This window comes from Nonomuraea sp. NPDC005730 (genome assembly GCF_040630865.1).
Taxonomy (GTDB): Bacteria; Actinomycetota; Actinomycetes; order Streptosporangiales; family Streptosporangiaceae; genus Nonomuraea.
In genome coordinates this window covers 1-56,670 of sequence record NZ_JBEXYK010000053.1, presented here as the reverse complement: position 1 = coordinate 56,670, position 56,670 = coordinate 1, and the positions used below count along the sequence as shown (strand labels likewise).

51 protein-coding genes (1 of these 51 only partly in view) are annotated in these 56,670 nt (G+C 72.1%); 25 read left to right on the top strand and 26 right to left on the bottom strand.

Going from position 1 to position 56,670, the window contains the following annotated elements:
* The 6 genes from ABZ444_RS38880 to ABZ444_RS38855 form a co-directional block, all read left to right on the top strand.
* Positions 1–622, top strand: partial view of a rhamnulokinase family protein gene (locus ABZ444_RS38880; RefSeq protein ID WP_358008444.1) — the 3' end only. The gene continues 788 nt to the left of window position 1, outside the view; the window shows 622 of its 1,410 coding nt (coding positions 789–1,410); the start codon falls outside the window, past its left edge; its stop codon occupies positions 620–622.
* Positions 623–726: 104 nt separating this feature from the next.
* Positions 727–1,017: a hypothetical protein gene (locus tag ABZ444_RS38875; RefSeq protein ID WP_358008442.1), complete on the top strand. Its 291-nt coding sequence runs from the start codon at positions 727–729 to the stop codon at positions 1,015–1,017.
* 5 nt (positions 1,018–1,022) lie between these two features.
* Positions 1,023–4,250, top strand: a complete 3,228-nt coding sequence (fdh, locus tag ABZ444_RS38870; RefSeq protein ID WP_358008499.1) for a formate dehydrogenase — start codon at positions 1,023–1,025, stop codon at positions 4,248–4,250.
* Positions 4,251–4,313: 63 nt separating this feature from the next.
* Positions 4,314–5,096 (top strand): 4Fe-4S dicluster domain-containing protein, encoded by a 783-nt coding sequence (locus ABZ444_RS38865; protein ID WP_358008497.1) that lies wholly within the window; start codon positions 4,314–4,316, stop codon positions 5,094–5,096.
* Positions 5,093–6,097 carry an NrfD/PsrC family molybdoenzyme membrane anchor subunit gene (gene nrfD, locus ABZ444_RS38860; RefSeq protein WP_358008439.1) on the top strand — a complete coding sequence of 335 codons (1,005 nt, stop codon included), beginning with the start codon at positions 5,093–5,095 and terminating at the stop codon, positions 6,095–6,097. The genes ABZ444_RS38865 and nrfD overlap by 4 nt, the downstream gene beginning before the upstream one ends.
* 164 nt (positions 6,098–6,261) lie before the next feature.
* Positions 6,262–6,798 carry an NUDIX hydrolase family protein gene (locus tag ABZ444_RS38855; RefSeq protein WP_358008436.1) on the top strand — a complete coding sequence of 179 codons (537 nt, stop codon included), beginning with the start codon at positions 6,262–6,264 and terminating at the stop codon, positions 6,796–6,798.
* A gap of 46 nt (positions 6,799–6,844) precedes the next feature.
* On the opposite strand, the gene ABZ444_RS38850 is transcribed toward ABZ444_RS38855, so the two are convergent.
* A complete protein-coding gene (locus ABZ444_RS38850; protein WP_358008433.1) occupies positions 6,845–7,402 on the bottom strand; it encodes a dihydrofolate reductase family protein in 558 nt (185 codons plus the stop codon).
* Positions 7,403–7,635: 233 nt separating this feature from the next.
* Here ABZ444_RS38850 and ABZ444_RS38845 point away from each other — a divergent pair, with 233 nt between their 5' ends.
* Positions 7,636–8,037, top strand: a complete 402-nt coding sequence (locus tag ABZ444_RS38845; protein WP_358008430.1) for a hypothetical protein — start codon at positions 7,636–7,638, stop codon at positions 8,035–8,037.
* Positions 8,038–8,106: 69 nt separating this feature from the next.
* Here the strand turns inward: ABZ444_RS38845 and ABZ444_RS38840 are convergent, their stop codons facing one another.
* The 3 genes from ABZ444_RS38840 to ABZ444_RS38830 form a co-directional block, all read right to left on the bottom strand.
* On the bottom strand, positions 8,107–11,403 hold the full coding sequence (locus ABZ444_RS38840) for a tetratricopeptide repeat protein (protein WP_358008428.1): 3,297 nt from the start codon (positions 11,401–11,403) through the stop codon (positions 8,107–8,109).
* A gap of 262 nt (positions 11,404–11,665) precedes the next feature.
* Positions 11,666–12,184 (bottom strand): peptidoglycan recognition family protein, encoded by a 519-nt coding sequence (locus ABZ444_RS38835; protein ID WP_358008425.1) that lies wholly within the window; start codon positions 12,182–12,184, stop codon positions 11,666–11,668.
* 136 nt (positions 12,185–12,320) lie between these two features.
* The gene (locus ABZ444_RS38830) at positions 12,321–13,205 is read right to left on the bottom strand and encodes a MurR/RpiR family transcriptional regulator (RefSeq protein ID WP_358008422.1); all 885 of its coding nucleotides are present in this window, start codon (positions 13,203–13,205) and stop codon (positions 12,321–12,323) included.
* An 86-nt stretch (positions 13,206–13,291) separates the two neighbouring features.
* Between ABZ444_RS38830 and ABZ444_RS38825 the strand changes: the two genes are divergently transcribed.
* The 12 genes from ABZ444_RS38825 (at position 13,292) to ABZ444_RS38770 (ending at position 27,473) form a co-directional block, all read left to right on the top strand.
* Positions 13,292–14,839: an ABC transporter substrate-binding protein gene (locus ABZ444_RS38825; RefSeq protein WP_358008419.1), complete on the top strand. Its 1,548-nt coding sequence runs from the start codon at positions 13,292–13,294 to the stop codon at positions 14,837–14,839.
* On the top strand, positions 14,839–15,807 hold the full coding sequence (locus tag ABZ444_RS38820; protein WP_358008416.1) for an ABC transporter permease: 969 nt from the start codon (positions 14,839–14,841) through the stop codon (positions 15,805–15,807). Before ABZ444_RS38825 ends, ABZ444_RS38820 begins: the two co-directional genes overlap by 1 nt.
* The gene (locus ABZ444_RS38815; RefSeq protein ID WP_357986088.1) at positions 15,804–16,631 is read left to right on the top strand and encodes an ABC transporter permease; all 828 of its coding nucleotides are present in this window, start codon (positions 15,804–15,806) and stop codon (positions 16,629–16,631) included. Before ABZ444_RS38820 ends, ABZ444_RS38815 begins: the two co-directional genes overlap by 4 nt.
* Positions 16,628–17,527, top strand: coding sequence for an N-acetylmuramic acid 6-phosphate etherase (murQ, locus tag ABZ444_RS38810; protein WP_358008413.1), 900 nt, complete (start codon positions 16,628–16,630; stop codon positions 17,525–17,527). Before ABZ444_RS38815 ends, murQ begins: the two co-directional genes overlap by 4 nt.
* Positions 17,524–18,702 (top strand): anhydro-N-acetylmuramic acid kinase, encoded by a 1,179-nt coding sequence (locus ABZ444_RS38805; RefSeq protein ID WP_358008410.1) that lies wholly within the window; start codon positions 17,524–17,526, stop codon positions 18,700–18,702. Before murQ ends, ABZ444_RS38805 begins: the two co-directional genes overlap by 4 nt.
* On the top strand, positions 18,699–19,790 hold the full coding sequence (locus ABZ444_RS38800; RefSeq protein WP_358008407.1) for a serine hydrolase domain-containing protein: 1,092 nt from the start codon (positions 18,699–18,701) through the stop codon (positions 19,788–19,790). The genes ABZ444_RS38805 and ABZ444_RS38800 overlap by 4 nt, the downstream gene beginning before the upstream one ends.
* Positions 19,787–21,385, top strand: a complete 1,599-nt coding sequence (locus ABZ444_RS38795) for an ABC transporter ATP-binding protein (RefSeq protein WP_358008404.1) — start codon at positions 19,787–19,789, stop codon at positions 21,383–21,385. Before ABZ444_RS38800 ends, ABZ444_RS38795 begins: the two co-directional genes overlap by 4 nt.
* A gap of 39 nt (positions 21,386–21,424) precedes the next feature.
* Entirely contained in the window at positions 21,425–21,859 is a 435-nt protein-coding gene (locus ABZ444_RS38790) for a helix-turn-helix domain-containing protein (RefSeq protein WP_358008401.1), read from the top strand.
* A 113-nt stretch (positions 21,860–21,972) separates the two neighbouring features.
* Positions 21,973–22,632, top strand: coding sequence for a sensor domain-containing protein (locus ABZ444_RS38785; protein ID WP_358008397.1), 660 nt, complete (start codon positions 21,973–21,975; stop codon positions 22,630–22,632).
* Between the two features lie 57 nt (positions 22,633–22,689).
* Positions 22,690–23,721 carry a DUF559 domain-containing protein gene (locus ABZ444_RS38780; RefSeq protein WP_358008395.1) on the top strand — a complete coding sequence of 344 codons (1,032 nt, stop codon included), beginning with the start codon at positions 22,690–22,692 and terminating at the stop codon, positions 23,719–23,721.
* A 3-nt stretch (positions 23,722–23,724) separates the two neighbouring features.
* Positions 23,725–24,360: a hypothetical protein gene (locus ABZ444_RS38775; RefSeq protein ID WP_358008392.1), complete on the top strand. Its 636-nt coding sequence runs from the start codon at positions 23,725–23,727 to the stop codon at positions 24,358–24,360.
* Positions 24,342–27,473, top strand: coding sequence for a DUF87 domain-containing protein (locus ABZ444_RS38770; protein ID WP_358008389.1), 3,132 nt, complete (start codon positions 24,342–24,344; stop codon positions 27,471–27,473). The genes ABZ444_RS38775 and ABZ444_RS38770 overlap by 19 nt, the downstream gene beginning before the upstream one ends.
* A gap of 60 nt (positions 27,474–27,533) precedes the next feature.
* Here ABZ444_RS38770 and ABZ444_RS38765 read toward each other — a convergent pair whose 3' ends face one another.
* The 4 genes from ABZ444_RS38765 to ABZ444_RS38750 form a co-directional block, all read right to left on the bottom strand.
* On the bottom strand, positions 27,534–28,610 hold the full coding sequence (locus ABZ444_RS38765) for a hypothetical protein (protein ID WP_358008386.1): 1,077 nt from the start codon (positions 28,608–28,610) through the stop codon (positions 27,534–27,536).
* Entirely contained in the window at positions 28,607–29,656 is a 1,050-nt protein-coding gene (locus tag ABZ444_RS38760; protein ID WP_358008383.1) for a TOMM precursor leader peptide-binding protein, read from the bottom strand. The genes ABZ444_RS38765 and ABZ444_RS38760 overlap by 4 nt, the downstream gene beginning before the upstream one ends.
* Before the next feature lie 228 nt (positions 29,657–29,884).
* The gene (locus tag ABZ444_RS38755) at positions 29,885–30,454 is read right to left on the bottom strand and encodes a dienelactone hydrolase family protein (protein WP_358008380.1); all 570 of its coding nucleotides are present in this window, start codon (positions 30,452–30,454) and stop codon (positions 29,885–29,887) included.
* 123 nt (positions 30,455–30,577) lie between these two features.
* Positions 30,578–32,239: an endo-1,4-beta-xylanase gene (locus ABZ444_RS38750; protein WP_358008377.1), complete on the bottom strand. Its 1,662-nt coding sequence runs from the start codon at positions 32,237–32,239 to the stop codon at positions 30,578–30,580.
* A 262-nt stretch (positions 32,240–32,501) separates the two neighbouring features.
* Here ABZ444_RS38750 and ABZ444_RS38745 point away from each other — a divergent pair, with 262 nt between their 5' ends.
* The 4 genes from ABZ444_RS38745 (at position 32,502) to ABZ444_RS38730 (ending at position 36,623) form a co-directional block, all read left to right on the top strand.
* A complete protein-coding gene (locus tag ABZ444_RS38745) occupies positions 32,502–34,163 on the top strand; it encodes a class I adenylate-forming enzyme family protein (protein ID WP_358008374.1) in 1,662 nt (553 codons plus the stop codon).
* Between the two features lie 240 nt (positions 34,164–34,403).
* Positions 34,404–34,808: a hypothetical protein gene (locus ABZ444_RS38740; protein WP_358008371.1), complete on the top strand. Its 405-nt coding sequence runs from the start codon at positions 34,404–34,406 to the stop codon at positions 34,806–34,808.
* Between the two features lie 51 nt (positions 34,809–34,859).
* A complete protein-coding gene (locus tag ABZ444_RS38735; RefSeq protein WP_358008368.1) occupies positions 34,860–35,219 on the top strand; it encodes a nuclear transport factor 2 family protein in 360 nt (119 codons plus the stop codon).
* Positions 35,220–35,315: 96 nt separating this feature from the next.
* Complete coding sequence (locus ABZ444_RS38730) at positions 35,316–36,623, top strand: MFS transporter (RefSeq protein ID WP_358008365.1); 1,308 nt, start codon at positions 35,316–35,318, stop codon at positions 36,621–36,623.
* Positions 36,624–36,682: 59 nt separating this feature from the next.
* Here the strand turns inward: ABZ444_RS38730 and ABZ444_RS38725 are convergent, their stop codons facing one another.
* Positions 36,683–36,916 (bottom strand): hypothetical protein, encoded by a 234-nt coding sequence (locus tag ABZ444_RS38725; RefSeq protein WP_358008362.1) that lies wholly within the window; start codon positions 36,914–36,916, stop codon positions 36,683–36,685.
* Positions 36,917–36,995: 79 nt separating this feature from the next.
* Here ABZ444_RS38725 and ABZ444_RS38720 point away from each other — a divergent pair, with 79 nt between their 5' ends.
* Positions 36,996–37,604 carry a Uma2 family endonuclease gene (locus tag ABZ444_RS38720; RefSeq protein ID WP_358008359.1) on the top strand — a complete coding sequence of 203 codons (609 nt, stop codon included), beginning with the start codon at positions 36,996–36,998 and terminating at the stop codon, positions 37,602–37,604.
* 46 nt (positions 37,605–37,650) lie between these two features.
* On the opposite strand, the gene ABZ444_RS38715 is transcribed toward ABZ444_RS38720, so the two are convergent.
* The 17 genes from ABZ444_RS38715 to ABZ444_RS38635 all read right to left on the bottom strand — a co-directional run bounded on the left by ABZ444_RS38715 (position 37,651) and on the right by ABZ444_RS38635 (position 55,428).
* Positions 37,651–40,206: a phenylalanine--tRNA ligase subunit beta gene (locus ABZ444_RS38715; RefSeq protein WP_358008356.1), complete on the bottom strand. Its 2,556-nt coding sequence runs from the start codon at positions 40,204–40,206 to the stop codon at positions 37,651–37,653.
* The gene (gene pheS / locus ABZ444_RS38710) at positions 40,206–41,246 is read right to left on the bottom strand and encodes a phenylalanine--tRNA ligase subunit alpha (protein WP_358008494.1); all 1,041 of its coding nucleotides are present in this window, start codon (positions 41,244–41,246) and stop codon (positions 40,206–40,208) included. The genes ABZ444_RS38715 and pheS overlap by 1 nt, the downstream gene beginning before the upstream one ends.
* A 150-nt stretch (positions 41,247–41,396) precedes the next feature.
* Positions 41,397–42,488, bottom strand: a complete 1,092-nt coding sequence (locus ABZ444_RS38705) for an ATP-binding protein (protein ID WP_357986150.1) — start codon at positions 42,486–42,488, stop codon at positions 41,397–41,399.
* 50 nt (positions 42,489–42,538) lie between these two features.
* Positions 42,539–43,342 carry an RNA methyltransferase gene (locus ABZ444_RS38700; RefSeq protein WP_358008353.1) on the bottom strand — a complete coding sequence of 268 codons (804 nt, stop codon included), beginning with the start codon at positions 43,340–43,342 and terminating at the stop codon, positions 42,539–42,541.
* 76 nt (positions 43,343–43,418) lie between these two features.
* Complete coding sequence (gene rplT, locus ABZ444_RS38695; RefSeq protein WP_357986156.1) at positions 43,419–43,805, bottom strand: 50S ribosomal protein L20; 387 nt, start codon at positions 43,803–43,805, stop codon at positions 43,419–43,421.
* A 24-nt stretch (positions 43,806–43,829) separates the two neighbouring features.
* Positions 43,830–44,024 (bottom strand): 50S ribosomal protein L35, encoded by a 195-nt coding sequence (gene rpmI / locus ABZ444_RS38690; protein WP_125635662.1) that lies wholly within the window; start codon positions 44,022–44,024, stop codon positions 43,830–43,832.
* A 124-nt stretch (positions 44,025–44,148) separates the two neighbouring features.
* Positions 44,149–44,796 carry a translation initiation factor IF-3 gene (gene infC / locus ABZ444_RS38685; protein WP_358008491.1) on the bottom strand — a complete coding sequence of 216 codons (648 nt, stop codon included), beginning with the start codon at positions 44,794–44,796 and terminating at the stop codon, positions 44,149–44,151.
* A 300-nt stretch (positions 44,797–45,096) separates the two neighbouring features.
* Positions 45,097–45,996, bottom strand: coding sequence for a shikimate dehydrogenase (locus tag ABZ444_RS38680; RefSeq protein ID WP_358008350.1), 900 nt, complete (start codon positions 45,994–45,996; stop codon positions 45,097–45,099).
* 82 nt (positions 45,997–46,078) lie between these two features.
* Positions 46,079–47,236 (bottom strand): endolytic transglycosylase MltG, encoded by a 1,158-nt coding sequence (gene mltG / locus ABZ444_RS38675; protein ID WP_358008347.1) that lies wholly within the window; start codon positions 47,234–47,236, stop codon positions 46,079–46,081.
* A 211-nt stretch (positions 47,237–47,447) separates the two neighbouring features.
* The gene (gene mltG / locus ABZ444_RS38670) at positions 47,448–48,785 is read right to left on the bottom strand and encodes an endolytic transglycosylase MltG (protein ID WP_358008345.1); all 1,338 of its coding nucleotides are present in this window, start codon (positions 48,783–48,785) and stop codon (positions 47,448–47,450) included.
* A 103-nt stretch (positions 48,786–48,888) separates the two neighbouring features.
* Positions 48,889–49,371 carry a Holliday junction resolvase RuvX gene (gene ruvX / locus ABZ444_RS38665; RefSeq protein ID WP_357986168.1) on the bottom strand — a complete coding sequence of 161 codons (483 nt, stop codon included), beginning with the start codon at positions 49,369–49,371 and terminating at the stop codon, positions 48,889–48,891.
* A 1-nt stretch (position 49,372) separates the two neighbouring features.
* Positions 49,373–52,045 (bottom strand): alanine--tRNA ligase, encoded by a 2,673-nt coding sequence (gene alaS / locus ABZ444_RS38660; RefSeq protein WP_358008342.1) that lies wholly within the window; start codon positions 52,043–52,045, stop codon positions 49,373–49,375.
* Between the two features lie 22 nt (positions 52,046–52,067).
* On the bottom strand, positions 52,068–52,298 hold the full coding sequence (locus ABZ444_RS38655; protein WP_352327836.1) for a hypothetical protein: 231 nt from the start codon (positions 52,296–52,298) through the stop codon (positions 52,068–52,070).
* Complete coding sequence (locus ABZ444_RS38650; RefSeq protein ID WP_352327837.1) at positions 52,295–52,669, bottom strand: DUF948 domain-containing protein; 375 nt, start codon at positions 52,667–52,669, stop codon at positions 52,295–52,297. Before ABZ444_RS38650 ends, ABZ444_RS38655 begins: the two co-directional genes overlap by 4 nt.
* Before the next feature lie 172 nt (positions 52,670–52,841).
* Positions 52,842–53,585 (bottom strand): hypothetical protein, encoded by a 744-nt coding sequence (locus tag ABZ444_RS38645; RefSeq protein WP_358008339.1) that lies wholly within the window; start codon positions 53,583–53,585, stop codon positions 52,842–52,844.
* Between the two features lie 31 nt (positions 53,586–53,616).
* Positions 53,617–54,918 carry a replication-associated recombination protein A gene (locus tag ABZ444_RS38640; protein WP_358008336.1) on the bottom strand — a complete coding sequence of 434 codons (1,302 nt, stop codon included), beginning with the start codon at positions 54,916–54,918 and terminating at the stop codon, positions 53,617–53,619.
* Positions 54,919–54,927: 9 nt separating this feature from the next.
* Positions 54,928–55,428: a hypothetical protein gene (locus tag ABZ444_RS38635; RefSeq protein ID WP_358008333.1), complete on the bottom strand. Its 501-nt coding sequence runs from the start codon at positions 55,426–55,428 to the stop codon at positions 54,928–54,930.
* 169 nt (positions 55,429–55,597) lie between these two features.
* Between ABZ444_RS38635 and ABZ444_RS38630 the strand changes: the two genes are divergently transcribed.
* A complete protein-coding gene (locus tag ABZ444_RS38630; protein WP_358008330.1) occupies positions 55,598–56,485 on the top strand; it encodes a peptidylprolyl isomerase in 888 nt (295 codons plus the stop codon).
* Positions 56,486–56,670 lie beyond the last annotated feature (185 nt).

Sequence of the window (56,670 nt, the reverse complement as noted above, 5' to 3'; positions counted from 1 at the left end):
GGCGGGCCGGGCGGCCAACTTCACCAACGAGGCCGGGATCGACGGCACGGTCCGCTACCTGCGCAACGTCATGGGGCTGTGGCTGTTGCAGGAGTGCCTGCGGGCCTGGCCCGGCTCCTCGCTCGACGACCTGCTGGCGGCGGCGGCGCGCGAACGTCCCTTCGCCGCCGTGGTGGACCCCGACCTGCCGGTGTTCCTGCCGCCGGGCGACATGCCCGCGCGGATCGCCGCCGAGTGCCGCCGCACCGGGCAGCGGCCGCCCTCGACGCCCGCGGGCTTCGTGCGCTGCGTGCTGGAGAGCCTGGCGCTCGGGCACCGCAACGCGATCCGGCAGGCGATGGAGCTGTCGGGTCGCGAGGTGGAGGTCGTGCACCTGGTGGGCGGCGGGTCGCGCAACGAGCTGCTGTGCCGGTTCACCGCCGACGCCTGCGGGCTGCCGGTCGTGGCCGGGCCGGCCGAGGCGACCGCGCTCGGCAACGTCCTGGTGCAGGCGCGGGCGGCCGGGCTGGTCGCCGACCTGGCCGGGATGCGCGCGCTGGTGGCCGCCACGCACGAGTTGCGCCGGTACGAGCCCTCCGGCGACGCCGCCGCCTGGGCGGAGGCCGCCGCCCGCCTGGCCTGACGCCCAACTGTCCCCCAAGTACGCCTTTGACCTGGGACTTCGGGTTTCCTCCTGCCTGCGAGGGGGAGGACCGGGACCGGGGGGCACGGGCGCCGGGGGGAACGATGCCGAGCAAGGAGCGGGTGCTGCGGCTGCTGTCGCAGGGGCTGGACTACGCCGAGATCGCCAGGTTGCTGGGCGTGCCCGCGGGGCGCGCGTACCTGATCGCGACGGGCGTGCCGGCCGACGGGAGCGACGCGGTGGCGCGCCGGCGGGGACGGCCCGGCCTGCTGGCCGGGCGTACCCAGCACCTGGTCAACCCGCGCGAGGTAGGGCCGGTCGAGCGCGGCGACGTGCGCGCCTGGATGCGCGAGCGGGCCTGGAGCGACCGGCGCATGCGCCGGACGGGCGCGTGAGCGGCATGGGGTTCTCCTGGCCGCTGCTGCGGCAGCTCACCGGCAAGGACAAGCTCGGCCGGGCGGCCGCGGTGAAGTCGCCGCGCACGGGCGCGCACCCGGCCCGGACGGCCGCCGCCGACCGCGTGGTCAAGTCGGTGTGCCCGTACTGCGCGGTGGGCTGCGCCCAGAACGTCTACGTCCGTGATGAGAAGGTCGTGCACATCGAGGGCGACCCCGACTCCCCGATCAGCAGGGGCCGGCTGTGCCCGAAGGGCGCCTCCAGCCTCCAGCTCACCACCGGCGAGGACCGGCTGCGCAAGGTCCTGTACCGCCCGCCGTACGCCGCCGATTGGCAGGAGCTCGACCTGGAGAGCGCCATGGACATGGTGGCCGACCGGATCATCGCCACCCGCCGGGCGACCTGGGAGTGGGAGAACAACGGCCGCCGGGTGGCCCGCACGATGGGCATCGCCAGCCTGGGCGGCGCGACGCTGGACAACGAGGAGAACTACCTCATCAAGAAGCTGCTCACCGCGCTCGGCGTGGTGCAGATCGAGAACCAGGCGCGGGTGTGCCACAGCTCGACCGTGGTGGGTCTCGGCACGTCGTTCGGGCGCGGCGGGGCCACGACGTTCCTGCAGGACCTGCAGCACTCCGACTGCGTGCTGATCCAGGGGTCGAACTTCGCCGAGGCGCATCCGGTCGGGTTCCAGTGGGTGATGGAGGCCAAGGCCCGCGGCGCGGTGGTCATCCACGTGGACCCGCGGTTCACCCGGACCAGCGCGCTGGCCGACCTGCACGTGCCGATCAGGGCGGGCTCGGACGTGGCCTTCCTCGGCGCGATCGTCAACCACGTGCTGGAGAACGAGCTGTTCTTCCGCGACTACGTCCTGCACTACACCAACGCGGCGACCATCCTGCGCGAGGACTACCGCGACGCCGAGGACCTCGACGGCCTGTTCTCCGGCTTCGACGCCGAGCACCGCTGCTACGAGGACGACACCTGGCAGTACGAGGGCATGCACACCGTCGCCGCCTCCGGCGAGCGGGACGAGGACTACGACCGCCCGGCGGGCAGCATGCCGGCCGGGCGCGCCGAGGTGCAGGGCGGCACCGGCGTCCCGCTCGGCGGCGAGCCGCGGCGCGACGAGACGCTGCGGCACCCGCGCTGCGTGCTGCAGGTGCTGCGCCGCCACTTCGCCCGCTACACGCCCGAGATGGTCCAGCAGGTGTGCGGGGTGCCGCCGGAGCTGTTCGCCCAGGTGTGCCGCCACCTGACGGAGAACTCGGGGCCGGAGAGGACCGCCGAGTTCGTCTACGCGGTGGGCTGGACGCAGCACAGCGACGGCGCCCAGTTCATCCGCACGGCCAGCATCCTGCAGCTCCTGCTCGGCAACATCGGCCGCCCCGGCGGCGGCATCCAGGCGCTGCGCGGGCACGCCAGCATCCAGGGCTCCAGCGACATCCCGACGTTGTTCAACCTGCTGCCCGGCTACATCCCGATGCCGCACGCCCACGAGCACGAGAAGATGCGCGACTTCCTGCGCGCCGACGCCTCCTGCCGCGGCTTCTGGGCCAACATGCCCGCCTACCTGGTGAGCCTGCTCAAGGCGTGGTGGGGGCCGGCGGCCACGCGCGACAACGACTTCCGCTTCGACTACCTGCCGCGCCTGACCGGCTCGCACAGCACGTACGACACGGTGCTGGCGCAGCTCGACGGCACCTGCAAGGGCTACCTGCTGCTCGGCGAGAACCCGGCCGTGGGCTCGGCCAACGCCCGGATGCAACGCCTGGGCATGGCCGAGCTCGACTGGCTGGTGGTGCGCGACCTCAACCTGATCGAGAGCGCCACCTGGTGGAAGAACGGCCCCGAGATCGAGACGGGCGAGCTGGCCACGTCCGAGATCGGCACCGAGGTGTTCTTCTTCCCCGCCGCGGCCCACACCGAGAAGAGCGGCAGCTTCACCAACACCAACCGCTGGCTGCAGTGGCACCACCGGGCCGTCGAGCCGGACGGCGACGCGCGCAGCGACCTGTGGTTCATGTACCACCTCGGGCGGATCATCCGGCAGAAGCTGGCCGGCTCCGCCGACCCGATGGACCGGCCCCTGCTCGACCTCACCTGGGACTACCCCGTCGAGGGCGAGACGGCCGAGCCGGTCGCCGAGGCGGTGCTCGCCGAGATCAACGGCTGGGACGCCGAGGGCCGGCCGCTCGACGGCTACACCCAGCTCAAGGACGACGGCTCGACGGTGTGCGGCTGCTGGATCTACTGCGGCGTGTACGCCGGCGGCGTCAACCGGGCCGCCCGCCGCAGGCCGGCCGCCGAGCAGGACTGGGTGGCCGCCGAGTGGGCGTGGGCGTGGCCGGCCAACCGGCGGGTGCTCTACAACCGGGCCTCGGCCGCGCCGAACGGCCGTCCGTGGAGCGAGCGCAAGAAGCTCGTCTGGTGGGACGAGGGCGCCGGCCGCTGGACCGGTCTCGACGTGCCGGACTTCGAGGAGCGCAAACCGCCGTCCTACCGGCCCGAGCCGGGGGCGCAGGGCCCTGCGGCGTTGTCGGGCATCGACCCGTTCATCATGCAGGCCGACGGCAAGGGCTGGCTGTTCGCCCCCTCGGGCGTGGTGGACGGCCCGCTGCCCAGCCACTACGAGCCCCAGGACTCGCCGGTCGCCAACCCGCTCTACGGGCGGCAGCGCAACCCGGCCCGCAAGCTCTACCGGCACGAGGACAACCGTTACCAGCCGAGCGGGGCCGAGCCGGGCGCGTCGGTCTACCCGTACGTGGTGACCACGTACCGGCTGACCGAGCACTTCACGGCGGGGGGCATGAGCCGGCACACGCCGTACCTGGCCGAGCTGCAGCCGGAGATGTTCTGCGAGGTCTCGCCCGAGCTGGCCGCCGAGCGCGGGCTCGTGCACGGCGAGTGGGCCACGATCATCACCGCGCGCAGCGCCATCGAGGCCCGCGTGCTGGTCACCGACCGGATGGCGCCGCTGCACCTGGACGGCAAGGTCCTGCACCAGATCGGGCTACCCTTCCACTTCGGCCCCAACGGCCTGGCCACCGGCGACGCGGCCAACGAGCTGTCGGCCATCTCGCTCGACCCCAACTCCCACATCCAGGAGGTCAAGGCCCTGTCGGCGGACATCCGTCCGGGGCGCAGGCCGCGCGGCCCGGCCCTGCCGGAGCTGGTGCTGGCCTACCGGCGGCGGGCGGGCGTGACCGAGGACACCGGAACGGAGGTGTGAGCCGTGGCCTTCGACCTCGACCGGGCGCCGCTCGACGCCGGCTACGACGACCCGCCCAGGCGTATGGGCTTCTTCACCGACACCAGCGTCTGCATCGGGTGCAAGGCGTGCGAGGTGGCCTGCAAGGAGTGGAACGAGGTGCCGGAGGACGGCCTGCTGTTCACCGGCATGTCCTACGACAACTCCGTCGGGCTCGGCGCCGACACCTGGCGGCACGTGGCGTTCGTCGAGCAGCGCAAGCCGCTGGGCCACCAGGAGACCGGCGCCCGTGACCTGGACTTCCGCTGGCTGATGGCCTCCGACGTGTGCAAGCACTGCACGCACGCGGCCTGCCTCGACGTCTGCCCGACCGGCTCGCTGTTCCGCACCGAGTACGGGACGGTCGTCGTCCAGGAGGACGTCTGCAACGGGTGCGGCTACTGCGTGCCCGCCTGCCCGTTCGGGGTGATCGGCAGGCGCGCGGAGACCGGCACGGCCGCCAAGTGCACGATGTGCTACGACCGGCTGGAGGTCGGCCAGGAGCCGGCCTGCGCCAAGACGTGCCCGACGGACTCCATCCAGTTCGGCGAGCTGGACGAGCTGCGCGAGCGCGCCGACCGCCGGCTGGAGCAGGTGCGCGCGGCGGGCGTGTCCTCGGCCCGCCTGTACGGCCACGACCCGGCCGACGGCGTGGGCGGCACCGGCGCCTTCTTCCTGCTGCTGGACGAGCCCCAGGTGTACGGCCTGCCGCCGGACCCCGTGGTGACCACCGCGGACCTGCCGTCGATGTGGCGGCACGCCGGCGCGGCGGCCCTGGTCCTGCTGGCCGGGATGGCCGCCGCGGCGGCCTGGAGGAGGGGCAGATGAGCAACCAGACCGACGTGCGCCTGGACGACGCGCCCGGCCTGCGCACAGAGCGCGAGGCCACGCCCGGCTCGGCGGGCCGCGGCAGCCGCTCCCTGCGGCCGCCCGAGCCGGAGGCTGATTCCTACTACGGCCTGCCGGTCCTGAACAGCACGCCCTGGAGCGACCACGACATCGCCGGCTACCTGTTCCTCGGCGGCCTGGCCGGCGCGTCCTCCACGCTGGCCGCCGCCGCCGAGCTGACCGGACGCCCGGCGCTGGCCCGCGCCGCCAAGGTCGCCGCCCTGGGCGCGGTCGGCGGCTCGCTGTACGCGCTGATCCACGACCTGGGCAAGCCGTCGCGCTTCCTGAACATGTTGCGGGTGTTCAAGGTGACCTCGCCGATGAGCGTCGGCACCTGGATCCTGACCGCGTACGGGCCGCAGGCCGGGCTGGCCGCGTTCACCGGGGTGACCGGGCTGTTCCCCCGGCTGGGCCGGGCGGCCACCGTGGGGGCCGGGCTGACCGGGCCGGCGCTGGCCACCTACACCGCCGCGCTGATCTGCGACACCGCCGTCCCGGCCTGGCACGACGGGTTCAGGGAGATGCCGTTCCTGTTCGCGGGCTCGGCCGCCGCGTCGGCGGGCGGGCTCGGCATGCTGGCGGCGCCGGTCGCGCAGGCGGCCCCGGCCCGGCGGGCGGCGGTGCTGGGGGCGGCCCTGGAGTGCGCGGCGGCCGTCCGCATGGAACGCCGGATGGGCCTGACCGCCGAGCCGCTGCGGCGCAGCCGCCTGCTCAGGGCGGGCCAGGCGCTGTCGGTCGCGGGCGCCCTGCTCGGTCAGGGCCTGGGCGGTCGCAGCCGGGTCGCGGCGGTGGCCGCGGGGGCGGCCCTGCTGGCCGGGTCGGTGTGCACCCGGTTCGGGATCTTCCACGCCGGGACGGCCTCGGCGTGCGACCCCCGGTACACCGTCGAGCCGCAACGCCGGCGGCTCGCCACGTCGAGAGCGGAGCGTGATCTGTCATGAGAAGAGTCGCCGAGTACCTGCCGTTCATGGGCATCGTGCTGGTCGTCTGCACGGCGTCCTGGATCGCGGGCAGGAGCAGGCCGGCCAGGCGGGCCTGACCCCGTCCGGGGATCGGTCGGTGGGGCTTACGCCGTCAGTGGCGGCGCGGGGCATACGATCGGCAGATGACCGAAAAGACCGAAACCGCGCCTGGATGGCTGGCACCCGAAGAGCTCGAGTCGGTGCGCGGCCAGTTGCCGATCCTCTACATCGACGCCGTGCCGGTACGGGTCGACGAGACCGGCGTGGTGACCCGCGTGGGCCTGCTGCTGCGGATCGCGGCGGACGGGACGGTCAGCCGGGCGCTGGTCTCGGGGCGGGTGCTGCACCACGAGCGCATCCGCGACGCGCTGCTGCGCCACCTGGAGAAGGACCTCGGGCCCGTCGCCCTTCCCCGCATCCCCGTCTCGCCGCAGCCCTTCACCGTCGCCGAGTACTTCCCGACGCCGGGCGTCACGCCGTACCACGACCCGCGCCAGCACGCGGTGTCGCTGGCCTACATCGTGCCCGTGGCCGGTGACTGCCGTCCCCGGCAGGACGCCCTGGACCTGGTCTGGTTCACCCCCGAGGAGGCTTCCTCGCCGGCCGTGCAGCAGGAGATGACCGGGGGCCAGGGGGTACTGCTCAGGCAGGCGCTGGCCCACGTGGGCCGGCTGGTCTAGCGCCACTCCGGTACGGCCCGGCGTCGGGAGTGACCGCCGCCGGGTCTTACGTGCCGGTCGGCACGTACACCAGTTCGAGGACTCCCGACGGGAAGACCGTGCTCTTCACCAGGCGCAGGTTCACCGCCTGGTCCAGCTCGGGGAACAGCGGCGCACCCTTGCCGGTGACGGCGGGCAGCACCCACAACCGGTACTCGTCGACCACGCCGAGCCTGATCAGCGAGTGCATGAACGCCGTGCCGCCGGCGGCGACGAGGGCCTTGCCGGGCTCGGCCTTGAGCCTGGCGATCTCCTCCGCCGTGTCACCGGCGGCGATCCGGGTCTCGGGCCAGTCGTCGGCCGACTTCAGGGTGCGGGAGAAGACGACCTTGGGGATCTCGTTCATCGCCCTGGCGGACGGGTGGTCGGAGCCCGGCCAGTATCCGGCCATGATCTCGTAGGTGTTGCGGCCCATGAGGAAGGCCCCGGCCTCCCACAGCCGGCTGACGAAGTACTCCTCCTGCTCCGGGTCGTCGATGCTCATCATGACGTCCCGGATCCCGTTGTCCCCGTCCGCGCTCTTGCCGTCGAGCGAGACGTAGAAACCCAAGATCAGCTTACGCATCCGATGCCTCCATGTGTTCCGTCCCGCGCCCGGAGGATCCCGGCACGGTGTGGCCAGGCCTCCCACACACACTCAGACCGCCGGTGCCCGCAGAACTCATCGCGCCGGGCGCCGGCTCCTGAAGACGACCCATCCCCGAGTGCTCGGTCCTGCACGGATCCTCAACGGGAACTCAACGTCGGCCGCCCTAACTTGCCCGTACGACATCCGGTACGACAAGGGAGGAAGACGTCATGAGGACGATCACCAAGCTCGGGACGGCGGCTGCGGCGGGGGCGTTCGCGCTCGCGCTGTCCGCCGGGACGCCCGCCACGGCGGCCACGGCGGCCACTTCGACCACTTCGACCACTTCGGCGGCGGGTGCCACCGTCTTCGCCGTCCCGGTCTCCGCGCAGGCCGTCACGGCCACGTGGACGCAGGCCGCCGGCCCGCGCCCCAGCGTCCGGTGGTTGTGCGGCAAGCCGGTCATCAAGAAGCTGGTCCCGGCGTGCTCGCACGGCAGGTGGGAGCCGGTCACCATCAAGAAGATGCGCTGCGTGCAGGGACACGCGCCCTACGTGGGCTGGACGGGGCCGTCCAAGCTCGCCTACTGGGCGATGAAGTGCTTCAGGACGAGCGAGTGGGAGAAGTGGTGACCACCTCCCCCGCCGCTTCCCCCCCGCCTCCCCGCCACCTCACCCGCCGCCTCGCCGGGCGAGGAGCCGTCACCCCATGCTCGGCTCCGTCTCCTCCACCGCCTGCGCTGCCCAGGTGGCGAGCTTGTGCCTGGTGGTCTGCGTGTGGGGGTGGTCGGCCCCCATGACGCGTTCGCGGATGGGGAGGAGGGCGGCGAGCTGGTCGCGGGCGGCGGTCGCGTCTCCGGCCTGCCCGGTCCAGTCGGCCAGCTGGTTTCGGGTGGCCAGCGTGGCGGGGTGTTCGGCGCCCAGGACACGCGCACGGACGGGGAGCAGGGCGGTGAGCTGGTCGCGCGCGGCGGCCGCGTCGCCGGCCTGCCCGGTGAAGCAGGCGACGTTGTGCCGGGTGGTCAGGGTGGCGCGATGTTCTGCGCCGAGGACGCGTTCCTGGATGGCGAGCAGGGCGGCGCACTGGTCGCGGGCGGCGGCCGTGTCCCCCGCCTGCCCCGTCCAACGGGCGAGCTGGTTCCGGGAGGCCAGCATCGCGGGATGTTCGGCGCCCAGGACACGCTCCTGGACAGGGAGCAGGGCGGTGAGCTGGTCGCGCGCGGCGGCCGCGTCCCCGGCCCGCCCGGTCCAGTAGGCGAGGTTGTGCCGGGTGGTCAGGGTGGCGGGATGTTCGGCGCCGAGGACGCGTTCCTGGATGGCGAGCAGGGCGGCGCACTGGTCTCGGGCGGCGGGCGCGTCTCCGGCCTGCCCCGTCCAGCGGGCGAGCTGATTTCGGCTGGTCAGGGTGTTGGGATGTTCGGCGCCCAGAACGCGTTCCTCGACGGGCAGTAGAGGGGTGAGCTGGTCGCGGGCGGCGGCGGCGTCCCCGGCCCGCCCGGTCCAACAGGCGAGGTTGTGCCGGGTGGCCAGGGTCTCGGGATGTTCGGCGCCCAGGACACGTTCGCGGACGGGGAGCAGGACGGCGTACTGGTCGCGGGCGGCGGCCGCGTCCCCGGCCTCCCCCGTCCAGCGGGCGAGGTTGTGCCGGGTGGCCAGGGTGCCCAGGTGTTCGACGCCGAGGACACGTTCTTCGATCGGAAGCAGAGCGGCGTACTGGTCTCGGGCGGCGGCCGCGTCTCCCGACCGTCCCGTCCAGTCGGCGAGATTGTGCCGGGTGGTCAGGACGTTGGCATGTTCGATGCCCTGGACACGTTCGCGGATGGGGAGCAGGACGGCGAGCTGGTCGCGGGCGGCGGCGGTGTCCCCTGCCTGCCCGGTCCAGTAGGCGAGGTTGTGCCGGGTGGTCAGCGTGCCCGGGTGTTCGGCGCCCAGGACGCGTTCCGCGACGGGGAGTAGAGCGGTGAGCTCGTCGCGGGCGGCGGCCGCATCCCCCGCCCGTCCCGTCCAGTCCGCGAGATTGTGCCGGGTGGTCAGGATGTCGGGGTGTTCGGCGCCCAGGACGCGTTCGCGGACAGGGAGCAGGGCGGCGAGCTGGTCACGGGCGGCGGCCGCATCCCCTGTCTGTCCCGTCCAGCGGGCGAGGTTGTGCCGGGTGGCCAGGGTGCCCAGGTGTTCGACGCCCAGGACACGTTCTTCGACGGCGAGCAGGGCGGTGAGCTCGTCGCGGGCGGCGGCCGCATCCCCGGCCTGCCCCGTCCAGTCGGCGAGGTTGTGCCGGGTGGCCAGGGTGTTGGGATGTTCGGCGCCCAGGACACGTTCTTCGACGGGGAGGAGGGCGGCGAGCTGGTCGCGGGCGGCGGCCGCATCCCCGGCCTGCCCCGTCCAGCGGGCGAGCTGGTTCCGGGTGGCCAGGGTCGCGGGATGTTCGGCGCCCAGGACACGTTCGCGGACCGGCAGCAGGACGGCCAGCTGGTCGCGAGCGGCGGCCGCGTCCCCCGCCTGCCCGGTGCAGATGGCGAGCTTGTGCTGAAAGACCATGGTCCGCGGGTGTTCGGCGCCCAGTGTCGCCACCGCGTGGGTGTGGCAGTCCTGCTCAAGCTGGACGGCAGCGGTGTAGTCACCGCTCGCGGCAAGATAGGTGGCCAGCCGGTGCAGGCCCGGGGAGTCCAGCGGCAGCATGCTCCGGGCGTGCGGCAGCAGTGCCTGACAGACGGGCCAGGCGCCGATCGTGCCCGGATCGTCGGGGAGCGCGGCCAGGACCAGGGCCCTGGCGGTGTCACGAACCTGAGCACGCCGGCCGGGCGTGAGCTGGTGCAAGGTGACGGCCTGGACCAGCCGGTGAACGCTGACCAGGTCCTCCGGCCGGCCGGGCACGAGCTCGACGGGGCTGGGCGTGAGGGTGACCAGGCTGTAGGACTCCAGCAGTGCCAGCGCCTCGCCGACCTGCAACGGGTCGGCCTCGGGCAGGCCGTCCAGGACGGAGCAGGGCAGGTTGTCGGGGGCGAAACAGGCCAGCAGGTTCAGCACGTCGATGGCCAGCGGGTTGATGGCGGCGATGCGGCTGTGGCTGAGCGTCAGCACCTTGGCCAGCACGCGTTCGGCGTCGCCGCCGGCCGTCGCGGCGGCGTACATCCGGGCGGGGACGGTCGTCAGCGTCTCCAGGTAGGTGGCCAGGGTCATGCGGGGGGTGCGGGCGATGTAGGCGCCGGCCTGGGTCAGGGCCAGCGGCAGGTCTCCCAGCTGTGCGGCCAGTTCCCCCAGCCGGCCGGTGTCGGTGGAGTCCGGCGCGCCGATCAGGTCGGCCAGCAGGGCGATCGCGGCCGGGCGGGGCAACAGCTCCAGCCGGAGCGGGGTGATGTTCAGGCGCTGCCAGCCGATGTCGCGTCGGGTGGTGATCAGCACGTGGCCATGGGCCAGGCGGGCCAGGTACGGCTCGACGTCGGCGACGTCTTCGACGTTGTCGAGGACGACCAGCCAGCCGGGGTGGGCGGCCAGCCAGCTCAGCGCCCAGGCGGCGGCCTCCTCCACGGTGGCCTGCTCGGCGGCCACCGAGTCGATGCCGCAGGTCAGCGCGCGGGCCAGGGCGGCCAGTCCGGCGCGGATCCGGTCGGGGCCGTCGGCGTCGATCCACCACACCAGGTCGTGGTCATGGCGATGGCGGTGGGCGTACTGCAGGGCCAGCTCGCTCTTGCCGACGCCGCCCAGGCCGAGCACGGCCTGACTGATCACGCCGGGTCCCGCGGCATCCTGCAACGTCCGGCGCAGGGCGGTCAGGGCGGCGTCCCGGCCGACGAAGGCCGCCACGGGAGGGCGCGGCAGGCCGGACAGCCCGGCCGGGACCCGCACGCCGCCGGCCGGGGGCAGCGACCGTCGCGGGTCCTGCTGGAAGATCTCGTTGATGGTCTGGTCGCCGACCGCCTGGTAGACCCGGCCCTGTTCACGGGCGGTGCCGTCCATCCGGACGTCCGGCAGCTCCTCGGGATCCGGCGGGGTGGTCATCGTTCGTCGACGCCCTGGTTGCCGGCCGACGTCTTCGACATGTCTCCAGGGTGCCCTCGAACCGGCGGAAGCGGAGCGGAAGTAGCGAAGGCGTTACCAGTCCTGCCAGACCGGCCGCCGCGCCACGATGGTGATCGCCCGCGCCGGATCGCGGCGAGGTGCCACGGTTCCCGGCCGAGCGGAGGACGAGCGCGGGGCGGTTGCCGCGCCCGTCCTGCTTGGACCGCGCACCGCGCCCCGGCGAGCACCTGCTCCAACCGTCTCAGGGGCGTTCGGCGCCCCTTCGTACCCAGTGGTAGAGCGGGTCGCCGGGGCAGTCGGTGTCGTAGCCGTCCCGGTGGCCCTTGACCTCGTCGCCGGCGTCGCCGTGCTCGCGCAGGTACTCGATGGCGTCGACGAGGGCGTTGAGCAGGTCGTCGTTCGGATCGGTGAACCCGGTGTTGCCGAGCAGGGCGAGCACGGCGTAGTGGCCGGAGTTGAGCCCCGGGCCGTTGGCGGCGGGCAGGACGTGCGGACCCCGGCCCATGAAGGTGCGCCGGTGCGGGCAGCACACCATGTTGTAGCCGAGGTCGATGTAGGTCTCGCCGCGCCCGCCGGACATGTGCATGCGCTGGATGTCCCTGACCAGGTCGACGCACTTGTCGTGGTTGTCGGCGTCCGGCAGGTCGGAGGGCACCTTCCCGCCGGTGTAGTGGATCTTGACGCCTCTGGTGGAGGCCAGCCGGGTGTAGCTGGTGGTGGGCTTCTTGGCGTGCCAGTCGGCACGGGTGATCAGCTGCATGTGGTGTCTCTCCTGGTAGACGATGCCTCGCCACCAGAATGTCAACTTAAAGTAGCCGTGTCATCACTTTTTGTCACTAGATTCACGTGCCACCAAAGAAAGACTTCCATGCTGGTCAGGCCGCCCCCGCACCGGTTCACCCCCGCTTGTGGACCGTACGGTCGTGGACGACCGCGTACGTGTTGCGCAGGGCCGCCATCGACTCGTCGTAACTGGCCGCGGCCACGCCGGTGAACAGGCAGTCGACGACCATGAGCTGGGCGATGCGGCTGCCGAGCGCGCCGGAGCGGAACTGGGTCTCGCGGGCGGCCGTCGTCAGCGTCACGTCGGCGGTGGCGGCCAGCGGCGAGTCGCGGAAGTTCGTGATCGCCACCGTGGCCGCGCCCGACCGGCGGGCGATGGCCAGGAACTCGACCGTGTCCACGGTCGCGCCGGTGTGCGAGACCGCGACGGCCACGCAGCCGGCGTCGAGCGTGGCCGCCGACGTCCAGGCCGAGTGGGCGTCGTGCCAGTTGATCGCGGTACGCCCGATGCGCGAGAGCTTCTGCTGCAGATCGAGGCCGACCAGCGCGCTCGCGCCCACGCCGAAGGTGTCGATCCGGCGCGCGGCCAGCAGCAGGGAGACCGCCCTGCCCAGGGCCTGCATGTCGAGGGAGCGGGCCGTGTCGGCGATGGACAGCGTCTCGTTGGTGGCGACCTTGGAGACGATGCCCTCCAGGCTGTCGTGGCGGTCGATGTCGCCCGACACCTCCGGCAGGCTCGACGTGGTCAGCTCCTCCCGGGCGGCGGCCCTGGTCAGGTCGATCCGGAAGTCCTTGAAGTGGGCGTATCCCATGCGCTGGTAGAAGCGCACGACCGAGGTCGTCGAGGTGGCGCAGCGGGCGGCCAGCTCGGCGATGGACAGGTTCGCGGCGGCGGCCGGGTCGCCGGTGAACGTCTCGGCGATGCGCCGCTCCGACGGCCGTAATGCGGGCATGGCCGCACGGATGCGGATCAGCAGGCTTCCGTCGTCCTCGACCATTCGTCATCCATCCCTGTTGAGGAAATTTAGTACACCAGTGGTAGGGTCTGCGTAATTTTATGACCTACTGCCCCTGAGGAGACCACATGCCCCGTGGCGCGCTCTCCGCGATCGGCGCCGCCGCAGTGCTGTCCATCGCCCTGACCTCCTGTTCATCGTCTTCCGGGCCCGCGACCAGCACCGGCGCCACGGGCAAGTCCGGCGGCGCCCTGGTCGTCGGCGTGACCTCCGACCCCGACACGCTCTTTCCCTGGAAGGCCACCCAGTTCACGGCCGTGAACGTGTTGCAGAACATCTACGGCACCCTCACCGAGTTCGACAAGGACCTGAACGTCGTGCCGGGCCTGGCCGAGTCGTGGCAGGCCGCCGAGGACGGCAAGAAGCTGACCCTCACCCTGCGCAAGGGCGTGACCTTCGGCGACGGCAGCGCGTTCGACTCCAAGGACGTCAAGGCGTCCCTGGACAAGATCATGGACGAGAAGACGGCGGCCGTGGCGCGGGCGTCGCTGGCATCGGTGAAGTCCGTCGAGGCCCCCGACGAGAGCACGGTGGTGCTGGAGCTGACCGGCCCCGACGCCGCGCTCCCGGCGAACCTGGCCACCGTCAACATGGCGATGCTCTCCTCCGACGACACCGAGGAGAAGCTCAACGCCACCCCCAACGGCACCGGCCCGTTCACGCTGGGCAAGCGCGTCCCGAGCCAGTCGCTGACGCTGGCCAGGAACGACAAGTACTGGGGCGCCGAGAAGCCCAAGGTGGGCAGCGTCGAGTTCCGGGTGATCCCGGACGAGTCGTCCATCGTCTCGGCCATGCAGTCGGGCAACGTGCAGCTCGCGGTCTTCAACGACCCGCTGGTCGCCCAGACCGCGCAGGGCGGCGGCACGATCACCGTCACCAAGACGCCGCAGCTCAGTTACCACGCCCTCCAGCTCAACGCGCAGCGCGGCGACCTCAAGGACGTCAACGTGCGCCTGGCGATCCAGTGCGCGATCGACCGCAAGCAGGTGCTCGACACCGCCGCGCTCGGCGAGGGCGAGGTGACCGGGCCGATCACCGCCCCGGCCTTCAAGTCCGACCCGGCCAAGCGTCCCTGCCCGAGCCGCGACCTGGCCAAGGCCGCCGAGTACCTCGGCAAGGCGGGCAAGTCCGGCGGTGTGACGGTCAAGGCCATCGTCTCCCAGGGCGAGTACGCCACCTCCGTGAACGAGGCCCAGAACCTCAAGGCGCAGCTCGCCGAGGCGAAGATCACCCTGGACCTGGAGGTGCTGGAGTCCGGCGCGTTCGTGGACCGCTGGGTGGCGGCCGACTTCGACGCCGCCGTCGCGCTCAACGGCGGACGCCCGGACCCCGACGGCTCCTACGGCCGCTACTTCACCAGCAAGGGCAACCTGAACAAGGTCGCCGGGTACAGCTCGCCGGAGCTGGACAAGCTGTTCGCCGAGGGCAAGGCCACGACCGACCCGGCCGCCCGCAAGGCGATCTACGAGAAGGTCTCGGCCGAGCTGGAGGCCAACGCGCCCTGGATCTGGCTGTTCACCAGCTACACCTACACCGGCACCACCTCGAACGTGTCCGGGTTCGTACCGATGGTCAGCGGGTCGCTGCAGTACCTGCGCACGACGTCCGTCGCCTGATGCGCCGGATCCTCGCCAACCGGGCCGTCCGGCGCGTGGCCTCGACGATCGGCACCCTGTTCGGGGTGGCCGTGTTCGTCTTCGTCATGCTCCGGGCGATCCCCGGCGACCAGATCACCGCGGGGCTCGGCACGGAGGCGGCCGCACTCACCCCGGCGCAGCGCGTGGCCCTGGAGCAGTACTACGGGCTGGACCAGTCGCCGGTCACGCAGTTCTTCTCCTGGCTGGGCAACATGCTCACCGGCAACTTCGGCTACTCGGCCCGCTCGCAGCAGGGCGTGCTGGAGATGACGCTGCACTCGCTGCCGGTGACGTTCGAGCTGGCGGTGTTCTCGATCGTGCTGGCGCTGCTGCTGGGCGTGCCGCTCGGCATGTTGTCGGCGTCCAGGACGAACTCGCCGCGGGACGCCTTCGGCCAGGTCGTGAGCCTGGCCGGGCTGTCGGTCCCGGCGTTCCTGCTGGCCACGACGCTGCTGTCGATCTTCGCGGCGTCGTTCGGCTTCAACCCCAACGGCCAGGGCTTCGCCACGCTCGCCGAGGACCCGCTGCTCAACCTGCGACAGATGTTCCTGCCCGCGATCGTGCTCGGCTTCGGCATCGCCGCGCCGATCCTGCGCACCACCCGTACGGCGGTGCTGGAGGTGCGCTCGGAGGACTTCGTGCGCACCGCCCGCGCCAAGGGCGTGCCGCCGCGCCGCCTGCAGGTCAGGCACGTGCTGGGCAACGCGCTGGTGCCGATCGTGACGATGACCGGGCTGCAGTTCGGCTACCTGCTCGGCGGCGCGGTCGTGGTCGAGCAGATCTTCTCCGTGCCCGGCGTGGGCCGGCAGGTGCTGCTCGGCATCCAGCAGAAGGAGTACGCGGTCGTGCAGAGCACGGTCCTGGTCATCGCGCTGGCGTTCGTGCTGGTCAACCTGCTGACCGACGGGCTGTACCGGATCATCGACCCGCGGGTGAGGGCGTCGTGACCGCGCTGCGCAGGAGCCCCGCCATGCTGGCGGGCACGATCGTGCTGCTGGTGCTGGCCGTGGTGGCGGCGCTGTCGTACGCCGGGCTGCTGCCCTACGACCCGATCGCCCAGAACCCGCCCGAGCGGTTCCTGTCGCCGTCCGGGACGCACCTGTTCGGCACCGACCAGTTCGGCCGGGACGTCTTCTCCCGGGTGGCGGCCGGGGTCGGCAACTCGGCGCTCATCGCGGTGGTCGCGGTGGCCTTCGCCACCGTGGTCGGCACGCTGGGCGGCCTGGTGTCCGGTTTCTACCGCGGCTTCGCCGACGGCGCCATCGGCGGCGTGACGAACGTGCTGTTCGCGTTCCCGCCGCTGCTGCTCGCGCTCTCGCTGGCCTCGGTGCTGGACCGCAACTGGTTCACGGTCGCCGTCGCCATCGCGATCGTGTACGTCCCCATCTTCATCCGTGTCACGCGCGGCCCCGTGCTCTCCCTCCGGGAGATCGAGTACGTCAAGGCCGCGGTCTCCACCGGCCAGAGCCGCTGGCAGATCATGCTCAGGCACGTGCTGCCCAACATCACCTCGATCATCGTCATCCAGGTGGCGCTGTCGTTGTCGTGGGCGGTGCTGACCGAGGCGTCGCTGAGCTTCCTCGGCCTGGGCACGCCGCCGCCCGCCCCCTCGCTGGGCTCGATGATCTTCGAGGCGCGCAGCCTGGTCTTCATCGCCCCCTGGACGCTGATCGCGCCGGGCGCGGTCGTCGTGCTGCTGGTGGTGGGCCTGAACCTGCTCGGCGACGGCCTGCGTGACACTCTCGACCCCAGAACCCGAGGCAAGCGGTGAACCTCTCAGAACTGACCACCGAATCGGCCGACCCGCGCTTCGCGGGCATCGACACCATGACCGTGGCCGAGCTCGCCGCGACCATGAACGCGGCCGACGCCACCGTCCCGGCCGCGGTCGCCGCGGCGCTGCCGCAGATCACCCGGGCCATCGAGGCCGCCGCCGAGCTGGTACGGGCCGGCGGCCGGCTGGTCTACGTGGGCGCGGGCACGCCGGGCCGGCTCGGCGTGCTGGACGCCTCCGAATGCCCGCCCACCTTCAGCACCCCGCCCGAGCAGGTCTTCGCCGTCATCGCCGGCGGCGAGCGGGCGATCGTGCACCCGTGCGAGGGCGCCGAGGACGACGCGGGGGCCGGCGCGGCGGCGATCGACGCGGCCGGCATCGGGCCGCTGGACACGGTGGTGGGCATCGCCTCCAGCGGGCGCACGCCGTACGTGCTGGGCGCGGTACGGCGGGCCCGCGAGCGCGGCGCGCTGACCGTCGGCCTGTCCTGCAACCCGGGCACCCCGCTCACCGGCGAGGCCGAGCACGCGATCGAGGTGCTGGTCGGGCCCGAGGTGGTCAGCGGCTCGACCCGGCTCAAGGCGGGCACGGCGCAGAAGCTCGTGCTCAACATGTTCTCGACCATCGTCATGGTCCGGCTCGGCAAGACGTACGGGAACCTGATGGTCGACGTCAAGGCCAGCAACGGCAAGCTCAGGGAACGGGCGATCAGGATCGTGCGCACGATCGCCGGTGTGGACCGCGAGGAGGCGGAACGCGTGCTCGACCAGCATGGTTTCAACGTCAAGCAGGCGGTGCTCGGCGCCCGGCTCGGGCTCGGGCCGCGGGAGGCCGCGGCGCTGCTGGACCGCAGCGAGGGACGGCTGCGCGTGGCGCTGGGAGAGCCGGCATGAAGATCCTCGGCATGATCTCCGGCACCTCGCACGACGGCATCGACGTGGCCCTGGTCGACTTCGCCCTGGACGGCGACGTGCTGACCGGCCGCGTGCTGCACACCGCGAGCACCCCGTACCCGGACGAACTGCGCGCCCGGCTGGTGGCCGCGCTGCCGCCCGCACCCGTCACGCTGGCCGAGGTGTGCGTGCTCGACACGCTCATCGGCCAGTGCTTCGCCGAGGCCGCCGCGGCCGCGGCCGAGCAGGCCGGTCCGGCCGACCTGATCGTCTCCCACGGCCAGACGGTCTTCCACTGGGTGGAGGGCGCGCACGCGCGCGGCACCCTGCAGATCGGCCAGCCCGCCTGGATCGCCGAGCGCACCGGCGCGCCCGTGCTGTCGGACGTGCGCATCCGCGACATCACCGCCGGCGGGCACGGCGCCCCGCTGGTCTCCGTGCTCGACGACCTGCTGCTCGGCGGCCTGCTGCCGGACGGGCACGCGGGCGGCGCGGCGGCGCTCAACCTGGGCGGCATCTCCAACATGACCGTCGTGCGCGACGGCGGCCTGAGCGCCTACGACATCGGCCCGGCCAACGCCCTCATCGACGCCGTGGTGGCCGGCCGCGGCCTGAACCCGCGTGGCTTCGACGAGGGCGGCCGGATCGCCGCCTCCGGCCGGGTGGACGAGCGCCTGCTCGACGTGCTGCTCGACGAGCCGTACTACCGGCTGGCCGCGCCGAAGAGCACCGGCAAGGAGCTGTTCCACCTGGCCTACGTCGAGGCGGCGATCGCCAGGGCGGGCCGCGAGCCGTCCGGCCCCGACCTGGTGGCGACGCTGACCGAGCTGACGGTCCGCACGGTGGCGGCCGACGTCGCCGCGGCGGGCGTGGGCGTGCTGGTCGTCTCCGGCGGCGGCTGCCGCAACCCGGTCATCATGGACGGCCTGCGCGCCGCCCTGCCGGGCGTGCGGGTGTCGCTGTCCGACGAGCTCGGCGCCCCGGCCGACGACAAGGAGGCCATCGCCTTCGCGCTCATCGGCTGGCTGACCGCCCACGGCCTGCCGGGCACCGTCCCCGGCGGCACGGGTGCCGAGGCCGCCCGGGTGCTCGGCACGCTGACGCCCGGCGCGCACCCGCTCGTCCTGCCCGCCCCGCTGCCCACGCCGCCGCGCTCGCTGGTGCTGCGCCGGTGACCCCGGCCCCCGCCGCGCCGCCCGGCCCCGGGCCGGCGAGTCCCGCGCCCGGCCCGCCCGCGGGCCTGGTCCGGGCGGCCCGCACGCCGTGGTTCGACCTGACCGAGTGCACCGGCCACCGCACCGTGCGCCGGACGGACGGCGGCGCACTGGCCGGCGAGGCCCCCATGACCCTCGGCACGTACCACGACCTGGCCTCGGTCACCAAGGTCGTCGCCACCACGACGGCCCTCGTCCGCCTGGTCTCCGACCGCCTGGTGGACCTGGACGAGCGGGCGGCCGCGTACCTGCCGGAGGGCTGCCCCGAACAGGTCACCGTGCGGGACCTGCTGCTGCACCGGGCCGGGCTGTGGGAGTGGTGGCCGCTGTACCTCGACCCGCGGATGCCCGCCCCGCGCTACCCGCCCGGCCGCGAACGGCACTACTCCGACCTGGGCTTCATCCTGCTCGGCCGGGTGGTCGAGACCGTCACCGGCACGTCGCTGGACCGGGCGGTGGCCGAGCTGGTCACCGGCCCGCTGGGGCTGGCCGACACCACGTACGCGCGGCCGGCGGGGCCCGAGGTGGCCATGAGCGCCCTGGACGACCGGGTCGAGATGCGCATGCTCGACACCTCCGAGCCGTACCCGGTGCCCTTCCGCGGCGCGGACTTCGCCGGCTGGCGGCACGAGCCCGTGCTCGGCCAGGTCGCCGACGGCAACGCCTACCATGCCTTCGGCGGCGTGGCGGGCCACGCCGGGCTGTTCTCCACCGTCCCGGACCTGCTGCGGTACGCCGCCGCGCTGTCCCGCTACGAGGAGCACGACCGGCTGTGGCGGCCCGAGGTCGCCCGCGAGTTCTTCACCCCCGGCCCCGACCCCGGCCAGGCGCTCGGCTTCCGCACCTACCGGCTCGAGTTGCGGGAGGAGACCGTCACCGTGCTCGGCCACCCGGGCTACGTCGGGTGCGCCGTCGGGTTCGTCCCCGGCCGGGACATCGCGATCGCGCTGGCCGGCAACCGCCTGCTGACGACGGCCGCGCCGACGCCCACCGACGCCCTCTGGACCGGCCTGCTGCAGGCCATCACCCACCGATCGAGGACCGCATGACCCCGCTCCTGGAGATCCGCGACCTCTCCGTCGCCTTCCGCACCCGCAAGCAGGACGTCACCGTCGTCAAGAACGTCTCGATGGAGATCCTGCCGGGACAGACCGTGGCCGTGGTCGGCGAGTCGGGCTCGGGCAAGTCCACCACGGCCGCCGCGGTCAACCGGCTGCTGCCCGCGGGCGGGCGCATCACGACCGGCCAGGTGCTGTTCGACGGCCGCGACCTGGCCGGGGTGAGCGAACGGGAGATGACCGCCGTCCGGGGCGCGGGCATCGGCCTGGTGCCCCAGGACCCGATGTCCAACCTCAACCCGCTCATGCGCATCGGCGACCAGATCGCCGAGGCCCTGGAGGTGCACGGCCTCGCCGCGGGCAGGGCGGCGCGCGGGCGCGTGACCGAGCTGCTGGAGATGGTCGGCATCCCCGAGCCGGAGCGGCGGGCCGGGCAGTACCCGCACGAGTTCTCCGGCGGCATGCGGCAGCGGGCGCTCATCGCCATGGGCCTGGCCTGCCGTCCCAAGCTGCTCATCGCCGACGAGCCGACCTCGGCCCTGGACGTGACCGTGCAGCGGCGCATCCTCGACCAGCTCGGCCAGCTCACCGCCGAGATGGGCACGGCCGTCTTCCTCATCACGCACGACCTGGCGCTGGCCGCCGAGCGGGCCGACGTGGTGGCCGTCATGTACCGGGGCGAGATCGTGGAGACCGGACCGGCCGCCGAGCTGCTGGCCGACCCGCGGCACGAGTACACCCGGCGGCTGCTGAAGGCCGTGCCGAGCCTGTCGTCGGTGCGGGTGGCCGAGCCCGGCCCCGAGGAGAGTGCCGATGACCTGGTCGTGGTGGAGGACCTGCGCAAGGTGTTCCCGCTGCGGGGCGGCGCCGGGGAGTTCACGGCGGTGGACGGGGTCTCCTTCACGATCCCGCGCGGCCGTACCGTCTCGGTCGTGGGCGAGTCGGGCTCGGGCAAGTCGACCACCGCCAACCTGCTGCTCGGCCTGGACGGCATCACCTCCGGCCGGATCCTGTTCGACGGCACCGACCTGACCTCGCTCGGCCGCCGGGAGCTGTTCGCCTTCCGCCGCCGGGTGCAGCCGGTCTTCCAGAACCCGTACGCCTCGCTCGACCCCCGCTACACGGTCGAGAAGTCGATCGCCGAGCCGCTGCGCGTGCACCGCGTGGGCACCCCGGCCGAGCGCGCGCGGACCGTCGCCGAGCTGCTGGAGAAGGTGTCGCTGCCGGCGTCGGTGGCCGAGCGGCTGCCGCACGAGCTGTCCGGCGGCCAGCGGCAGCGGGTGGCCATCGCGCGGGCGCTGGCGCTCTCCCCCGAGCTGGTCGTGCTCGACGAGGCCGTCTCCGCGCTGGACGTGCTGGTCCAGGCCCAGATCCTGGAGCTGCTCGCCGAGCTGCAGCGCGACCTCGGGCTCAGTTACCTGTTCATCAGCCACGACCTGGCCGTCGTCCGGATGATCTCGCACCGGGTGCACGTGATGCAGGCGGGCCGGATCGTGGAGAGCGGCACGGCGGCCGAGATCTTCGGTTCGCCGCGGGCCGACTACACCCGGGAGCTGCTCGCCGCCATCCCTGGACGGGCCGCCTGATGGTAGGTTGGAAATCCGGACCTACCTGACGGAGGGGCCTTGTCCCGCCCGAGAGAGTGCTCGATCGCCAACGCGCTGGCCGTCGTGGGCGAGCGGTGGAGCCTGCTGGCGATGCGCGAGATCATGCTCGGGGTGCGCCGCTTCGACCAGATCGCCCGCAACACCGGCGCCAGCCGCGACATCCTCACCGCCCGGCTGCGCAAGCTGGTCGAGGTGGGCCTGCTGGAGCGGGTGCCGTACGAGCGGCACCCGCCGCGCCACGAGTACGTCCTCACCGAGTCGGGCCAGGCCCTGCACACGGTCCTGCTCGCCCTCATGGACTGGGGCGACCGCCACGTCACCGAGGGCGAGCCGCCCACCGTGTGGCGGCACTCGTGCGGCGAGCCCCTGGAGCCGCTCACGGTGTGCGCGCACTGCCGGGAGCCGGTGCGCCCCCAGGAGCTGACCGTGATCCGGGTCGACCAGCCGCAGTAGCGGGAAGCGTCCGCCCAGCGGTCCGCCGGGGGGCGTGGTAGGGCCCGCCCTACCACGCAATGGCCCGCCGCCAGGATCGATCACTCCCCCGCCGGGCCCGTAGCGTCGTAGCCATGACAACCCTCCGGCACCGCGTCGCCACCGACACCCGCTACACCCTGCTCGGCCTCCCCGCGGCCGCCGCCTCCTTCACCCTCGCCGTCGCCGGAGTCTCGGCCGGTCTCGGCTCGGCGGTCGTGTTCGTCGGGCTGCCCGTCCTGGCCGCCACCGCCGCCATGGCCCGCCACTTCGCCGACCTGGAGCGCGCCGCGCTCCCCGGAGTGCTCGGCCACCCGATCGCCCGCCCCCGCTACGCGCAGGTCCCCGCGGGGGCGGGTTCCTTCCGCCGCATGATGAACCCGGTGGCCTCCGGCCAGGCGGCGATGGACCTGCTGCACGCGATCATCGCCTTCCCGGTCTCGCTGGCCGCCGCCGTCGTCAGCGCGGTGTGGTGGGCGGGCGCGGTGCTCGGCCTGACCTTCCCGATCTACGGCTGGGCGATCGCCGCGATCCCCGGCGTGGACGGCGGCCTGCCCGCCCTGCTCGGCCTCGGCACCGGGACCGTGCCGTTCGTGGCGTTCAACACGGCGGTGGGCCTGCTGTTCGCGCTCACGCTCGTCCCGGTGGTACGCACGGCGGCCCTGGTGAAGGCGAGCGTGTCCCAGGCCCTGCTGACCCGCGCCCACGTCCCGTCCATGGAGGCTGCGTCCCCGGTCTGGGTGACAGCCCGGTAGGGACGGGGCTACCCTCCCAAGTGCCGAAGTTTCCGATCTTGTGAGGGCAGGGAAGCCGTGCCGTCGTGGGCAGATCTGCCGATCGGCCAGGTGGTACGGCTCGACGCCGACCCCGACGCCGTGGCACTGGCCCTCGATCCCCTGCCGGACGACGCCCCGGCCGTCGTCACCTTCTTCGCCGCCGAGGAACGTTCCGTCGCCGACCTGGCCGCCTCCGTCCTGCGTGAGCTGGACAAGGCGGCCATCGCGCTGTTCCCGGCCTGGTTGCCGGGCGCCGAGGGCATCGAGGGCCCGTCCGGGGTGAACGTGGCCGCGGTCCAGGCGCTGGCCTTGCGCAGGGCCTCGGTGACCGGCCATTTCGGGCCGTTCCTCGCCGAGTTGGCCCGGCGGGCGCTGACGGGCGGACCCAGCGGGCTGGCGCCGGAGGTCCGGGCGGCGGGGCTGGTCAGGGTGCTGGCCGACAGCTTCGGCCGGGCCCGGCCGGCGGTCCTGGTGAGGGTGCCGGACGGGCTCGCCGCGGCGGCACGGGAAGTGCTGGTCGCCGGGTGCGAGTGGCTGGCGCACCGGGGCCGGGCCGGCGTCTGGCTGGCCGGCGCGCCCCTGCACGACGACCGCGTACGGACGATCGCCACCCCGCTCCCCACGAACCCGCTCCCGGCCGCTGCGGATAGCGCCCGGGAGGCCGTCCCGCTTCCCGCGACCGCCGACCGGGCGCCCGCCGTCGCGTATCCGCCGGTGGCGGGCCGGCCGCATCCGGGCAGCGCGAGCGAGCTGGCGCTGGAGGCCGCGCTGTCCGCGCGGGCGTGGGCCGGGGGCCGGGCCTGGAACCAGACGTACCGGCCGGGTCCGCTGGCCGTGCCGATCCGGGTGGACCTGCTCTGGGAGCGGGAGCGGTGCGTCGTGGAGATCGACGGTCCCGACCACCGCGCTCCGGCCAAGTTCGCCGCCGACCGGCAGCGGGACGTGCTCCTCCAACTCGATGGTTACGCCGTGCTGCGCTTTCCCGATGCTCAGGTGATGACTGACATGGACACCGTCGTCCGTCAGATCGGCCAGTTTCTGCGGAACCGCCGCAGAGCGGAAGGATGAGATATGCCAGACAAAGGGCTGACCCTGCCCGAGTTCACTGCCCTGCTGGTGCTGGCCGTCGAAGCCCGCGAGATCTCCAACAGCGAGCTCAAGGAGCACTACAGGCTGACCATCGACGGTCAGCGGCGGCTGAAGCTCAACGAGCTGAAGCTGGTCGAGAGCCGGCAGCCGAGGCGCGGACGCGCCTTCGTGCACGTGCTCACCGACTCCGGGTGGGCCAGGCTGGCCGAGGACCTGCGGGCCGGGGCGATCCCGCCGCAGACCGGCTCGTCGGGGGCCATCGCGCGAGCCCTGCTGGAATGGCTGCCCCGGTTCATGCGGCGCACCGACCAGCGGCTGTCGGAGATCTTCCAGCCCGAGCCGGACGTCCTGCCCGCCGGTCTGGAGTCGCGCATCCGTGCCGCGTACGCCGAGCTGGCCGCCGCCCCTGGTTCGTGGGTGAGCCTGACCCCGCTCCGGCGGCTGCTTCCCGCCGTGCCGAGGCAGGAGGTGGACGAGACGCTCGTCCAGATGGAACGCCTTCCGGACGTGAACCTGGTCCCGGAGTCGAACCAGAAGACGCTCACGCCCGAGGACCGGGAAGCGGCGGTGATCATAGGCGGGCAGGACAAGCATCTGCTGTGGATCGGCGAGCTGTGAGCGGCGGCGGCATCGCGGACCTGGCCGCGCTGACGTTCAACTACACCGAGGGCGCCGACGACGTGTGGCGCCGCTCCCCCTTCCACGTCGAGGGCCTGCACGGCGCGTCGACGAAGATCCTCCTCGACGGGCTGGCCGCGGCCGCCCACCGGCCCGAGAGCAGCCCCATCGGCGTGGTCGTGCAGGGCCAGCGCGGCACCGGCAAGACCCACCTGCTCGGCTGGCTGCGTGAACGCGCCCAGCGCGAGGGCGGCTACTTCATCCTGGTCGGCCTGCTGGACGCCAAGGGTTTCTGGGAGAGCATCGTGGTCTCCCTGCTGGACAGCCTCTCCCGGCCCCGCCACGACGGGCAGACGCAGCTCACCGTGCTCCTGGACCGCCTGGCCATCATGGCGGGCCTGTCCCGCATGGCCCGCCGCTCGGTCACCGGCAAGCGCGGCCTCACCAGGGACGAGCTGGACGCCTTCGTCACCGCGTTCCGCCGCGTCGGGGGCCAGGTCGGCCGCGACAGCCAGGACGCCGCGCGCGCCCTGGTCCTGCTGGCCGGCGACGATCCGGGGCTGCAGGACCTCGGGGAGTCGTACCTGTCGTCGGCGCCCGAGGGCGAGCCGGGCGAGCGGGCCCGCTGGGGCATCCGGCAGCTCGGGCGCACGCCGCAGGAGATCGTCAGGGACCTGTCGCGGCTGATGGCGCTCACCGGCCCCACCATCGTCGCGGTGGACCAGATCGACCCGCTCGTCGCCCAGTCACGGGTCACCACCTCCGGCGGCGCCGAGCACGACCCGGCCGAGCAGCTCATGATCGAGCGCATCGCGGGCGGGCTGATGGCGCTGCGCGAGGTCACCCGCCGGACCCTGACGGTCGTGACCTGCATCCCCGCCACGTGGGCGCTCATCGAGCGGGTGGCGGTCGACACCGTGCGCGACCGCTTCCGCCAGGCGGTCCCGCTCATGACCATCCCCGACGCGGCCACCGCCCGTGCCCTGGTCGCCACCCGCTTCGAGGTGCAGTACGGCGAGGCGGGCGTCAAGCCGCCGTACCCGACCTGGCCGGTCCGGCCGGAGGCGTTCGAGCAGGCGCCCGGGTTCACCCCTCGGGAGCTGCTCATCCGGATCGACCGGCACGTCCACGCCTGCGTCATGGACGGCGAGGTCAGGGAGCTGACCGGGTTCGCGGCGGAGGCGGCGCCGCGGCCGCAGCCGCCCGCGCGCCCTGCCGACCTCGACGCGCTCGACGCGCTCGACGCCCGCTTCGCCGAGCTGCTGGAGGCCGCGCAGGCTCCGGTGATCGACCAGGCCGGTGAGGACGCCGTGATGCCCGCGCTGCTGGCCGCCGGGCTGCATGCGTGGATCGCCGAGCAGGGTGAGGCCGGCCGGGCCTTCGGCGTGGACCCGCCGCCGAGCGCCAAGCCCCCGTTGCACGCCCGGCTGCGCCGTACGCTCGACGAGAGCAGGGAGGACGAGGTCCACTGGGCCTTCCGCGCGGTCAGCGCGACGCACGGGAACGCGGCGCTGAACCGCGTCCGCAAGGCGTGCGTGGCGGCCGGGCTGGACGCGGAGGTGCCCAAGCGGCGGTTGTTCCTGCTGCGCGACACCCCATGGTCGCAAGGGCCGGCGACGCGGGAGACGATCGCGGCCTTCGAGCGGGCCGGTGGCAGGACGCTGCGGATGAGCCGGCAGGACCTGCTGGTCCTCGCCGCGCTGCGGGCCCTGGTGGCGGAGAGCCCGCCGGACCTGGCCGCCTGGCTCGCCGCGCGGCGGCCGACGTCCAGGATCGGCTTCCTCACCGAGGCTCTGGCCGACGCGTGGAGCGTTCCCGCCGTGCCGGCCCCCGAGATCCCTGTGGCGGCGAGCGGCCAGGGCGGCGGCGACCAGGAGCGGTCCCTGACGATCGGGCGGCGGATCGCGGACGGCGAGCCGGTGCGGATCGCGCTGGAGGCGCTGCGCAAGCACACCGCGATCTTCGCCGGTTCCGGCTCGGGCAAGACCGTGCTGATCAGGCGGCTGGTCGAGGAGTGCGCGCTGCGCGGCGTCTCCTCGATCGTGCTGGACCCGAACAACGACCTGGCCAGGCTGGACGAGCCGTGGCCCGAGCCGCCGCGCACGTGGGCGGAGGGCGACGCCCGCCGCGCCGAGGAGTACCTGGCGGCCACCGACGTGACCGTCTGGACGCCGGGACGGACGGGCGGACGCCCGCTGAGCTTCCAGCCGCTGCCCGACCTGGCGAGCCTGGCCGGCGACCCCGACGAGTTCGCCGAGGCGGTCGAGGCCGCGGTCGCGTTCATCGTGCCGCGGGTCAGGCTGGACGCCAACACCGACAAGGCACTGCGCGGGCAGGCCGTGCTCAGGCGGGCCCTGGCCGCCTACGGAGGCGGCGGCGCGACCAGCCTGAGAGGGTTCGCGGCGTACCTGGCCGACCTGCCGGACGGGGTGAGCGAGCTGGCCAGCGCCCGGCGCATCGCGGCCGACCTGTCCCAGTCGCTGACCGCGGCGATGGACAACGACCCGCTGTTCGGCGGGGCCGGCGAGCCGGTCGATCCCGGGCTGCTGGTGACGCCGCCGCCGGGCAGGCGGGCCCGCGTCTCGGTGATCAGCCTGGCCGGGCTGCCGGGCCTGGAGCAGCGGCAGAGCTTCGTCAGCCGGCTGCAGATGGAGCTGTTCGTCTGGTTCAAGCGGCACCCCGCCCAGGACCGTCCGCTGGGCGCGCTGTTCGTCATGGACGAGGCGCAGACGTTCGCCCCCGCGGCGGGCGGCGCGTCGGTCTCCACCCGCAGCACGGTGCTGCTCGCCTCCCAGGCCCGCAAGTACGGCCTGGGCCTGGTCTTCGCCACGCAGGCGCCCAAGGGGCTGCACAACCAGATCCCCGGCAACTGCGCCACGCAGTTCTTCGGCCTGCTGAACGCCCCGATCCAGATCAGCGCGGCCAGGGAGATGGCCCAGTTCAAGGGCGGCGGCGACGTGCCGGACATCTCCCGGCTGGGCGCGGGCGAGTTCTACGTGGCGGGCGAGGGCGGCGGGTTCGCCAAGGCGCGCGTGCCCATGTGCCTGACGCACCACCCGAAGGCGCCGCTCACCACGGAGGAGGTCGTCGCCAGGAGCCGCGGGGGCGCCTGATCGCCACGGTCCCGGCCGCCGGAGGGGGCGGCCGGGACCGGGCGACCCGCGTCGGCCGTCTCAGGAGGACGGGCGGCCCGAGGTGAGCAGGCGGCGGGCCAGGACGGCCAGGTAGAGCGCCCACCCGGCGGCGACGACGGCCAGGGCGGCGACCGGCTGCCAGCCCGGCAGCTCCTCGACGGCCCGGCGGCACACGGCGACCGTCACCGGGATCGTGTAGAGCGCGAAGAAGGCCAGCCCGAGCACCCGCCCCACCACCAGGAACCAGGCGTACACCCGGACGCCGCGCGGCGCCGTACCGGTCCGCCGCGCCCGCAGGTACGCCTGCGCGTCGGCCATGAGGTTCTTGTTGCCGCCGGCGTTGGCGATGGCGTAATAGACGTCGGTACGCATGAAGAACAGGAACTGCCAGGCGATCTGCGACAGACAGATGACCACGACCAGCCGCACCACGGGCACGTCGGCGGCGTACAGGACGCAGGTCCCGGCGCAGGCGAGGAACCAGTCCACCCGCATGCCGGCCAGGTGGGCGCGGTAGCGGGCGCGCCTGGGCACGCCCCAGACGCCGGTGATCCTGGTCTGCACGACGAGGAACTGCAGGCGGGTGCCGAGCGACAGCTCGGCCCGCACGCCGAGCGACCGGGCCGCGGCGATGTGGCCGAGCTCGTGGACCAGCACCAGCAGCCACGAGCCCGCGGCGAAGGCGACGGTGAAGGTGAGGCTGTCCGACCAGACCAGCGAGGAGAACGACGGCAGCACGCCGGGCCTGGCGACCGCCGCGGCCAGGGCGCACACGGTCAGCGCGGCCAGCACGGCGTGCGCCGGGCGGGAGAACAGCCAGGCCACGTGGCCGGGCCTGATCCGGTCCCACAGGTTGGGTGGGCGCCGGGGCCGGCCGAGCAGCCCGGCCGCGCCGAGCCCGGTCACGAACTCGGCGACGTCCACGTCCAGGCCGCGTTCGGCCAGCACCAGGGCGCGGGCCTCGGCGGCCGTCCTGGTGCCGTCGAGCGCCTCGACCACGGCCGCCGCCACGCCGGGCACGTTGACGAACGTCTCGCCGTTGCCGATCACGTAGTCGTCCGGGCCGTCGGCCACCACGCTGAGGAACGACAGATCGGTCCGCGGCTCGGTCTTCACCCGCACACCTCGCAGCCGTCGCGGCGGTCGAAGTCGTAGGCCGTGGTGGTCAGCGTGAGCAGGTCGAGCCAGAGACCGCGGCCCTCGACGGCGGGAGCGCCGGTGCCGGTCAGGAAGCGGATCACCTCGGCGGCGAGCATGCCCGACACGATCCCGCACAACGGGCCGAACGACGGGATGGCCCGTCCGGGGTTGTCGTTGGCCGGCAGGACGGTGGAGCCGTACCGCGCGGCCAGGGCGGCCTCCTGGCAGGCCAGGCAGCCGGTCTTGCCGGGCACGACCAGCGGGCCGAGCAGGCCGACGTGCTGGTTGAAGCCGCCGGTGACGAACGGCGTGCCGGCCCGTACGCAGGCCTCGTTGACCCAGCGGCGGATGTGCGGCTGCGGGGTGTCGACGGTGTTGACCACGAGGTCGGCGTCGGTGACGACGTCGGAGGGGCCGGTGATGCGCCGCTCGACGCGGGTGACGCGGACGTCCGGGCAGTGCTCGCGCAGCCTGCGGGCGGCCGCGGCCGTCTTGGGTTCGCCGAGATCGCGGACGGTGTAGAGGTGCTGGCGGTGCAGGTTGCCGATCTCGACGCGGTCGTCGTCGAGCAGGGTCAGGCGGCCGACACCGGAGGTGGCGAGGTGCAGGGCGACCTGGCCGCCGATCGCGCCGGCGCCGAGCACCGCCACGTGCCTGCCGGCGAGGTCGCCGAGCGCGGCCACGGCCCGGTCGGCCGGCTGGAACATGGCCATGAACAGCGCGAACCTGGACAGCCGGGCGTCGGCGGCGAGCGTGGCGAGCTCGGCGTCGGTGACCAGGAAGCGGGCCGCGCGCAGCTGTTCGACGGCCGAGTCGATCTCGGCGGGGGTGAGGTCGTCGAGCAGGTCGTACAGGTCGGACTGCTCGACGGGGGTCTCGGCGCACAGGCGCAGCAGGCGGCGCAGGGGTGGCGGCGCCGGGTCGAGGATCTGGCCGGTCGGGGGGAAGTCGCCGAGCCGTACGCGCCCGCGGGCGTCGTCGATGAACAGGGGGAAGACCGGATTCACCTGAATCCTGGGCATGAAGGCGGCTCCCGGGCGAGTGAGGGCCTCCCGCGGGGTCGGGCCGCGTCGCGGGAGGCCCGAAGAGGTCAGCAGCTGTTGCTGTTTCCGGTGGTCTCGACTTCTTCGACCTTCTTGATCTCGATCGTCATGAGCGATCCTTCCGTCGATCTTGATGGGCCGATGAGATCATAAAGTAAAGATCGCCCCTTTTGATAGACCCAAGTACGAAATATCCGCGAAATCGTCTTATATCCGTGCAATAAAGTCGCGGGATCGTTTCCACATAAGCGCCGCCGACTCTTCCGAGTATCCGGGAAGATCGGGATCGGCGAACAAGTGCACATTTCCCGGATAAATGAAGCACTCGAATAACGGCCCCAGCTCCGTACGCAGACTGCGGACGTCGCCGGCGTCCACCCACGGGTCGCCCTCCGCGTAGTGGAGCTGCACCGGCACCGAGACCGGCCACCCCTCCGCGCCCACCTCGGCCACGGCCGCGCAGCCGTGGTAGAGCAGCAGCCCCTGGGCCAGGGGGTGCGTGGCGGCCAGGAGCTGGGCCCCGAACCCGCCCAGCGAGAACCCGGCGAACACGACCGGCCCGCGCGCCCGCGCGGCGATCTCCCGCCAGCGGCGCGCGAGCTCGTCGAAGCCGATCGCGTCCCGTTTGCGCAGCCCGGATTCGAGGTCGTCGAAGACCTCGCCGTCGTAGTAGTCGGGCGTGCGCACGACATGCCCGCCCGCGCGAAGCGCCTCCGCGGCCCCCATTACCCCCGGTCGCAGGCCCTGTGCGGAGTGCAACAGGATGATCTCTGCCATGTGCACTGTGTACCATCGCGCGCAGGCCCCACCAAGGGCCCCGTTCGGGCACCCTCCCGTGGCCCGCCACGCCGGCGTGCGGGGCCCCGGGCGGTGGCCATGTCCGCCCGGGGATCGCGCGGGTCAGGAGCAGGTGTAGGCGGACGGCGTCGCGGTGTCGCCGCCCGGCCTGCTGACCTGGAACCCGAAACTGGTGCTCGCGCCGGGCGCGAGCGTGCCGTTGTACCCGGCGTTCCTGGCGGTGACGTTCTGCCCGCTGACGGTGACGGCGGCGTTCCAGGAGCCGGTCAGGCTGTGCCCGGCGGGCAGGGTGAAGGTGACCGTCCAGCCGTTGGTCGCGGACGTGCGGGTGTTGGTGACGGTCACGGGCTGGATGACGTACCCGCCGCTCCACTGGGTCTGCACGGTGCCGGCGGCGGTGCAGCCGCCGGTTCCGCCTCCGGTGAGGGTGGTGAAGGTGACCGCCGGGGAGTCGCCGGACAGGTTGCCCGCGCCGTCGCGCGCCCGCACGTAGACCTGGTACTGGGTGCCCGCGGTCAGGCCGGTCAGGTTGATGCTGTTGCCGGTGGACCGGCCGAGCTGGGTGTCGGTGCCGCCCTGCTCGCGGTAGACGTCGTAGCCGGCCAGGCCGCTGCCGCCGGTGTCGGTGGAGGCGGCCCAGGTGAGGGTGGCCGAGCTCGCGGTGACGTTGCCCGCCGTGGGGGTGCCCGGCGTGCTGGGCGGGGTGGTGTCGGTGCCGGTGCCGCCGGCCAGCGCGTCGTGCACGGCGGTGTACGACGGTTTCTGCTGGTAGCTCTCGTTGTAGATCAGCGCGGCGCCCTGGCCGGGGAAGGTGTCGGGCACCCAGGAGTACTTGTCGGTGAAGCCCCAGATCGTCACGCCCTGGCAGGCGGTCACCGCGAGGCAGGCGTTGACGACGTTGCGGTAGTAGGTGGCCTGGGTGGCGTCCTTGGTGGCGTCCCTGGGGGTCTGCATGCGCACGTCCAGCTCGGTGATCCGGACCTGGACGCCGAGGGCGGCGAAGCGCTGCAGGTTCTGCTGGAAGTCGCCGGGGAAGCCGTACTGGATGGCCAGGTGGGACTGGAAGCCGACGCAGTCGATCGGCACGCCCTGCTGGCGCAGCGAGGAGACCAGGTTGTAGATCGCCGTGCTCTTGGCGTTGATCCCCTCGGTGTTGTAGTCGTTGATGCACAGCTCGGCGTCGGGGTCGGCGGCGCGGGCGGCGCGGAAGGCGTCGGCGATGTAGCCCGAGCCGAGCGTGTTGTACCAGAACGACGTGCGCAGGTTGCCGCTGTCGTCGAAGACCTCGTTGACCACGTCCCAGGAGACCACGGCCGGGTCGTCGGCGAAGTGGCCGACGACGTTGGCGATGTGGTTCTGCATGGCCGCGCGCATCGCGGTCGCGCTCAGGCCCTGCACCCAGCCCGGCGTCTGGCTGTGCCACACGAGGGTGTGGCCGTGCACCTGCTGGTCGTTCTGGGCGGCGAAGGCGACGATCGCGTCGGCGCCGGAGTAGTTGAACTGGCCCTGGCCGGGCTCGATGGCGTCCCACTTCATCGCGTTCTCGGGGGTGACCTGGCTGAACTCGGTCGCCGCGATGGTGCGGTAGGAGGTCTCGCCGGCCAGCGGGCCGGTGGCGAGCGCCGTGCCGATGAACTTGCCCTTGGCGGACGCGTGCGTGCGCAGGGGCGCCGAGGCGTCGGCCGCGGTGGCCGGGAGGAGGACTGCTGCGAGAATCCCCAGCAGGGCGAGGACTCTGACGGACAGGGACGAGAGCACGGGCATCTACCTCCGGAGGCAGGCACTCGATTCCGAAACCTTTCGATCCTCGGCGGATCGCATCGCAGACGGTATTGACATGCGGCAGAACGGTCAATGCCGATCGCGTACCGCCGCCAAACGAGCAGTTGGCGGGCAAAAAATATCGGCCTTCTCATGAAAGTTTCACGAACGCTCGCGCCAGGGGTTTTCGCTGCTCTAGCGCGACGTACCTACCGGTCGGTACTGTGAAAGTCCGGAAGAATCGTCTGATGCGGGAGTTCTGCGCATGTCCCTTTCGCACGCCCAGGTCCAAGCCCAGCTCACCGGCCCCGGCCAGCTTTTCGAGACCGAGGAGATCGGCAACACCGGGGTACGCACGTGGAAGCACGCGCCGGCACACTTCCGCGCCCTGCTGGAGACCAGCAGGTTCCACGGCGAGCAGGTCTTCCTGGCCTACGAGGACGAGCACATCACCTTCGAGGAGCACTTCCGCCGCGCCGCCACCCTGGCCGCCCGCCTGGTCGAGGAGTACGGCGTGACCAAGGGCGACCGCGTCGCCATCGCCATGCGCAACTACCCGGAATGGGTGGTCTCGTTCTCGGCCACGCTGGCCGCCGGGGCCATCGCCGTACCGCTGAACGCCTGGTGGACGGAGGCCGAGCTGGCCTACGGCGTGCGCGACTCGGGGGCCAAGGTGCTGATCGCCGACGGCGAGCGGGCGGTCAGGCTGGCCTCCACGGGCGTGCCGATGATCGTGACCAGGGGCGAGGTGCCCGAGGGCGCGCGTTCGTTCGGCGACGTGCTGGGCGAGGTCACCGCCGACGTGAAGTTGCCCGACGTGGAGCTGTCCCCCGAGGACCCGGCGACGATCTTCTACACCTCCGGCACCACCGGCCGGCCCAAGGGCGCGCTGGGCAGCCACCGCAACCTCGGCCAGTCCCCCATGACGGTGGCCTACGGCCTCGTCCGCTCGGTCACCATGGCCGGCAAGGACGTGGGCGCGGCGGCGAGCGTGCGCCGGGTGACGCTGCTGACCGTGCCGCTGTTCCACGTCACCGGCTGCTTCTCCGGCATGACCACCTCGATGTTCACCGGCGGCGGCGTGGTGCTCATGTACAAGTGGGACCCCGAGCAGGCGCTGCGGCTGATCGAGCGGGAACGCGTCACCACGATGATCGGCGTGCCGACCAACGCCTGGCAGCTCATGTCGCACCCCGACTTCGGCAAGTACGACCTGTCGTCCCTGACCACCCTCGGCTACGGCGGCGCCCCCGCCCCGCCCAAGCTGCTGGAGCGCATCACCACGAACCTGCCCGACCGCGCCCCCTCCAACGGCTACGGCATGACCGAGACGACCGCCCTGGCCATCGGCAACGGCGGCGCCGAGTACCACGCCAGGCCCGACAGCATCGGCATGCCCTCGGCCGTGGTGGACGTGCGCGTGGTGGACCCCATGGGCGCCGAGCTGCCCGCCGGCGAGGTGGGCGAGCTGTGCGTGCGCGGCCCGAACGTGATCATGGGCTACTGGAACCAGCCCGAGGCCACGGCGCAGACGTTCGTGGACGGCTGGCTGCACACCGGCGACCTGGCCAGGATCGACGACGAGGGCTATGTCTACATCGTGGACCGCGCCAAGGACATGGTGATCAGGGGCGGCGAGAACGTCTACTGCGCCGAGGTCGAGGCCGCCCTGTTCGAGCACCCGGCGGTGGACGACGTGGCGGTGATCGGCGTCCCGCACGACGAACTGGGCGAGGAGGTCGGCGCGGTGATCCGGCCGGCGCCGGGCCGGTCGGTCACGGCCGAGGAGCTGCGCTCGTTCCTGACGGACCGGATCGCCAAGTTCAAGATCCCGGCGCACGTGTGGTTCCGCGAGGGCGAGCTGCCCCGCAACCCCGGCGGCAAGATCCTCAAGACCCATCTGCGCCGCGAGGTCCTCGGCTCCTGACCGTTCCCCGCCGGGACGCCGCACTCCCGAACCCGCTTCCGGGACGCCGCTCCCGGGAGGTCGCACACCCCTGAAACCCCGTCCGGGGCGCCTCCGCAAGGGGGCGCCCCGTTCTTTCTGCCCGAAGAATCCGCAGCTCGACGGCCGGTTCGCGGACTTCATTACCTGACGCGTAATCGCGGCCCCTACGCCCCGGCTGACATCGTTCAAGTGTCGCAACCAGCACTTGAAGGAGCCGAGATGACCGCCCTCACCGTCACCACCGACCGGACCAGGTTCCTGCGCCTCGCGCTCATCGCGGACGCCGTCGTCACCGGCGGCAACGGGCTGGTCTACCTGGCCCTGGCCGGCCCCGCGAGCGACCTGCTCGGCCCGGGCGCGGGCCTGCTGCGCGAGATCGGGATCTTCCTCCTCGTGTACGGCGCCGCCGTCGGCCTGCTGGCCTCCCGCCCCACGATCAACCCGGCCGCCGTCAAGGCCGTCATCGGCCTGAACGTCGTCTGGACCCTCGGCAGCGTGGCCGCCGTCGTGACCGGCGCGCTCGAGTTCAGCACGCTCGGCGCCGTCTGGGCCATCGCCCAGGCCCTGGTCGTGGGGCTGTTCGCCGAGCTGCAGATCACCGGCCTGCGCAAAGCCCGCCGCTGACACCTCTCCTGAGAACCGTTGAGAGAACTCCTGGAAGAAAGTGAGATCATCATGACCGCCGAACTCGTCGAGCACTACATCGCCGCCTGGAACGAGACCGATGCCGACGCCCGCGCCAAGGCCGTCGCCGAGCTGTGGACCGAGGACGCGACCTACACCGACCCGATGGCCGACGTGGCCGGGCACGCCGGGATCGCCGCCGTGATCGAGGGCGCGCAGGGCATGTTCCCCGGCCTGGTGTTCACGCCGGGCGAGGTGTTCGACGCCCACCACCACATCGCCCGCTTCACCTGGCACCTCGGCCCGGCCGGCGAGGAGCCCCTGGCCGTCGGCTTCGACGTGGTCGAGCTGGCCGAGGACGGCCGGATCCGCAAGGTCCTCGGTTTCCTCGACAAGGTGCCCGCAGCCTGACGCCCCTCCCGCGAAGGCCCCCGGTTCCCCCCGGGGGCCTTCGCCGTTCCAAAATGATTTGCCCTCATCGCGGACGTGGTCCGACAATCAGACTTCGTGCCCGCACCATTCATGCGCCTGCTCCGTCAGCTCTCACCCGACCTGAGCCCGCTGCGCGCCTCCCGTGACTACCGCCTGCTGTTCGGCGCCGGCGTCGTCACCATGTTCGGCACGATGATCACCATGGTGGCGCTGCCGTACCAGATGAAGGAGCTGACCGGTTCCTACGTCGCGGTCGGGCTGATGAGCCTGGCGGAGTTCGTGCCGATGGTGGTGTGCGGGCTGTGGGGCGGCGCGATCGCCGACGCGCTCGACCGCCGCCGGATCATCGTCCTGAGCGAGCTGGGCCTGCTGGTCACCACCGCCGCCCTCGTGGTCAACGCGATGCTGCCGCACCCGCAGGTCTGGGTCCTGTACGTGATGGGCGCCCTGTCCACCGGCATCGCCTGCCTGCAGCGTCCGAGCCTGGAGGCGGTGATGCAGCAGGTCGTCCGGCACGACCAGCAGGCCGCGGCGGCGGTGCTGAACAGCCTGCGCTGGAACGTCGGCGCGATCGTCGCCCCGGCACTGGGCGGCCTGCTGCTGGTCCACCTCGGCACGCACGTCGCCTACGCCATCGACACGGCGACCTTCGTGCTCTCCCTGGCGCTGCTGTGGCGCATCAGGTCGCTGCCGCCCGTCGAGGACGCCGCGCCGGCCTCGCTCAGGTCACTGATCGAGGGCGTGCGGTACGCCACCGGCCGCAGCGACCTCATGGGCACGTACCTGGTGGACATCGCGGCCATGGTGTTCGCCATGTCCAACGCGCTGTTCCCGTTCCTGGCCGACGAGCTGGGCTCGCCCGAGTCGCTCGGCCTGCTGTACTCTGCCGCCGCCGTGGGCGCCCTGGCCGCCTCGGTGACCGGCCGCTGGACGGCCCGCGTCCAGCGGCAGGGCCTCGGCGTGATCGTCGCGGCGGCGCTGTGGGGCGTGGCGATGACGCTGACCGCGCTGGCCCCCAGCGTGTGGCTGGTCTTCCTGTGCATCGCGCTCGCCGGCGCGGCCGACATGATCAGCGGCATCTTCCGCACGACGATGTGGAACCAGACCATCCCGCAGGAGCTGCGCGGGCGCCTGGCGGGCATCGAGCTGCTGTCGTACGCCAGCGGCCCGATGCTGGGCAACGCCCGCGCGAGCCTGATGGCCAACTTCGGCGGCACCCGCTTCTCGCTGGGCGCGGGCGGCCTGCTGTGCGTGGGCGCCGTCCTGGGCCTGGCCGCCGCCCTGCCCAGATTCCGCCACTACGACGCCAGAACCGACGAACACGCGATCGCCGAACGCGCCCGCCGCACCCAGCAGTCCTCCGACCAGCCCACCCCAGCCTGACCAACCCACCACGGGCGGCCGTCCCACCGGCCCGACCGGCTCCAGCGGCGGGGGCGGACCTACTCCGGCTCCCGCCAGCCTTCGTACCGCTCCACCAGCTCGTCCACCTGGCCGAGGGCTTGTTCGTCCAGCCCGTCCACGACGACGAGCCACTGGGCGTCCTCGGCGTCGTCCTCACCGGCGAGCGTCTCCCGTACCACCCGCGGCACCCCGAGCCCCGGGAACCACTCCCCCAATGTTTCGGCGACCTCCTCGGCATCCCCACGCTCGCCGAACACCAGCAACTGCCTCATGCCCACATTCTCCCGCGAGTTGAACGCGTGTACGTTCGTTCACCAAGCGTGAGCGGCATACATTGGTTAGCGTTGGACCATGACTGCCGAAGCGGTGATCCTCACGATGGAGTCCTCTTCCTCACTCCCCGACTGGGCTTTCCCCCCGCCGCAGGGCTACGTCGCCGAAGACCTCGATCACATTCCGGATTTGCCTGCGCACACAGAGTTGATCGATGGAAGCTTGGTCTTCGTGAGCCCCCAGCGCGACTTCCATCACACAGTGATCTTCCAGCTCCATCTCCGGCTGCGAGAGGCTGCCCCCGAGGGCTACCGTCTTCGCCAGGAGATGAGCGTGAAACTGGGGCCCGAACAACGGCCTGAACCGGATCTCATCGTGCTGGGCCCCAACGCCGTCATTCAGCAAGACGTCACCTACTTCGACGCCAAAGATGTCCTTCTCGCCGTCGAGGTCGTCTCTCCTGATTCGGTGGTCCGCGACAGGAAGCGCAAGCCCACTCTCTACGCCGAGGCAGGTATCCCCCACTTCTGGCGCATCGAGGAAGCCTCGGGCCTGCCGGTGGTCTACGTCTACGAAATCGACCCGGCCACCAACAGCTATGCCAACACCGGCATCCACCACGACCGGCTCAAGCTGACCGCGCCGTTCGACATCGACATCGACCTCACGACGCTCTACATCACATGACTAAGGGGGCCGGTACGACGATCCGTACCGGCCCCCTCAGGTCGACTCAGGCGCTGCGGAGTTGGGCTCCCACGCGGTCGGCCGCCATCGCCACCGCCGCGTCCCTGGCCGCCGTCGTCTCCTCGACCGTCAACGTACGGCCCGCCGCCCGGAACCGCATCGTGTAGGCGAGCGACTTGTTCCCCTCGCCCACCTGCTCACCCGCGTAGACGTCGAACAGCCGCACCGACTCCAGCAGCTCGCCGGCCCCGTCGCGCAACGCCGCCTCCACGTCGGCCACCGGCGTGAAGTCGGGCACGATCAGCGCCACGTCCTGCGTCGCCACCGGGTACGGGGACACCGGCGGCGCCTGCACCGGACCCGGCATGCCCGACTCCAGCCGCGACAGCTCCAGCTCCATCGCGGCGGTGCGCGGCGGCAGCCCGTACGCCTCGATGACCCGCGGGTGCAGCTCACCGGCGTGCCCCACCAGCGTGTCGCCCATGTAGAGGGCGGCGCACCGGCCCGGGTGCCAGGGCTCGTGCTGGTCGGCGCTGATGGACAGCTCGACCCGCGACTCGGCGGCGATCAGCCGGGCGGCCTGCACGGCGTCGGCCCAGGAGGCCTGCCGGCCGGAGCCCCACCAGCCGGACCGCTCGAACTCCCCGGCCAGCACGACCGCGACCCGCAACGGCTGGTCGGGCAGCGCCGCCTCGATCGAGGCCAGCTCCTCCTCGGTGGGACGGCGCGAGACGCCGAGCACCGGGGCGGCGGCGGGGGCGTTCTCCCGGGGCCGGTAGACCGCGCCCGTCTCGAACAGCGCCACGTCGCCGAAGCCGCGCCCGACGTTGCGGACCAGCGTCTTGAGCAGGCCGGGCAGCAGCGTCGTGCGCATCAGCGGCTCGTCCTCCGACAGCGGGTTGGCCAGGCGCATGGCCCGGCGCCGCGCGTCGTCGGCGGGCAGCTGCAGCCGGTCGAAGTCGTCGGCCCCGATGAACGGGTAGCTGAGCACCTCGACGTAGCCGCCCTCGGCCAGCGCCCGGCCGACCCGCCGGCGCAGCCGCTGCCCCTCGGTCAGCCCGGCGCCCGCCGGAGCGCTGGGCAGCACCGACGGCAGCCGGTCGTAGCCTTCCAGCCGGATGACCTCTTCGGCCAGGTCGTTGGGGTCGGTGAGGTCGGGCCGCCACGACGGCGGGGTGACCGTGATCATGTCGGGGCCGGTGACGGCCAGCCTGGCGGCCAGCTCGCCGCCGGTCACGACGCCGGTCGGGTCGACGCCGCCCTCGCGCACGGCCGGGTCGTCGCCGTCGGCCACGAGGCAGCCCACCTGCTCCAGGCGGCCGACGACGACCTCCTTGGAGTACGGGACGCCCGCCACGGCCGACGGATGACCGGCCGGGATCGCGATGCGCGCCGGCGTGACGTCGACCTCGGCGTGCGTCACGCCGGGCTGCACGGTCGCGCCGCCCAGCTCGGCCAGCATGCGCACCGCCCGCCACGAGGCGACCAGCGGCAGCTCGCGGTCGACGCCGCGCTCGAACCGCTTGGACGCCTCCGACACCAGCCCGTGCCGGCGCGACTCGCGCGAGATGCCGGTGGCCGAGAAGTGGGCGGCCTCGATGACGATGTCGGTCGAGCCGTCGGAGATCTCGGTCTCCAGGCCGCCCATCGTGCCCGCCATGGAGATCGGGCCCGACTGGTCGGTGATGAGGATGTCGTCGGGGTCGAGCTCGCGCACGACGTGGTCGAGCGTCTCCAGCCGCTCGCCCGCACGGGCCCGCCGCACGACGATCTCGCCGGTCAGCTTCGACCGGTCGAAGGCGTGCAGCGGCTGGCCCAGCTCCAGCATCAGGTAGTTGGTGATGTCGACGGCCAGCGACACCGGGCGCATGCCGGACCGGCTCAGCCGCACCCGCATCCACAGCGGGCTCTGGGCGGCCGGGTCGAAGCCGCGCACCTCGCGCAGCACGAACCGGTCGCAGGCCGTCGGGTCGCCGATGGAGGCCGGCCAGGACGGCTCGGTCTCGGCGGGCACCTCGACGTCGGCCGGGTCGCGGAAGGCCACGCCGAACGCGGTGGCCACCTCGCGGGCCACGCCGCGGACGGACAGCGCGTAGCCGATGTCGGGCGTGATCTCCAGCTCGATCACGTCGTCGCGCAGGCCGAGCAGCTCGACCACGTCGGTGCCGATGGGCGTGCCGGCGGGCAGCACCATGATGCCGTTGTGGTCGTCGCCGAGGCCCAGCTCGCGCTCGGAGCAGATCATGCCCTCGGACATGCGCCCGTACGTCTTGCGCGCACCCACCTCGAACCCGCCCGGCAGCACGCCGCCGGGCAGCACGACGGGGACGCGGTCGCCGGCGACGAAGTTCGTGGCGCCGCAGACGATCTCGCGCGGCGTCGCCTCGCCCACCTCGACCTTGCAGTGCCTGATCGGCTTCTTGAAGCCGGTGAGCTCCTCGATCTCCAGCACCTCGCCGACGACGACGTTCTTGACGTCGTGGCCGTAGGAGGTGATGGCCTCGAGCTTGAGCCCGGCCATGGTGAGCCTGTCGGCCACCTCGTGCGCGGTGGCCGCCGGGAGATCGACGTACTCCCGCAGCCAGGAGAGCGGGACCTTCATCAGATCTCCATTCCGAACGGGAGCGTGAAACGCACGTCCCCCTCGATCATGTCTCGCATGTCTTCGGCGTTGTGGCGGAACATCAGCGTGCGCTCGATCCCCATGCCGAACGCGAACCCGGAGTAGCGCGAGGGGTCGACGCCGCAGGCGATGAGCACCCGCGGGTTGACCATGCCGCAGCCGCCCCACTCGATCCAGCCCTCGGACTTGCAGGTGCGGCACGGCGGGTTGCCGGGGATCGCCGAGGCGCCGCGGCAGACGAAGCACTTCAGGTCCATCTCGGCGGACGGCTCGGTGAAGGGGAAGTAGTTCGGCCGGAACCGGGTGGTGATGCCCTCGCCGAACATGACCTCGGCGAACCTGTCGAGCGTGCCCTTGAGATGGGCCATGGTCAGGCCCTCGTCGACGGCCAGCCCCTCGGTCTGGTGGAAGACCGGGGTGTGCGTGGCGTCGAGCTCGTCGGTGCGGAACGTCTTGCCCGGCGAGATCACGTAGACCGGCAGCTCGCGCTGGAGCAGCGCGCGGATCTGCACCGGCGAGGTCTGGGTGCGCAGCACCATGCCCGACTCGGTGGAGTCCACGAAGAACGTGTCGTGCTCGGAGCGGGCGGGGTGGTCGGTGGCGATGTTGAGCGCGTCGAAGTTGAACCACTCGCCTTCGAGCTCGGGGCCCTCGGCGACCTCGTAGCCCATGGCGACGAACGCGTCGGCGATGCGCTCCTGCAGCGTGGTCAGCGGGTGGCGGGCGCCGCGCGGCCGCCGGTCCCAGGGCAGGGTGACGTCGACGCTCTCCTCGACGAGCACCCGGGCGTCGCGCTCGGCCTCCAGCTCGGCCTGGCGGGCGGCCAGCGCCTCGTTGATCGCTCTGCGGGCGCCGCCGACGCGCTTGCCGGCCTCGGCGCGGGCGGCCGGCGGCAGGGCACCGATCTCGCGGTTGGCCAGGGCGATGGGCGAGCGGTCGCCCGCGTGCGCCAGCCTGGCCTGCTTGAGTGCGTCGAGGCTGTCGGCCGCCTTGATCGCCGCGAGGGCGTCGGCCTCCATGCGGGACAGCTCGTCGGCGTGCAACGGCGTCACCTCGACGGGGTCGTAGTCAGACAAGAGTGAGCTCCGTATCCAGGGCTTGAGCGGAAATGAGTCTAGTGGGGCCCGCCCACCGGACCGACTTCGACGGGCGTCAAGCCGCTCGGGGCTTCAGACCGTGGCGAAGTCGGGTGTGCCGGTGGGCACGGTAAATCGGAACTCCGCGCCGCCCTCGGGCGCGCGCTGCACGGTGATCGTGCCACCGTGCGCCTCGACCAGGCCCTTCACGATGAACAGGCCGAGCCCGGTGCCGCCGCGCCTGCGGCTGTTGCCGCCCCGCCAGAACTGCCGGAAGACGCGCGGAGCCAGCTCGGGCTCGATGCCCTCGCCCTCGTCGCGCACCGACACGGCCACTCCCCATCCGACGGACTCGATCTCGATCGTCACGGTGCCACGACCGTGGCGCACCGCGTTCTCCACCAGATTACCCAGAATCTGGTCGATCTTGTCCTGGTCGAGCCACATCTCCGGCAGGCGGTCGCCGACGATCAGGCGGTAGCGGTCTTCCGAGTCGCCCGCCGCGACCCGGCCGGCGACCAGCCGGTGCGCCCTGGCCGGCAGGTCGACGACCTGGCGGCGCACCTCCAGCCGCCCGGACTCGATGCGCGAGACGTCGAGCAGCTCGGTGATGAGCCGGGTGACGCGGTCGGCGTCGTTGTTGACGGTCTCCAGCATGACGCGCTTCTGCTCGTCGGTGAAGCGCGTCCACTTGGCCAGCAGGGTGGCGGTGAAGCCCTTGACGCTGGTCAGCGGCGAGCGCAGCTCGTGGGCCACGGTGGAGACCAGGTCGGCGCGGCTGCGCTCCAGCCGGGCGCGGGCGCCGCCGTCGCGCAGGGTGATCGTCACCCGCTCGACCTCGCCACCGCGCTCGGGCTCGCGCACCAGCCGGGCCGCGACGTAGAGCTCCTGGCCGCCCGGCAGGTGCAGCGGCCGCTCGGGGACCCTGGTCCTGGTACGCAGCCCGCCCTCGGGATCGAGCGCCTTCCACCACTCGCGCCCGTCGTGGTCGCGGAAGGGGAAGACCTCGTTCATCTCCCGGCCCACGGCGCGCTCCATGGCGACCCGGGTGAGCCGGGCGGCGGCCCGGTTGACGGCCAGCACGCACCCATATCGGTCGGTCACGATAAGGCCGTCGGGGAGGTCGTCGATGGAGATCGTGCACGCGGCGGCCACGACTCGCCCGTCGGTTTCTGCGCCGTGCACGACCTCGCCTCCTCCGCCTACAACGCCGACAATAGCGGGTTTCCGGCCGCCTAGGGCACTCGCTGAGCCCTGGCGGAGGAGTAAAGGCACACCGCCGCGGCGGTGGCCAGGTTGAGACTTTCAGCCTGTCCGTAGATGGGCACTCTGACCACATCGTCCGCCTCGGCGCGTATCTCCTCCGGCAGTCCCCAGGCCTCGTTCCCGAAGATCCACACAGTCGGTCCGGAAAGATCCACGTCGTCGAGCGTGTGCTTGCCCGCGCCGTCGGCCGCCAGCACGCGCATGCCCCGCTCCCTCAGTTGACGCACGGCGGCGGCGACCGGTGCACCGATGACGACCGGCAGATGAAACAGGCTGCCCGCGCTGGCGCGTACGCACTTGCCGTTGTAGGGGTCGACGGAGGCGTCGGTGAAGATCACCGCGTCCGCCCCGGCGGCGTCGGCCGCCCGCATGACGGTGCCGGCGTTGCCCGGGTCGCGTACGTGCGCCAGCATCGCGACCAGCTTCGGCTCCCCGGCCAGCGCCTCCTCCAGCGGCACGTGCACGAGCCGGCACACCGCCAGCAGCCCCTGCGGGGTCACGGTCTGGGACAGCTCCGACATGACCTCGCCGCTGGCCCGGTGGACGGGCACCCCCTGCAGCGTGGCCTGGGTGATGAGCTCGGCGTGCCGCAGCTCGGCCTCGGCCGTGGCGAACAGCTCCAGCGTCACCCCGTCGAGTTTGAGCGCCTCGCGCACCGCCTGCGGCCCCTCGGCCAGGAACCTGCGGTCCTGCTCCCGGAAGGCGCGCTTGGCGAGCCTGCGTGCGGCCTTCACCCTCGGCGACTTCACGTTGGTCAGCTCGGACCCGGCCATGCTCTCCCCCTGATCGTGCGTGGATACAGCAAAAGGGCCCACCGTGACGGTGGGCCCTCTGTGTCTGAAGGCGACCTCAGCTCGCGGTGGCCGGAGCGTTCACGTTCGCCGGGAGCGCCTTCTTGGCGGCCTCGACGAGCGTGGCGAAGGTCGGGCCGTCGTTGACCGCGAGGTCAGCGAGGATCTTGCGGTCGACCTCGATGTTGGCCAGACGCAGGCCCTGGATCAGGCGGTTGTAGGTGATGCCGTTGGCGCGGGCAGCGGCGTTGATCCGCTGGATCCACAGACGGCGGAACGCACCCTTACGGTCCTTGCGGTCCCGGTAGGCGTACGTCATCGAGTGGAGCATCTGCTCCTTGGCCTTGCGGTACAGCCGCGACCGCTGGCCACGGTAACCACTCGCCCTGTCGAGGACGACCTTGCGCTTCTTCTTGGCGTTGAGCGCCCGCTTCACGCGTGCCATGTTTCTTCTCCCCGGGGGTTCGCGCTACTTGGCGAGCAGCTTCTTGATCTTCTTGGTGTCTGCCGGCGAAACGACGACTTCACCCTTGAGACGACGCGTCAGCGTGGACGACTTCCACTCGTTGTAGTGCGCGCGGCTGGCGCGGCGGCGCTTGAGCTTGCCGGTGCCGGTGAGCCGGAACCGCTTCTTCGCACCGCTGTGCGTCTTCATCTTCGGCATGTCGCCGTCTCTCCTCAATTCGGTCGTGCCGGTGGCCGGGCCGGTGCTGGCCGGCCCGGTCGCGGCTTGTTCGTCTGCCGGTGGCTGCCGGGGCGCGTGCTGCAAGGCTAACCCCAGCCGCAGGTCACGCTTCCTGTACGGAAGGTTCCGCTGCCTGTACGGAAGACTCTTCCTGCACGGAAGGCTCCTCTTCCGATGCGGAAGGCTCCTCGCCGTCACGCTGCGCCTTGGCGGCAGCCTTTTCGGCCTTGGCCTCGGCCTTCTTCTTGTGCGGACCGATCACCATGATCATGTTACGGCCGTCCTGCTTGGGCTGGGACTCCACGAACCCGAGCTCCTGGACGTCCTCGGCCAGCCGCTGCAGCAGCCGGAAGCCGAGCTCCGGCCGGGACTGCTCACGCCCGCGGAACATGATCGTGACTTTGACCTTGTCCCCCGCCTTGAGGAACCGCACCACGTGACCCTTCTTGGTCTCGTAGTCGTGCGGGTCGATCTTCGGCCGGAGCTTGATCTCCTTGATGATCGTGTGCGCCTGATTCTTGCGCGCCTCGCGCGCCTTCATCGCGGACTCGTACTTGAACTTGCCGTAGTCCATGAGCTTGCACACGGGCGGTCGAGCCGTGGCCGCGACCTCGACGAGGTCGAGGTCGGCCTCCTGGGCGAGCTTCAGCGCGTCGTGAATGCTGACGATGCCTACCTGCTCGCCGTTCGGGCCCACGAGGCGAACCTCGGGAACTCGGATACGCTCGTTGATGCGGGGCTCAGTGCTGATGGGGCCTCCTAGGTTTGCGTTCCCTACGTGCTCGTCGTGGCGGGGGCCTTCCGCGCCGAAGACGCGAAAAACCCCGCACGTCGCGCATGCGGGGCCACTGAGCTCTGTGGCTTCGTGGCCTCGAGCTCCCCGGAGAGTCCGGCGTGATCCTGGACCCGGCCACCTTTCGGCGACTCGGGTGGGAGGGAGACCTCCGCTTGCGCGTCCAGCAAGGCATGCCGGACCGATCAGAGAGCTACATTACCACAACCACGCACGCGCCTCGAATCTTCCCGCCGGCGCGGGCAATCGCCGGGGAGATCACCGCGGACGGGCCGCGGACCGCCGGGCGATCTCGGCCTCGCCCGCCGCGCGCATGGCCTCGACCGGCACGTCGAGACGGCCGGTCATCAGCTCCACCTGGCGCGCCGCCTGGTGGAGAAGCATCGCGAAGCCGCCGACCACCGTGCCGCCCGCGTCGCGGACCGCCGTGGCCGCCTTCGTGGGCCAGGGGGCGTAGACCACGTCGAACAGCGCCGGCACGCGGGCCAGCCGCCCGGCGAAGGCGTCGGCGGCCCCCGCGGGCAGCGTGGAGACCACCAGGTCCACCCCCGTGTACGCGTCGAGCTTGTCGAACGTCTCCACCGCCAGCGCCACGCCCAGCCGTTCGGCCACCTCGGCGGTCTCTCCCGCCCTGGCCGGGTCGCGGACCAGCAGCGTGGCCGCGAACAGCCCCAGGTTGCGCAGGGCCGCCAGCGCGGAGGCGGCCGTGGCGCCGCCGCCCAGGACGGTCGCCGACCGTGGCGCGGGCACGCCCGCCTCGGCCAGCGCCTGCTCGATGCCGTGGACGTCGGTGTTGTGGCCGTGGCGCAGGCCGTCGGCGAAGACCACGGTGTTGGCCCCGCCCACCTCGACGGCCAGGTCGGAGACGGTGTCGAGGAGCGGCAGCACGGCGCGCTTGAGCGGCATCGTCAGCGACAGCCCCGCCCAGGCGCGCTCACCGCCGCCCTGATCACCGCTGCCCTGCTCACCGCCGCGCTGCTCACCACCGCGCTGCCCGCGCACGGGGGTCAGCCCGGCGAGCAGGCCGGGCAGCCGCGCCTCGTCGCACTCGATCGCCTCGTAGCTCCACCCGTCGAGCCCCATCGCCGCGTAGGCGGCCCTGTGCAGGTGGGGCGAGAGCGAATGCCCGATCGGCGAGCCCATGACCGCAGCCCGCATCGACACTCCTTCCGGAAACACGGTCCCTACTCCTACCACGCCACAGGGGGCCGCCGGCGTCGGACGGCCCCCGTGGCGGAGGTCAGCCGCCGTTCCGTTTGTACTCGGCCAGCAGCGCCTGGCGTTCGGCCTCGGTGGTGGCGAACTTGGTGACGCTGCTGTTGGGGTCGGTGGCGACGAAGTAGAGCCAGTCGCCCTTGGCCGGGTTGAGCGCCGCCTCGATGGCGTGCTGGCCCGGGTTCGAGATCGGGCCCGGCGGCAGGCCGAGGTACATGTACGTGTTGTACCGGCTCTTGGTCTTCGTCTCGGCGATGGTGGCGGCGGTGCGGTACTTGTTGAGTGCGTACATGACCGTGCTGTCCATCTCCAGCTTCATCTCCGGGTCGCGGTCGAGCCGGTTGTAGATGACCCGGGAGATCTTGGGCATGTCCTCGAACCGGCCGGCCTCGGCCTGGATGATGCTGGCGATGACCACGATGTCCTGCGGCTTGCGGCCCAGGGCCTTGGCGCCGCCTTCGAGGTCGACCTCCTCGGCCGTCTGGTTGAACCGCTTGACCATCGCGCCCAGGATCTGGGCCGGGGTGACGTTGGGCGGGAAGTCGTAGGTGGCCGGGAAGGCGTAGCCCTCCAGCTTGCCCTTGGCGTACGACGGCAGATCGAGGTCGGCGGTGTCCTTGGCCGCGGCCGCGAACCCCTTGGCCGGCTTGCCCGTCGCCTTGGCCAGCGTGGACAGCGTGTCGGACAGGCGCAGGCCCTCCTTGACCGCCACCTTGGCCAGCAGCTTGTTCTCGGGGCTCAGCATCGCCACCGCGCCGGCCGCCGACATCTTCTTGCGCATCTTGTACTGGCCGGGCTGGAGCGACCCGCTCTTGCCGGCGTTGCCGATGGCGGTGCTGAACGCCCTGGCGCTGGCCACGACGCCGAGGCGGACCAGCTCCTCGGCCACCTCCGACGCGCTCTGGCCCTCCTTGATCTCGACGATCACCTCGCCGGTGCCCTGGCCGGTGTAGTCGTCGGGCACGAGGGCGTCGCTGACCCACAGGTAGCCGTAGTAGCCGCCGCCGCCGATGATGCCCGCCAGCACGACGAAGGCGAGCAACGGCGCGACGAAACCGCCCCGGTTACGGCGTCTGCGCCGCCGGCGGCTGCCGCCGCGCTTGCCGGAGCCACGGGTACGGCGCCGGGACCGACCCTCGTCGTCCTCGGTGCCGAGCAGGGAGTTCAGATCGAGATCGCTCATAGATGCGCTGGCCAATCTCCCGGTACGGCCCGTTCGGCGTCAAGCGGTTGTGCCGAACCGGCGGAGCTCACCGGGCGAAACGGGGGGATCCGCCGGGCATGCTCCCACGACCAGCGGAGATCACTCTGGGTAGCCATGCTAGGGGATGGGAAGAGGGCGCATGACCCGGTATGGGGCTTTTGCGCGGGCACAGGGGGGGTCCCGCCGAACATCAGTCCGTCCCGAGGTTCTTGTTCAACTCTTCCCGGTATCTCACGAACTCGCTCTCTTTGTTGGTGAATTTGGTGATTCTATGCGCCGGATCCGTCGTCACAAACCAGTGCCAATCACCCGCGGCTGGGTTCAGCGCCGCCAACAGCGCCTTCTCACCGGGATTGTCGATGGGCCCCGGCGGCAGTCCGCGGCGGTGGTAGGTGTTGTAGGGCGAGTTCACCTTGGTGTCGCTCTCCGTGACCTTCAGTGACCGACGGTTCTGCGCATACAGCACCGTGGTGTCCAGCTCCAGCGGCGTGTTGCTCCTGAGTCTGTTGTAGATCACTCTGGCGATCTTGGGGTAATCGGCGTCGGTGCCGCCTTCCGCCTGCACGAGGCTGGCGACCGTGAGCGCCTCCAGCGGGCTCAGGCCGAGCCGGCGGGCCCCCTCCGCCAGGTGGATCTGCCGGGCGGCCACGCCCCACCGCTCCACCATGGCGGCCAGCACGTCCACCGCCTTGTCGCCGGGCTCGACGTCGTACGTGGCCGGGAACAGGAAACCCTCGATCCCGGGCGCGTACGAGGGCAGCCCGAGCAGGCTCTTGTCCACGCTCTGCAGCTCCTTCAGCGGCAGCGCGGCCAGCTGGGCGACGCGCCGCAGCACCTCGCCCGCGCGCAGCCCCTCCGGCACCGCCACCCGCCTGACGAGCCGGGAGGCGGGTGCGAGCAGCAGGTCGAGCGCCGCGCCCGCGGCCATGCCCTTGCGCAGCCGGTAGTGGCCGGGACGCAGCCGGTTGGCCACGGCCCGCTCCTGGGCCGCGTTCACGAACGAACGTGAGCTGGCCACCACGCCGGCGTCGGCCAGCGCCGTGCCGATGTCCTCCGCGTTCGCCCCTGGCGGGATGCGGACGGTGACCGTCCCGCTGCCCACGCCCTCGAAGTCCTCGGGGCTCAGGTACGGCCTGACCACCATGAGCACGCCCGCGCCCGCCGCCACCAGAGCGGCGACCAGCGCGGCGGAGATCAGCCCGGCCTTGCCCAGGGCCCGGCCACGGCGCGAGGACCGGCTGCTCCGGGCAGGCTCCTCGGCCACCGGGTGCGGCATGCTCCCGGCAGGGTCCTCACCTGCCGTTTGCGGGCTGCTTTCGACAGGGTCCGCACCCACCGGCCATGGTCTGCTACGGGCAGGGTCCTCGGCCACCGGGTGCGGCATGGTCCCGGCAGGGTCCTCGCCCACCGGTCGCGGGCTGCTTCCGGGGTGCTCCTCGGCCGCCGGTTGCGGCGGTGTCTCCTGCTCGGAGTCCGTCCGCCGGAACGGGATGACCTCGCCGCCGCCGTCGTCGGGGGTGGTGTTCACGCGGCCACCTCGCCGGTCGCACGCCCGGCGGGCGGCATCGGGGCCTGCGCACGGGCCATGCCCTCGTAGCGGGCCCCGTCACGGGCCTCACGGTGCCGCCCGGTCATGAGGCAGGTCCGTCGGCCGCCGCGGGGGGCGGTTCGACGGGCCTGCCTGGTGGTCTGTCGGTGGCGCGTTCGGAGTCGAGGGCATCCTGGAGCAGGACGACGGCGGCCGCCTGGTCGACGACCCCGCGCTGCTTCTTGGCGCTCACGCCGCTGGCCCGCAGCCCGTGCTGGGCCGCGACCGTGGTGAGCCGTTCGTCGAACAGCCGCACGGGCGTGGGCGCCAGCCGGCCGGCCAGCTCGGCGGCGAACGCGCGGGCCAGCCCGGCCGCCTGCCCCTCACGCCCGGACAGCGACGTGGGCAACCCCACGATCACCTCGATCGCCTCGTGCTCGGCGACGATCTCGGCGAGGCGGTCGAGGTCGCCCTTGCCCCGGCGCACGGTCTCGACCGGCGTGGCCAGCGTCCCGCTGGGATCGCTGCGCGCCACGCCGATGCGTACGGAACCGACGTCGACGCCGATCCGCGAACCGAACCTCATGTCATCCGATCTGCTCGCCGATGGCCTGTTCGACCAGGCCGAGCGCGTCGCCGATCGCCTCGGGCCGCGTACCGCCGCCCTGCGCGACATCGTCCTTGCCGCCACCGCCACCCCCAAGAGCCTTGGCGGCGACGCCGACCAGCCTTCCGGCCTTGAGCCCCCGCTCGCGCCCCGCCTCGTTGACCGCGGCGACCACCACGGGCCGGTCGGAGGGGGCGCCGGCGATCACCACGACCGCCGGCCGGTCGGCCGGGAATCTGCCACGCACATCAAGCGCGAGCTTACGCAGGTCGTCGGCGCCGGTGCCATCAGGCGCGCGGTGTGTCACCACGGAGACTCCGTGCAGGTCACGGGCCTGGGACGCCAGCTCGCCGGCCACCTGGAGCACCTGCGCCGAGCGGACCTTCTCCAGCTCCTTCTCGGCGGTGCGCAGGCGGGTGACGATGCCCTCGATGCGCTCGGGCAGCTCCTCACGGCGCGCCTTGAGCTGCTCGGACAGCTGGGCCACCAGCACGCTCTCGCGGGCCAGGAAGCGGAAGGCGTCGATGCCGACCAGCGCCTCGACCCGGCGCACGCCCGCGCCGACCGACTGCTCGCCCAGCACCTTGACCAGGCCGAGCTGCCCGGAGCTGTGGACGTGGGTGCCACCGCACAGCTCGCGCGAGTAGTCGCCGATCTCGACCACGCGGACCTCGTCGCCGTACTTCTCGCCGAACATCGCCAGCGCGCCCATCGCCCTGGCCTCGGCCTGGGAGGTGTAGAACGCGTTGACCTTGAGGTCGTTGATCAGCACCGCGTTGACCTCGTCCTCGACGTCGCGCAGCACGCTGGCCGGGACGGCGCCCGCCGCGGTGAAGTCGAAGCGGAAGCGGCCCGGGGAGTTCTCCGAGCCCGCCTGCGCGGCCGTCTCGCCCAGCGCGTTCTTGAAGCCGCGGTGGACCAGGTGGGTGGCGCTGTGGCTGCGCGAGATCGCCCGGCGGCGCTCGACATCGATCTCGGCCTGCGCCTCGTCGCCGGCCTTCAGCTCACCGCTGCGGACCTTGCCGCGGTGGACGATCAGGCCCTTGAGCGGCGACTGCACGTCGAGGATCTCGACCTCGGCGCCCGCCGTGCGGATGACGCCCTGGTCGGCGAGCTGGCCGCCGCCCTCGGCGTAGAACGGGGTGCGGCCGAGCACGATCTCGACGGTCGTGCCCGCGCCGGCCGCCGGCACGCTGACGCCGTCGACCAGGATGCCGACGACGGAGGTCTCGGCCTCGGTCTCGTCGTAGCCCAGGAAGTCGATCTTGCCGGCCTTCTCCAGCAGGTGGCCGAAGACGGAGATGTCGGCGTTGCCGGTCTTCTTGGCCGCCGCGTCGGCCTTGGCGTTCTGCCGCTGCTCCTTCATGAGGCGGCGGAAGCCCTCTTCGTCGACCTTGAGCCCCTGCTCGGCCGCCATCTCCAGGGTGAGGTCGATCGGGAAGCCGTAGGTGTCGTGCAGCTTGAACGCCTGGTCGCCCGAGAGCGTCGTGCCCGACTTGCGCTTGGTCTCCTCGACGGCCACGTCGAAGATCGCGGTGCCGGTGCGGAGCGTGCCCAGGAAGGACGCCTCCTCCGCGTCGATGATCCCGTGGATCTGCGGCGCGTCGACCTTGAGCTCGGGGTACTGCTCGCCCATCACGTTGATCGCGACGTCGGTCAGCTCGTGCATGTAGCGCTCGTCGCCGGAGCCGAGCAGGCGCAGGTTGCGCACCGAGCGGCGCAGGATGCGGCGCAGCACGTAGCCGCGGCCCTCATTGCCGGGCATGACGCCGTCGGCGACCAGCATGGTGCCGGTGCGCACGTGGTCGGCGATCACGCGCAGGCTCACGTCGGCGCGGTGGTCGCGGCCGTAGCGGGTCTTGGTGAGCTCGGCCGCCTTGTCGAGGATCTTGTAGGTGGTGTCGATCTCGTAGAGGTTGTCGACGCCCTGCAGGATCGTCGCCATGCGCTCGAGGCCCATGCCGGTGTCGATGTTCTTGGCCGGCAGCTCACCGGAGATGTCGAAGTCGACCTTGGTGCGGACCTGGCTGAGCTGGTACTGCATGAAGACGAGGTTCCAGACCTCGAGGTAGCGGTCCTCGTCGGCGACGGGGCCGCCCTCCTTGCCGTACTCGGGGCCGCGGTCGTAGTAGATCTCCGAGCAGGGGCCGCCGGGGCCGGGCACGCCCATGTGCCAGTAGTTGTCCTCCAGGCCGCGGCGCTGGATACGGCTCTCGGGCACGCCGACCTTGTTGCGCCAGATGTCGTAGGCCTCGTCGTCCTCGAGGTAGACGGTGGCCCACAGCCGCTCCTCGGGGAAGCCGAAGCCGCCGTCGGACTCGGACCTGGTGAGCAGCTCCCACGCGAACGGGATCACTTCGGACTTGAAGTAGTCGCCGAAGGAGAAGTTGCCGAGCATCTGGAAGAAGGTGGCGTGCCGGGTGGTCTTGCCGACCTCTTCGATGTCGGGCGTGCGCACACACTTCTGCGCGGTGGCCAGCCGTGACGCCGGAGGCTTGCGCTGCCCCAGGAAGTACGGCTTGAACGGCACCATACCGGCAGGAACCAGGAGTAGCGTGGGGTCCTCAGCGATCAGGCTGGCCGAGGGCACGACCTTGTGCCCACGCTCCTCGAAGAAGCGCAGGAAGCGGCGGGCTATCTCTGCCGACTCCATTGTGGCCATCCTTTGCTGGTAGTCAGTTGTCGATTTCAGCGTTGTCGAGCCCGAAGCGCGCCCGCAACTGGGTTTCGCGCTCGGCGGCCTCGCCGAGCGCGTCAGAGGTAAAGTCTCTCACCCGCGCGAGCATCCCCGCCGCGCCGTCGGCGGTGCGCCGCACGACGTGGGTCGGGTGCAGCGCCTGCAGCCTGCGCATCACCCAGAAGGCGAGGAACGCGCCGAGCGAGAGGTAGAACAGCCGTCTGATCACCGGGACCGCCTCACCCGGGCGGGCCTGCGGGCCTCGATGGCGCGCCGCACGCCGTAGCCGAGCGACGACACCTTGATCAACGGGCCCGTGAAGATGGTCTGCGTCACCGCGCTGAGCTTGGCGGCGTGCGCGCTGACCTGCTTGACGTCCTGGGCGATGGCCTCGACGGCGACGAGTTGCCTGTTGGTCTCGTTGACCGTGACGCTCACGTCGTCGAGCAGCGGTACCAGGCGGTTGTTCAGGTCGGAGACCGCCTTGGTGGTCTCGGTGAGCAGCCTGGCGAGCTTGACGAGCACCATGGCGAGAACGCAGACCAGGACAATCCAGCCCGTGGCCGCGATCAGGCCGGCGACCTCTCCAGCGGTAAGCATCCGCTCATCTCCCTCGTACGCTGGGCCGGAACGGCAAGAACCCTATCGCGTCCCGGCGACAACGTTAGTGAGGAAAACGGGCCGGATCCGGCGGCGAGGCCACCTGCGGACACTTCGTTGACCGATCACATGCCGCTCCGACCAGGCGTTCCGCCGCTCGGCCCGCCTCTCGTCACGCCTCGGGGACGCGGGCGAAGGCGCGTACGGGAACCCTCCCGACGCCCTCCAGGAACGGCGGCGCGGCCGTGAACAGGGCGCCGGTGGGCGGCAGCCGGTCGAGCCCGGCCAGCCGCTCCACGACCGGCACGCCCCCCGCCAGCAGCACGTCGAGAGCCGCCGAACCCCCGGCCGCGTCGGCGTCGGTGCCGACCAGGGACGCGCCGTGCCCCGCCAGCCACGCGGCGGCCTCCGGGGTGAGCCGCCCGCCGCCGGGCGCGCCGGTGTGCAGCAGCACCGCCCTGCCGCGCACGTCGAAGGCGGCCAGCGCCCCCACGCCGACCTCCCGCGCCCCGTTCCCCGGCTCCGCTCCCGCCACGCGCACCACCACGGCGGGCAGCTCGGCGGTGCGGGCCAGGGGCAGGCCGGTCAGGTCACCGCCGGGCGCCACCAGGTACGTGCCGCCGTCGGCGGGCCGGCGGGCCAGCTCGACCAGCGCTCCCCCGGCCGCCGGCGCGGCCTGCGCGGCCCTGTCGGACGGCCCTCCCCTGGTGCCCTTGTGCGGCTCGGCGAAGATCTCGACGTTGTCGAGCTCGACGCCGTCGGTCATCAGCAGGCCGAGCGAGGCCACGAACAGCGCGGCGATCTCGTCCTCGGCGGCGTGGGGGCCGGGCAGGTCGACGCGGAAGCCGTGGACGGCCAGGTCGCCGCCGTTGCCGAAGGTGATGCGGGCGTCGAAGCTCGCGCGGTGGTCGGTCATGATGGCGATCAATCTAGCGTCCGGGCAGGGCTCAGGAGCCGCGCAGGAAGTCGCGGATCCGGGCCCAGCGGTCGGCCACCGGAGCCTCGGCGCCGTGCCTGGTGGGCTCGTAGTAGCGGCGGTCGCGCACCTGCTCGGGCGCGTAGTCCTGGCGCACCAGGCCGTGGTCGAAGTCGTGGGGGTACTTGTAGCCGTCGCCGTGGCCGAGCTTGGCCGCGCCCGGGTAGTGGGCGTCGCGCAGGTGGCCGGGGACCTGGCCGATCAGCCCCTTGCGGACGTCGCCGACCGCCGCGCCGATGGCCTTGACGACCGCGTTGGACTTGGGCGCCATCGCGCAGTGGATGACGGCGTGGGCCAGGTTGATCTGCCCCTCGGGCAGCCCGATGAGCTGCACGGCCTGGGCCACGGCCACCGCCGTCTGCAGGCAGGTGGGGTCGGCCATGCCGACGTCCTCGGAGGCGAAGATGACGATGCGGCGGGCGATGAAGCGCGGGTCCTCGCCGGCTTCGATCATACGGGCGAGGTAGTGGAGCGCGGCGTCGGCGTCGGAGCCGCGCATCGACTTGATGAACGCGCTGATCACGTCGTAGTGCTGGTCGCCCTGGCGGTCGTAGCGCACGGCCGCCTTGTCGGCGGCCTTCTCCACCACCTCGACGGTGATGTCGTCGGCCAGCAGGGCGGCGGCCTCCAGGTAGGTCAGCGACCTGCGCGCGTCGCCGCCGGCCAGGCGCACCAGGTGGTCGAGGGCCTCGGGCGCGAGCCGGGGCCGCCCGCCCAGGCCGCGCGGCTCGGCCACCGCGCGCTCCAGGACCGCGCGCACGTCGTCGTCGGACAGCGACTCCAGCGTGAGCAGCAGCGAGCGCGACAACAGCGGCGAGATGACCGAGAAGGAGGGGTTCTCGGTGGTGGCGCCGATGAAGGTGACCCAGCGGTTCTCCACCGCCGGCAGCAGCGCGTCCTGCTGAGCCTTGTTGAAGCGGTGGACCTCGTCGACGAACAGCACGGTCTGCCGGCCGCTCATGCCCAGCTCGCGGCGGGCGTTGTCGATGGCGGCGCGGACGTCCTTGATGCCGGCCGAGACGGCGGAGATCTCGACGAAGCGGCGCTTGGTGACGTTGGAGACGACGTAGGCCAGGGTCGTCTTGCCGGTGCCGGGCGGGCCCCACAGGAACAGCGACATGGGGGCCTCGCTCTCGACCAGCCGCCGCAGCGGGGTGCCGGGGCCCAGCAGATGCCGCTGGCCGATCACCTCGTCGAGGGTGCGCGGGCGCATCCGCACCGCGAGGGGTTGCGGGGTGGCCTCCTCAGCCGCCGAATCGAACAGGCTATCCACAACGCGAGATTACACGCCGGTCAGAACCGCCGCGGCCCACACGGCCCTGGCCCCGGAGTCGCCCGCCCGGAAGCAGAAGTAGCCCGCCACGGCGGCCAGGACGACCGTCAGCGCCGACAGGACCAGTGTGACGGGCCTGCCGAACCGGTCGGAGGTGAGCGAGCCGCGTGCGGGGGTGGTGGCGTACACCAGGGCCAGGCAGGCGGCGGCGAGCCCGGCCGCCGACAGCAGCAGCGGGGTCGCGAAGCCCTCGTGGACGGCGACGCGCGCGCCGAGCGGGCCGTCCACGCCGGCGAAGCGGGCCCGTTCGAGGCTCTCCCCGCTCTCCTTGGCCGCGAGGACCGCCGCGGGGGCGGCCACGGCCAGCAGCACCACCGCCCACGCCGTCACGGCCCGTACGCGTGGCGCCAGCGCGTACGCCCCGCCCACGAGGACGAGCAGCGGCGTCAGCACCACGGCGAGGTGCACGATCAGCGGATGGGCCGGCAGGCCGAGGATCTGGTCGAACACGGTCACTCCTTGGAGGGGCTGACTGGACTACGTATCCGGCTGCGAAATGGTTCTCTCCTCACTTGCCCCACTCTGCGGCTTCCGCCACTTACGCCCGGCACATATCGGAGGCCGGTAGCATTCGCGGAGTTGTTTGGTCATGTGTCGGCAAAGATGAAGGAGACAACCGGTGAGCGGCGACGACCGCCAGAGCGAGCTGGCCCGGGAGCACAAGGAGCGGCAGGCGAGGCGCGCGGCCGAGCAGACCGCCAAAGCCAGGCGGAACACCTTCATCGGCGCGGGCGTGGCCGTCGTCGTGGTGGCGGGCGGCATCTTCGCCGCGACCACCCTGATGGGCGACGACAAGAAGACGGTCGCGGCGGAGAGCACCCCCTCGCCCTCCGCCAGCACCAGCTCCCCCGCCCCGACGGCGCTGCCGAGCACCACGCCGCCCAAGCAGGCGGGCAAGGTGTCGTGCACGTACAAGCGTGACGAGTCCGCGCCCAACAAGTTCGTCGGCCTGCCGGGCAAGCGCCCCAACCTCAAGCTCAAGACGATGACCGTGAGCACCAACCACGGCGACATCGTGATCGACGTCGACGCGAACGCGACCCCGTGCTCGGTCAACTCGATGGCGTTCCTGGCCAAGAAGGGCTTCTACGACAACACCAAGTGCCACCGGCTGGTGACGCCGGAGACGGCCGGCCTGTTCCTGCTGCAGTGCGGCGACCCGCAGGCCAAGGCCGACGGCAGGAACCCGACCGACGGGCAGGGCACGGCCGGTTACGTGTTCGGCGACGAGGCCGTCGGCATGTCCTACACCAAGGGCGTGGTCTTCCTGACCCAGCCCGACGGCGCGTCGGGGCAGAACAGCAGCCAGTTCGCCATCTCGCTGTCGGACGAGAACGGCCAGCTGGAGCCGCAGTACTCGGTGCTCGGCATAGTGCGCTCGGGCCTGGAGATCATCGAGAAGGTCGCCAAGGACGGCGTCATCGTCAACGGCGACGACATCGTGGGCGACGGCGGCTCGACCGCGCCGAAGAACCCGATCATCATCAAGCGCGTCACCGTGAGGTAGCACGCGCAACACGACGGCGGGCGCCCCCTTGTACGCCAAACGCCACGGATTTCCCCTGTCTCCCACCGGTTCCTGTGACACACGCCGTACCAGAAGGGAGTTGTGGCCACGCCGGCCACCGTCAGCACGGCCAGCGCCCCCAGCACGGCCGGGACCGCGAACGGCGCCCCCAGCCAGTCGCCGAT

Bases quoted from the DNA above. Each gene is read 5' to 3' on its own strand.
- ABZ444_RS38830 (WP_358008422.1), bottom strand. From the start codon at position 13,205: ATGGTCGAGGACGACGGAAGCCTGCTGATCCGCATCCGTGCGGCCATG.
- ABZ444_RS38680 (WP_358008350.1), bottom strand. From the start codon at position 45,996: ATGCGGGCTGCGGTCATGGGCTCGCCGATCGGGCATTCGCTCTCGCCC.
- ABZ444_RS38785 (WP_358008397.1), top strand. From the start codon at position 21,973: ATGACAACCCTCCGGCACCGCGTCGCCACCGACACCCGCTACACCCTG.
- ABZ444_RS38825 (WP_358008419.1), top strand. From the start codon at position 13,292: ATGCCCCGTGGCGCGCTCTCCGCGATCGGCGCCGCCGCAGTGCTGTCC.
- ABZ444_RS38795 (WP_358008404.1), top strand. From the start codon at position 19,787: ATGACCCCGCTCCTGGAGATCCGCGACCTCTCCGTCGCCTTCCGCACC.
- ABZ444_RS38755 (WP_358008380.1), bottom strand. From the start codon at position 30,454: ATGGCAGAGATCATCCTGTTGCACTCCGCACAGGGCCTGCGACCGGGG.
- ABZ444_RS38740 (WP_358008371.1), top strand. From the start codon at position 34,404: ATGACCGCCCTCACCGTCACCACCGACCGGACCAGGTTCCTGCGCCTC.
- ABZ444_RS38725 (WP_358008362.1), bottom strand. From the start codon at position 36,916: ATGAGGCAGTTGCTGGTGTTCGGCGAGCGTGGGGATGCCGAGGAGGTC.
- ABZ444_RS38875 (WP_358008442.1), top strand. From the start codon at position 727: ATGCCGAGCAAGGAGCGGGTGCTGCGGCTGCTGTCGCAGGGGCTGGAC.
- ABZ444_RS38750 (WP_358008377.1), bottom strand. From the start codon at position 32,239: ATGCCCGTGCTCTCGTCCCTGTCCGTCAGAGTCCTCGCCCTGCTGGGG.
- ABZ444_RS38845 (WP_358008430.1), top strand. From the start codon at position 7,636: ATGAGGACGATCACCAAGCTCGGGACGGCGGCTGCGGCGGGGGCGTTC.
- mltG (WP_358008347.1), bottom strand. From the start codon at position 47,236: ATGAGCGATCTCGATCTGAACTCCCTGCTCGGCACCGAGGACGACGAG.
- rplT (WP_357986156.1), bottom strand. From the start codon at position 43,805: ATGGCACGCGTGAAGCGGGCGCTCAACGCCAAGAAGAAGCGCAAGGTC.
- alaS (WP_358008342.1), bottom strand. From the start codon at position 52,045: ATGGAGTCGGCAGAGATAGCCCGCCGCTTCCTGCGCTTCTTCGAGGAG.
- ABZ444_RS38775 (WP_358008392.1), top strand. From the start codon at position 23,725: ATGCCAGACAAAGGGCTGACCCTGCCCGAGTTCACTGCCCTGCTGGTG.
- ABZ444_RS38820 (WP_358008416.1), top strand. From the start codon at position 14,839: ATGCGCCGGATCCTCGCCAACCGGGCCGTCCGGCGCGTGGCCTCGACG.
- ABZ444_RS38865 (WP_358008497.1), top strand. From the start codon at position 4,314: ATGGGCTTCTTCACCGACACCAGCGTCTGCATCGGGTGCAAGGCGTGC.
- ABZ444_RS38760 (WP_358008383.1), bottom strand. From the start codon at position 29,656: ATGCCCAGGATTCAGGTGAATCCGGTCTTCCCCCTGTTCATCGACGAC.
- ABZ444_RS38855 (WP_358008436.1), top strand. From the start codon at position 6,262: ATGACCGAAAAGACCGAAACCGCGCCTGGATGGCTGGCACCCGAAGAG.
- pheS (WP_358008494.1), bottom strand. From the start codon at position 41,246: ATGGAGGCCGACGCCCTCGCGGCGATCAAGGCGGCCGACAGCCTCGAC.
- ABZ444_RS38720 (WP_358008359.1), top strand. From the start codon at position 36,996: ATGACTGCCGAAGCGGTGATCCTCACGATGGAGTCCTCTTCCTCACTC.
- ABZ444_RS38645 (WP_358008339.1), bottom strand. From the start codon at position 53,585: ATGACCGACCACCGCGCGAGCTTCGACGCCCGCATCACCTTCGGCAAC.
- ABZ444_RS38650 (WP_352327837.1), bottom strand. From the start codon at position 52,669: ATGCTTACCGCTGGAGAGGTCGCCGGCCTGATCGCGGCCACGGGCTGG.
- ABZ444_RS38700 (WP_358008353.1), bottom strand. From the start codon at position 43,342: ATGGCCGGGTCCGAGCTGACCAACGTGAAGTCGCCGAGGGTGAAGGCC.
- ABZ444_RS38835 (WP_358008425.1), bottom strand. From the start codon at position 12,184: ATGCAGCTGATCACCCGTGCCGACTGGCACGCCAAGAAGCCCACCACC.
- ABZ444_RS38805 (WP_358008410.1), top strand. From the start codon at position 17,524: ATGAAGATCCTCGGCATGATCTCCGGCACCTCGCACGACGGCATCGAC.
- ABZ444_RS38745 (WP_358008374.1), top strand. From the start codon at position 32,502: ATGTCCCTTTCGCACGCCCAGGTCCAAGCCCAGCTCACCGGCCCCGGC.
- ABZ444_RS38840 (WP_358008428.1), bottom strand. From the start codon at position 11,403: ATGACCACCCCGCCGGATCCCGAGGAGCTGCCGGACGTCCGGATGGAC.
- rpmI (WP_125635662.1), bottom strand. From the start codon at position 44,024: ATGCCGAAGATGAAGACGCACAGCGGTGCGAAGAAGCGGTTCCGGCTC.
- fdh (WP_358008499.1), top strand. From the start codon at position 1,023: ATGGGGTTCTCCTGGCCGCTGCTGCGGCAGCTCACCGGCAAGGACAAG.
- ABZ444_RS38715 (WP_358008356.1), bottom strand. From the start codon at position 40,206: ATGAAGGTCCCGCTCTCCTGGCTGCGGGAGTACGTCGATCTCCCGGCG.
- ruvX (WP_357986168.1), bottom strand. From the start codon at position 49,371: ATGAGGTTCGGTTCGCGGATCGGCGTCGACGTCGGTTCCGTACGCATC.
- ABZ444_RS38850 (WP_358008433.1), bottom strand. From the start codon at position 7,402: ATGCGTAAGCTGATCTTGGGTTTCTACGTCTCGCTCGACGGCAAGAGC.
- nrfD (WP_358008439.1), top strand. From the start codon at position 5,093: ATGAGCAACCAGACCGACGTGCGCCTGGACGACGCGCCCGGCCTGCGC.
- ABZ444_RS38735 (WP_358008368.1), top strand. From the start codon at position 34,860: ATGACCGCCGAACTCGTCGAGCACTACATCGCCGCCTGGAACGAGACC.